We start from the raw sequence: 54207 nt of genomic DNA, 5'->3' as shown, positions 1-54207 counted from the left end.
TTGCCAATCGAAAACCCCCGGAACCACCCTACACGAGGAAACTCATGGCACCCGCAAACCAGCATTTATCGGAAATGTCATCAGCCTATAAAAAACAGGAATCCCACTTCTGGAATTCCTGCTTTTCGCGTAACCATTTTAAACCGTTACTTTTTTTCTATGCAATAGCTGTTTATTTCAAAAATCCAAACAACCCTTTTTTCTCATATGGCTCTTTTTTGACTGCCCCTGACTCATACCCTGTTCCGTCAATGACAGCCTTCAATTCCTGCTCATCGATATCCTGTTCCGTGATGATCACGGTCTGCTTTTTGCCATGAGAGGAAGATACTTTTTTGACCGGAAATGCCCCGCGAACTGCTTCATTTACATGATTTTCGCACATGCCGCACTGCATTCCGTCTACGTCCACCGTAATCTTTAACATAAATTTCTCCATTTCTTATCAGCCTGCTTCTTCACAGTCGCAGGACTGCACTACAACGCTTTTGATTCCCTGTTTGTCGACATAACCACATGCTTTTAAACCTGCAAGTACGACTGCATTCCAGCTTTTTGCGGATAATTCTTTTACAGTATCATCATCAAGTTCGATCGTACATGCCTTTTCTCTGTCACATACCGCCCCGCATGCGATCCGATACATATTTTTTCTGCTGATAGCCCCGATTTCTTCTAATAAATTGACCATGCGATAAACAGTTGCCGCGCCGATTCCCGGATCAACTTCTGCTGCTCTGTAATAAATTTCCTTGCAGCATGAACAATCTTCATTGAGAATCACGTCAAGCAGCATCAGACGCTGTTTGGTAATACGACAACCCTGTTCTCTCAATCTTTGAATGACAATTTCTTTCTGCATCTGGTTTCTATGGTAATTCGCCGTTTCATGATTTTTCTTTTTCTGACTGTTTACTCCTGCCGTCATGGTCTCCCTCCTGTATTAATGACAGTGCCCTCCGCACTGACTGCAATCTCCTCCGCACTGAAGAGATTTTCCGTTTTTCTTATCGTGAACCATGCTGCGGATGATAAGCCCTACAATTACCACAACGACTGCTCCCGTTACAATTGTTCCCATAAGATAATCCTCCTTGTTTTCCGAAGGAAAATGCGACTGCCACTGCAGGAGCAGAGGATTTTCCTCCTTGTTTTCCTCCTTGTTATAAATATGGCTGCCGTGTCAACACACGGCAGCCACTTTAGAAGCAGTGCTTATCTTGCGCCTGCCATGCCTTTTACATTTACTTTTAATGTATCGCTCTCTTTATAAGGTCTGAATAACAGATATAACAGACAAGCGATCAGTATGAATGCAACAACTGTTCCAATGCCGAACGTACCTGTTGTGATCAATGTACCGATCTGATAGATACATAAGGATACTACGTATGCGAGACCGCACTGATATCCGATTGCAAACCAGAACCATTTTGCATTATTCATCTCTCTCTTGATTGCTCCCATTGCGGCGAAGCAAGGTGCACATAAGAGGTTGAATACCAGATAGCCATATGCAGCTACCGGAGTCATAACAGCTGCAAGATTACCCCAGAACTCGGCACCATCTTCTGCAACTTCTGCAAAACCAAATAACATACCAAATGTTGCTACGACGTTTTCTTTTGCAATCAGACCGCTGACTGCTGCAACTGACATCTTCCAGCCGTTACCACTCTGTGTCCATCCAAGAGGTGCAAAAATCCATGCGATTGCGGAACCAACTTTTGCAAGAATACATTCTGCCTGTGCAGCCTCAAGTGTTGCACCTTCCAGACCATCAAAACTTAACATTCCAAAGCCAGCGTCCGTCCATCCAAAGTTCATTAAGAACCATAAGATGATTGTTGATAATGTGATAATTGTACCGGCTTTTTTGATGAAAGACCAGCCACGCTCCCACATACTTCTTAATACGTTTCCAACTGTTGGCCAGTGATATGCCGGAAGCTCCATAACAAATGGTGCCGGATCGCCAGCGAACATTTTTGTTTTCTTTAAAATAATACCGGAGCAGACGATTGCTGCCACACCTACGAAATAAGCACTCCATGCAACCCATCCGGCGTTGTTGAAGAAAGCACCTGCGATCAATGCGATGATCGGAAGTTTTGCTCCACAAGGGATGAACGTTGTTGTCATGATCGTCATTTTACGGTCACGGTCATTTTCGATCGTTCTTGAAGCCATGACACCAGGAACACCACATCCACTACCGATCAGCATCGGAATGAATGATTTTCCGGAAAGTCCGAATTTACGGAACACACGGTCCATGATGAATGCGACACGTGCCATGTAACCGCAGGACTCTAGGAATGCAAGGAACAAAAACAGTACAAGCATCTGTGGTACGAAACCAAGTACTGCACCAACACCGGAGATCACACCATCTACGATCAGACCTGTCAGCCAGTCAGCGCATCCGATATTTTCAAATAAGCTCTGTGCTCCCGGGATGATCCATTCACCGAAGAGTGTATCATTTGTCCAGTCTGTTAAAATAGCACCAACCGTCGTTACAGATACATAATATACCAAAAACATGACAACTGCAAAGATTGGGATTGCAAGCCAGCGGTTTGTTACGATACGGTCGATCTTATCGGACGTTGTAAGTTTTTCTTTATTGCTCTTTGTGATACATTCACCGATGATAGATGAAATGTATACATAACGCTCATTTGTGATAATACTTTCTGTATCATCATCAAATTTATCTTCCATTTCTTTGATCTCGTTTGATACATCCGGAACAGATTTCATCTGCTCTTTGATCTTGTCATCTTTCTCTAATAACTTGATTGCGAAGAAACGTTTCTGATCTTCTGCAACGATACCTGTCAGCTTGTTTTCAACTTCTGCAATCACTTCTTCAGCATCTTTGGAAAATTCATGTACCGGAACCATATTTTTCTTCTGCTGTGCAAGTGCTACTGCTTTCTCAGCAGCTTTCTGGATACCGGTTCCTTTTAATGCAGAGATCTCAACAACCTCACATCCAAGTTTTTTGCTTAACTTGTCAATATGTATCTTATCACCATTCTTTTCAACAAGATCCATCATGTTGACTGCCATGATAACCGGAATACCAAGTTCCATAAGCTGTGTGGACAGGTACAGGTTACGCTCGATATTGGTACCATCTACGATATTTAAGATAGCATCCGGTCTGTCGCTGATCAGGTAATTACGTGCAACGACTTCCTCAAGTGTGTACGGAGATAAGGAATAGATACCCGGTAAATCCATGATAACAACATCCTTATGTCCTTTTAATTTACCTTCTTTTTTTTCTACTGTTACTCCAGGCCAGTTACCCACGAATTGGTTGGAACCAGTCAAAGCATTAAATAAAGTTGTTTTTCCGCAGTTCGGGTTACCTGCGAGTGCAATTTTTACTGCCATAACTTTTCTCCTTTTATTTTAGTTTGCTACAACTTGCTTGTGTTTGTTTGTGCTGTCTTATGTTTGATTGTGCTGTCATGTGTTTGTTTTTTCTTCCTTTTGTTAGCACTTGCTAACATCAGGGCAAAAAAATTTACTCTACCTCGATCATCTCAGCATCTGCTTTTCTTAAAGATAACTCATATCCTCTTACAGTTACTTCGATCGGATCGCCAAGCGGTGCTACTTTTCTTACAAAAATATCAACACCCTTCGTGATGCCCATGTCCATGATTCTTCTTTTGACCGGACCCTCGCCAGTCAGTTTCTTGACCTTTACGGTACTGCCGCAGGCTACTTCTTTCAACGTCTTCATCGTTTCGCTCCTTTTCATTTTTGTATCATGAAACTGTGCTGTTGCAACAGTTTTATACCATAATTTTATTCGCCATATCTTTTCCGATCGCAACTCTTGAATCCTTGATGTTGACGATCATATTCCCGTCGATCTCTGATACGACTGTCACTTCTCCGCCTGGAACAAATCCAAGATTCTCTAAAAATCTTCTGGTTTCTTCTTTTCCACCGACTTTTTTAATAATACTCGGTTCTCCTGTGTTTAACATAGTAAGCGGCATCATTTCTTCCTCTTTTCTCCTACTGTATTGATAATGATTTTCATTTCTTACGTTGGTTAGTATATGCTAACGTTCATTAGATGTCAATAACATTATTGATATTTTTTCTCATTTATTTTCGTTTCATGCAAAAAAACGGATTGCAGGAAGTACTTTATACACTATTATCATCAAATTGCACAACATTATGGAATATTTTTCCATTTTATGTGCCATCATTGACAACAACAGATTTTTCTCCCACAATCCGTTTTCTATTCTTATTAGACAAATTATTGCTGTCTCAACTCAAAACTGACCTTTACTGTAAAAAGATCCGCCATCGTTTCCACTTCAAATATTCCTCCGCAGGCCTCCGTAAAACTTTTCGCAATCGAAAGTCCCAGCCCGCTTCCGCCATCGGTACGGCTCTCATCCCCTCTTGTAAAACGTGCGGTAAAATCCACATCCTGTTTTAATTCACTGCGCGATGTATTGCGAATATCTGCAACTGCAGCATTTTTCTCTGTTTTTAATGAAATATAGATCCGTGAACCCTCCAGCGAATATTTGAGTGCATTACCGATCAGATTCTGGAATACCCGGTACATCCGGTCTCCGTCGGCATATACCATGACCGCCTCCTTAGGTATATCAATTTTGAATTTGTACGGGCTCTTTTGAATCTCACCGTCCATATCTGCAAGTGTCTGCCGCAGAAGCTTTCCAAAATCAATTTCTTCCATCTCGACCGCAAGCTGTCCGGATGCCGCTTTGCTGACAGAAAATACATCCTGCACCATATTTTTCAGCCGCTCCGATTTTTCTTCCAGAATCCGGATATAATCCTGAATCTCCGGCGACAGATTTTCCTCCTGTTTTAAAAGTTCAATATAACTGATAATAGATGTAAGCGGTGTTTTAATATCATGGGATACATTTGCCACCAGTTCCACTTTCATGCGCTCGCTCTTGATACGCTCCTCTATCGCAGTTTCCATGCCCTGTCCGATCTGCTCTAACGTTTCTTCCATGGCGCGGATATCACTGTCTTGTGCTTTCACCATATCCGCCGGTTCATAATGTCCACTACTGATCTCTGTAATCCTTTTTGAAAGCTGTTCTAAAGATTTTGCCAAATTCCGGTTTCTTTTCTGATAGAAATATTCCATACCAAGCAGGATACAAAATACCCCTGCAAATCCGGTCAGCAGTAACAGCCAGTAAATAAAATTTGCCAGTCTGTAATTTACGATCAGCAGTAAAACAAGCATCACACAAGTTACCGCCAGCCCAAATACCGTAATTCCAATGATCCCATACAGAGCCCTTACCAGCCGTTTTGCAAATGGCAGGGACATATTTTTTGTCTCTGCCTGTGCGAGCAGTTTTCCGAAAAATCCATTTTGCCAGATTTTTTTATTATATTTTGCATCATTGATCCAGAAATAACAGAGCCAAAAAATCACCGGCAGTTCCACCAGACCCGGAAAATCATACTGTATCCTCAAGACAAGAAGCAGCACCAGAATCGTAGCTAAGATTTTCCATTCAAACCAGATTTTCGCACTCAGGGCGGCGATCACGCTATCTTCCTGTTTCTTTGCATCTTTGAAAAATCTGCTGGCACACAGACAAAGAATGCCTGCAATGATAAAATAAATTGCCTGTATATAGCGTTTATGCTGCTGCGTCCACCGTATGTTAAGATCGTAAAAAGAATTACAGATCCAGGAATTTCCGGCATCATCTTCTCCCATATACTGCACCGGATCTTTTGCTATGATGATCCGGATATCCGCTTTCTCCCAGGATTTTTTTCCCATCAGGTTTTGAAAACCCGGTACATACCAGTCCTCTCCCTCGCGGTAAATGCCATCTCCATAGACATCCTGCTCCACTCCGTCTTTTTCGATCGTCACTTTTTTCCCATCAAAATGAAATGCATAATTATACCCCTCCGGAAGATTTTTTAACAAAGCAGCCGTGTTGTTTTTCCCATCAGAGGATGCGCCATCTGATGATGTAGCATCTGTTACATCATCAGGCATATTTGAATACATTATTTTTCCGTCATAGCAGATCTCATAGAAAAAATTATGATCCTTATTAACGTCCGCAAAATATTCTTCTTCGCCTTTTTCCTGATAACCGGTACTGTCGTCAGACGCCATATAAATATGTTCCGTGTCTGACACCTCCTCATACGTCGTGGAAGAGTTCTCATCTGTGCCCGCAGTCTCTGCTGCATCCGGGTTTTCATAAATGTCCGACGTCGCAGCCGTGTCCACTACATACTCCGAAATTCTGTTATTTGTTCCAAACAGCCTATCAAAAAAATTTCCTCCCGATGACAGATAATCGTCAATATTTTCCTCAGTCACAGCACTGCCGCTATATCCGCTGTCCCCATGATAGTTTCCTGTCGCCACATCAAGAAACGTATAAAATCTGTTCAGCACGGTGTTTCTAAATTCTTTAGACTCCTGATAGTCCTTTTCTTTCAGTTCCGCACAGACCTCATCCACACCGATATAATAGCTCTCATATGCAAATCTGCCGATTCCTGCCATCAGCATACTGATTCCGATAAAGAACACTAAAAATACAATCCTATTTTTCCATTTTTTCGATTTTATAGCCAATTCCCCACACCACCTTTAAGTATTCCGGCTCTTTTGGATTGAGTTCAATTTTTTCACGGATGCGCCTGATATGGACCATGACCGTATTTTCGCATGCATACCCCTGCTCATTCCAGACACGCTCGTAAATTTCCTCCGCCGGGAAAACGCGTCCCGGATGTTTCATCAAAAGCTCCATGATCTTTGTCTCCGTCGCAGTCAGTCTGACTGGCTCTTTGTCCACATAAAGCACTCGCTCATTCGTATGAAACTCCAGTCTGCCATTCGTGATACATCCATCATCATCTGCTTTATGAATATCCCCAAGACTTGTATACCTGCGGAGATGACTTTTCACACGCGCTGCTAACTCCTGTGGATTGTAAGGTTTTGCCACATAATCATCCGCTCCCATGGACAGTCCTAAGACTTTGTCTGTGTCCTCACTCTTTGCACTGAGCACAATGATCGGAATGTTTTTTCGCTCGCGTATTTTCAATACCGCAGATAATCCGTCGAGTTTTGGCATCATGACATCCATGATCACCAGATGTACCTTCTGCTCCGCTATGAGCTCTAATGCCTGCATGCCATCATACGCTTTTAATACCTGATATCCCTCCTTTTCCAAAAGTATTGCGATTGCCCTTACGATCTCACGATCGTCATCCACGACTAATATACATTCACTCATGCTGTATTTACTCCTCCTTAAAGCCTATGTCTATCTTATCCGGGGCTTCTTACAAAAAAAGTGGGATATTTCTTACAGATTTCTTACAATTTTCCACCGTTCTTATTATTTTTCTCCCTTTTTGCTATTCATTTTGATTTCCGCTTTTTTTATTTCCATAGTAATATACTCCATTCCAACAACGATTTTAATTTCTTTGCCTCATCCCGCCAAATTTAAAGTTATCAATTATACCATCACTCAAGTCGATTTTTCTATAATGAGCTTCCGCAGGCCGTGAAAATTCCTCATCTGTTGGAACAACATTTTCTTCACAATACTATTCTCGTAACCATCTACAGATATCAACCACTCGCACTCCTTTGTAATCATAAGTTTCGTGATGTGTTCTTGCAATTATCATCTTAGGATATGCATCTCTTATTGCAAGCAAAGGCGAATATTCTCTTTCAAATGTTTTTTCATCTGAAATATTATCGCTTACCTGAATATATATTTGAGCCTCACGTTTCTTAGCCACAAAATCCACTTCTTTTTTATAGAGTTTTCCAACATATACCTCATATCCTCTTCTGCGTAACTCCAGATAAACAATATTCTCATAAACTCTTCCAAAATCCATGTTTCGTGTACCATTGACTGCATAACGGAATGATGAATCGCAAAGATAATACTTACTATTGTTCGCTAAGTATTTTTTTCCCTTTAAATCATACCGTTTTGCTTCATAGAACAGAAAAGCATTTTCCAAGTAACCAATATACTTCGATACCGTCTTTCTGCTTATCTCACTTTGATCAATCTTTAAGGTTTTGCTGATATTATTTGGAGAAAGTAAGTTACCGATATTATCCATCATAAATTCTGATATATTGGTAAACTCTGATTTATTTCTTATCTTATACTTTTCCACCAAGTCTCTGATAAGAATAGTTGAATACACATCTCTAACATAGTCATACTGTCTATCCTCAGTCTTATATACATAAGCCCCCGGCATGCCACCAGTTCGGACATACTGATCAAATGCATCATCATATCCATCTGTAATTTTATAATAAGTTAGATATTCCACGAAAGAAAATGGATATACCTTTATTTCCATCGTTCTTCCAGTAAAAAGTGTTGCTAAATCTGAACTCAGCAAAAATGCATTTGAACCGGTAATGTAAATATCATAGATTCCTTTTGCGTAAATACTATTGATTGCAAGCTCAAACTGAGGACACAACTGAACCTCATCAATCAATAAAACATTAGCCATGCCCTCTTTGTGCTGATCCAAGATGTACTTATGCAATGCGTGATATTCTAACAAATAATCAAACTCTAATTCCTGAAGATTTATCATTACAATATTTATGGGTTTCTCTAATGACTGCAAGTATGTAACGAACTCTTGCAACAATACTGATTTGCCGCTTCGTCTGATACCCGTGATAACTTTTATATCTGGTGTTCCATACAATTCAATCAGTTCATCTAAATACTTTTTTCTCACTATAAGCTGCATGGTGCCATCTCCTATTCCCGCTTTTAGAATTTTTTTCATTTTTCGGTAATATGATTTTCAGACACATATTAACACAATCTGTGTCTTCTGTCATTATTCTATTCCCACTTTTAAAAAAATATTCATTTTTCGGTAATAAGCACCCACAAAAACCAATCTACAGTACTATCTAAAAAAAGAAGCCAGCATATTGCACAATGTCATTAGGTTAACATTGGCATATTACATGGCTTCCTACTTATCTTTTATAACCAATTTGTAAGATGAATTTTTATTTATCAAGTAACTTTACAATCTCCACAGGAAGTTATCTTTTTCTTCCTAAATATCGGCATACTTTTGATTTGTATTGCAGGTACTCATTTCCGAATGCTTCTATCAAAAAATCTTCCTCTACATTGACTACCTGTAAATGAAAAAATACCACTGCAAAACCTGTGGCAAAGCAAAGAAACCAATTAAAGAACGAAAACAATATTCCTATATACATTAAATCAAAACCCAAAAATGCAGGATTTCTGCTAATAGAATAGATGCCTGTTGTTACCAAATTGGTCTTTTCTTCTTTTTGCACACCTGCTCTCCAATTTTCCTTCATCTGTGTAACAGAAACAATAAAAGCAAGTACACCGAACATTGTTATTACAACTCCTGTAAATTGCAACACAATATATGCTGTTCCCGAATAAAACACAATACTGATAATCTGTATTACAGGAAGCAAATATGTGATTATTTTAAGAGCTACTTCTATAAATTTGACAAAACCCTCTTTTCCTTTCCCTAATTGGTCTGTCTTTATGCCTTGCTTTTTCTGACTAATCAGCTTTGCAAAATAGCAGATGTAGAACACTGCCATCAGTGAAATTGTAACAATTTTTATTATCATCGTGTACCTTCAACCTCCGATTGAGATTTCACCTGTTTTAAGAGATTTAACTGTTATATTTTGTTATTAAATTCTCCGCAAACCCTTGAAAACACTGGATTTGTTGCAGGTGAGCTTTCCCTTATTTTTTCCCTTGTGTTATATCGTTCCATCAGTGTTTATGAACTCTGATAAGGGCAAATACAATGGCAAAAAAATTATATAAAACAGTATAACATAAAATAAAAGTGACATGGTGGACTGATTGAAATGCTTCTTAATTTTTGCTACTAATGATTGATTAAATGATAAGGAGATGGGATACGATGAGAACAATATTTGCAGAATACAATCCACAACGAAACAGCATTGACATTTATACAAATGTTGGCTATATGCTTCGCATTGACTGCTGGGAAGCCGAAAAGGATTTAAAAACCACACCCGGATCAGACTGTGCATTGACTTCACTTGCAGTCGATGAACCACTTGAATATGCGAGATTATATCTTGAGGGCAATTTACAGATGTGGGTAGATACAGAAGATTCATTAGAGTTATAAAATGCAAGCAGCCTGTATGCTTCATTACACACAGGCTGCTTAATCAAATTTATTATAATTGATGAAAAATCGGTTGCATTTTGTCAAAAGTACAAAACTTTTTGAAACCAAGTGCTTTTAATTCCTGTTATGATACTGAGGATATCCCAGCAATACTTGCTATCCCTGATACCTTATTCTTTCTACCAGCGTTTCCTTTTTCAGATTACTGCTTAAAACGCAGGAAAGCACAATCTGCAAAAGGCTGACCAGCAAAATCATAGCAAGAATTGGTGTAATTGGAACATGATAGACATTCATTCCAAATATCCCATTATGCTTTGCATAGGCAAAGAGCACGTAGCCAAGTGGCAGACCAACGACAAGTGCTACACATATGGTGCCAACCGTAAAAATCAGTCCCTGTAACTGCAGACATAAATTTAATTGTTTATTTGTCATACCCACAGCCTGTAATACACCATATTCCTGCTTTTTTGTCGTAATATTCATGATCATGGTGTTTGCCATATTCATAAAACCGATGAGTCCTACAACCGCTATAAACAGATAACAGCCGAGCTTCATCATGCGGGCTGCTAATTCTGCATATTGTAACTGTGCATGATAGGTATCCATTTTTATATGCGAAGTATTAGAAATCAAAGTATTCAGACTCTGTTCCACAGATGCCATATCTTTTTTATCACAGTCCACCCACAGATATCCACAGGCTGTTCCCCTCGGATTCATGGAACGGTATACACCTTCCGGAATGACAAGATAAGTGTCCGCACTTACAAAGGAGCCTGCAATCTTTCCCTGATAGGTATAGGTTCCACTTCCATTCTCAAAGTCAAATGCAATGGATTCTCCCGGAGCATATCCATCTTGTTCCATCCACATCGACCAACCAAAGAAAATTTCACCATTCTTTACCGCCTGATCATAGTCCATAGAGCCAATATCCCCGTCCTGGCGCATAAAATCAAAATCCTTTTTACTCACAATAGCACCCGGAAATCTCGTTCCGTTCAGATTTACAGAGACAATCTCTCTCGTCATGACATCTGTCACTCCCGGAATGCTTTTGATTTCTTCAATCAGCGAATCATTCAATGGATTGTCCGTCAGAATCGTATCCAGATTATTCTCCGGATATCTTTCATCATACTCAGCAGAATAGTCAAGCTGCAGTTCGAATTGTCCATGATTAACGGAAAGACGTGCTTCATGCTCCGTGTCAATATTTCCCACATAATTAGAGATAATCACAAACAATGTGCAGGAAAGCCCCATTGTGAGGATGGTACCAATGGTTCTTTTTGGGTTACCCATTACATTTGCCATTGCCATAGAAAACACGGTGACATTTTTTCTGCCATTTCGTTTTCCTTTTTTGTGTGTTTCTGCATTTTCTAAATACCGTGTTGCTTCGATAGGTGAAATCCGTGAAACAATTTTCATTGGTTTACGCAGTGCCAAAGCAACGGTAAGAAATGATACGAAAATACATAGAAGCATAACAGGCAGGGAAAACAGTGACACCTGCTGATTTTGGACTCCCATAGAGTCAGTTCCGGTTGATACAAGATTCCCCTGTTCTACCAGCCAGTTAAAACCGCATTTTGCAATCAGAAAGCCCAGAAGCAATCCAACCGGTATTGAAAAAATTGTCAAAAAAATGCCCTCTCTGAAGATCAGTTGTTTCATCTGCTTTTTTGTTGCTCCCAGAGCCTTGATTTTTCCATACTCCTGTATCTTGTTGGCAATACCGACCTGAAAAATATTATAAATGACCACAACAGAGAAAAGTACAATTGCAAGAATCAAAACCCCGCATACTGCAATCGTTTCATAATTCGGCTGCAAGACCCATTGCAAATAGAGATCATTGACTATAACGTTTTTTTCTTCGATCCCACAAGATGCTGCAATCTGCTTTATAACCGGTTCAATATTATTCATAGATACATTTGCAGAATCATTTAAAGTAAAATAAATATTATACTGTCTGTCATTCTCTGCGACGTGCTCATCATAAAACTCCTGTGACCCGAAAGCAACATAAGATGCCTCGATGGTATACTCATCCCGGTCATATAGGATTCCACTGACAACAAATTCTTCCGGCTTATATTCTGACCGCATCCCTGCGCGGTAATCCAGTGTAACCGTATCTCCGACCTTTACATCATCATATCCCATTGCACGAAAAAATACTCTTCCTGCGGCAATTTCCTGCGTTCCCCCCGGATACTTTCCTTCCTTTAACTCATATTCCTTATTATAGGAAAGCATTTTTCTTGCAGTCTCATCCATGCAGACAAACCCGCCTTTTTCATTGCCTTTAATTATGCCTTCTGTACACATAATTCCTATTGCATCTATTTCTGCACGGCGGCTTACTTCCTTTAACTGCGAGGCATCTGCTGCGACAAACAGACCATAATTGCTTCCATATGAGCTTGCCGCCTGACTTTTCTGCAAACGGATCATTCCATTTCCCACAGTACTGATAATCACAAGCAGCATCGTAGTCAGACATATGGACATCATAATCAGTATACTTCTTGTCTTGTTCTTTTTGTCATTGCTATATGCAATCCTGCTTATTGTCTTCATCTGAAATCCACCACCTGTCCGTCCTCAATCACCAGAATACGGTCAGCGACTTGTGCAATTTCGTCATCATGGGTAATCATTACAATTGTCTGTCCATATTTTTTTGCTGTCATCTTAAGCAGAGCGATTACCTCGTCACTGGTCTTAGAATCAAGATTTCCTGTCGGCTCATCCGCAAATATAATTTCCGGACGATTCACCAGTGCTCTTGCAATTGCTACTCTCTGCTGCTGTCCTCCGGATAACTGATTTGGCAGATTGTAAATCCTCTTTTCAATCCCCAGAGTTGCAATAATATCATTTACATACGCTTCATCCACTTTTCTTCCATCCAGCCCCAGTGGCAGTACAATATTTTCCCAGACATTAACAGATGAAACCAGATTAAATGCCTGAAAAACAAATCCGATTTTTCTTCTGCGGAAAACAGCAAGGGCATCTTCCTTCATCCTGTATAAATCTTTCCCCGCTAAAGTAACTCTGCCTTTTGTCGGGGTATCAAGCCCTCCAAGCATATGAAGTAATGTACTTTTACCGGAACCTGACTTTCCAACAATTGTGACAAATTCTCCCTGCTCAATCTGAATGTCCACCTGATTTACCGCTTTGACCTGATTCTCACCTGCACCATAAAACTTACAAAGCTGCCTGGTTTCTAATATCACACTCATGTGTTGCCTCCTTTTCATCCTACATCCAAATTGTATCAGGGCAATCTTTCATTTCACTTTCAAAAAACGAGCAGAAGTCTTACAGAATTGTAAGATTTCTGCCCAATTAAAATTTAACCAACATATGGTAATTGAATCACAAACGTGCTTCCTTTTTTCTTTTTGCCGGAGATTACCGTGATCATACCTCCGTGTTTTTCGATAATTTCTCTCGATAGAAAAAGTCCGATTCCCGTGCCACTCTCTTCCCTGACCTCCCTGGAACCTCCTCTGTAAAATCGTTGAAAAATTTTGTGATACTCATTCTGCGGAATACCGATTCCCTGATCCTCAATTTCCATTCTTACAAGATCGTTTCTTTTTTGTAACCGGATAAATATTTTTGAACCACCCGGACTGTACTTGACCGCATTATCCAGAACGTTGATAAAAGCTTCACCAAGCCACCTTTTATCCTGCACAACCATGCATGTTTCCAGCTCTTTTGCATAGTCAAAAACGAATTCAATTTCTTTCCCATCCGCTTTTGGATAAGTACGGTTCACAGCAGATATGACAGTATCCATAAGCGGAAGTTTTTTCTTATTAATCTGAATCAGTCCGGTTTCCATCTTGGATATTTCAAGAAGCGACTGCAATAATGTCTCCAGTCCATCCAGAGCACTCCGACAACGAATACGAAACTCCTCCTGTTCTGTGGCACTTAAGTCATTCTGCATCAACACACTAAAACATGTATCCAAAGCTGCAACCGGTGTCTTTAACTGGTGAGAGATATCAGAAACCATTTCTTTCGTGCTCTCTTTTTCTTCCCGTGCTTCTTCCTTTAGCAACTGAATATGATGTCCGATTGCTTCAAGCTGGTCATTCAATTTTTCCAGTTCAACGTGATTTTCCGTTTTCAGTAAATCATCAAATTTATTTTCACGGAATCTGATCAGAATTTCTTCTAACTGGTCTAAAATTTTCTGATGACACGCATCTTCTGTCTTCTTCCAATAAAATAAAATAATCAAAAGAAGCACGCATATCACAGTGCTTACAGCACCGGTCACCATAACCTGATGCCGGAATTGCGAATAAAACACATTCCCTTTATTTCCCCAGTATCCATATTGCTCCAATAATCGCCTTCCCTGTTCGTTGGTTTCAATATCCTTATCCTTAAGCAATTCCGAAACAGCATCCAGCCCGGAAAATTTTTCCTTTGCTGCAATTTCTGTCATAAGATTCATTTTATATTTATAATCTTCATAAAACACATACGTGGTAAAGCAATTTAATATTGCAAACAATAATATGCCAGGTAATACCAAGGAGAGCACTACTGTAATCTTCTTGCGATATCTCTTTGTCACTGCCTTACCTCCTGATTCCATATATACCCAAGACCTCTGATATTCTTTATATAGACCGGTGCAGCCGGATTGTCTTCGATTTTCTCACGGAGTCTTCTGATATTGACAGCGATTGTATTTTCATCCACAAAATCCCCTTCCAGATCAAACACATTTTCCAATATTTGTGTTTTTGAAAGAATCTGTTTCGGATTCTGAAGAAAAAAAGTCAGCATTTTCAACTCCGTTTTTGTCAGACTGATTTCACGACTCTTTATCAGGACTTTCATTTCTCCTGCGATAAATACGATATCTCCCGAAATCATCTTTCCGGCTTCCGTTTTCTCCTGTCTGCGGCGGAAATGTGCTTCTATTTTCAAAAGAAGTACCGAAAGACTAAACGGCTTTGTAATATAATCATCTGCCCCTGCTTCATATCCCATGACCTGATCCATCTCCTGATCTAGTGCTGTAAGACAAATAATGTATGTATTATAATTGCATCTCATCCACCTTACAAATTCCAGTCCATTCCCATCCGGAAGATTCACATCACAAATGGTAACATCCACATTATTATCACTTGCAATTCTTTTCGCTTTTTTCACTGATTCTGCTGAAAAAACCTCATATCCGGATTTTTTCAGTGAGAATGTAATTCCACGATTTAAATTTTCATCATCTTCAACCACGAGTATACCTGGCATAGCATATGCACCTCTCTTTATTAACTATATATATCAGCTGGGAGATGACTCCCACCTCTGGCTGTTATTATGTCAAATTCAAAGACATCTGAACATATTTATCCGGTAACTCATGAAGATACCAAAAGCACTCATTTGGATCATAGATAATTCCATTTTCGGCACATCTTTTTCTGAACATATCCATAAGTTTCTCGTTATCAGGGCTTGCCAGGTCATATGCATTTCCATATGTATAAATGTATTTTTTCTTAAGTCCTGGAAAATATCTGTCCAATGCCTGATAAAAATATTCCCTGTCTCCATCCCTTAATGTAACTCCCATGTTGAAGCATATGATTCCTTTTACGCCAGCTTCCATACAGTAATCAAGAATACCATTGATGTTTTCCTTTGTATCATTTATAAAAGGTAATATAGGTGTCAGCCACACGACAGTTGGAATCCCTGCCTTTTTAAATTGCATAAGTGCTTCAAATCTCTCATGGGTTGTAGAAACATTCGGCTCTAAAATCTTGCAGAGTGTTTCGTCATAAGTAGTCATTGTCATCTGTACAACAGCTTTTGCTTTCGCGTTGATTGATTTTAAAATATCCATATCCCGCAATATTCTGGTAGATTTTGTCTGAATTGCAACACCATATTCATATTTGTCAATCAGCTCCAAACATCTTCTGGTCAGTTTTAATTTTTCTTCTGCTTGAAGATAAGGATCGCACATAGCACCGGTTCCTATCATACATTTTTTGCGTTTGGATTTTAATGCCTTTTCAAGAAGCTGTGGAGCATTTGCTTTTACCTCTATATCCTCAAATTCATGTGTAAATCCATAGCAGTTACTCCTGCTGTCGCAATAAATGCAGCCATGCGTACAGCCTCTGTATATATTCATTCCATTATTACTTGAAAGAATTCCCTTTGCTTCTACAAAATGCATATGTACTCTCCCCTAATTCTACAATTGGAAGTTATATATATCTTTGCAAATATACCATATCTATTAACTGTACACCGCTCTCATAAATTGGGTGGTCATAATTGTCAGTAAAGAAATTGGGAATCTTGTGAGAACGGGCAAATCCACATTTTTCATAAAATGGTATCGTCAATGGACTGTCACCTGTTCCAACTTGCAAAACAGAATATTCATCTGCATATTTACTGGCAAGAAAATCAATTAGTGCTTTGCCATAGCCCTTTCCCTGATTTTCCGGATCGACTGCGATATTCTTGATTTCAAGTATTCCGTTACCTTCATCGGTGACAACACATTCAGCTTTTACATCATTGTCTTCAAATACATACATAGTTCCTTTTTCAAGATAGCGATCAACCATGCTCTCCTGTTCATCAGCTAATAACAATAATGATATAAACTGCTTTTTATTTTTGTTAACTTCTCGAATTTTCATACAACTTGTTACTCCATCAATTGCCATCTATTTTAATTCATCAAATGGAAGTTCCCTTGTTTGAAGCATTTCTACAAATACTTTCCTGATTTTTTCCTGTGACTGTTTTCTTCTTTTATTATTCGGTGTATTCATATTTTTATTATCCCAACACTCGTTGTTATTTTGATGATTGTTTTCAGTTTCATGCCATAGTATACTTTAAAAGTATTAAGCATACAACTGTTGTGTTAATTTATTACATGGAGGTACACACAATGAGTGAAGAAATATGATATCTGGCATAAGAGGATGCACCTGCAACGATTTTTCCGTCTTTTTGTATTACCATTCCTCTTCCCAGCTTCAAAAAGTTATCCTTGTTCTCAAAAGCTGAAACAATATCTTGTAACACGTCTTGCATCAGGGAAACATTCTTCGATCAGCATTGACCATATCTCGCTCTGCGGTACCATGATAGCAAATCCTTCTGGTTTACCTTCCAAAAGTTTCCTGCCATCCCTCAAAAAGATTGCTCACTTTTGCCAGGTTATATAACTCATATACCATATGTATCACCTTCTTCGTTCAAAGAACTCTGTCAATTGGAATCTATCGCTTTGTTCCATCCTCGTTGAAATTGTTTTTTAATGCCTTTTCCGTTGGGAAAATAGACCCAATCAAAAACACCAGTTGTATTACAATGATAATAATACTCAAAATTCCCATTGTATCGTCACTTGCTCCATAAAAAGGAATATGTATAAGCAATGTAGGACCAAGCAGCCCGACTCCAACTTTCCACCAAAGTTTTCCTGCATGGTCATGCGCAAATTTCCAGGTATCCATATTTATCATTGACATCTTAGTTCTGTATCCCACTACTCCATTGATTTGTTTTGGGCAATGTTTCCACATCATTCTGCCTGCAATTATCATAATCACTGGAATAATACAATCGCATATCAAAATAAACCACCAGAACCACATATTGCCACCTCCCACAACTTGAAATTATAAATCAAATGAAAATACGTTTGGAACAACATCATTTCCAAATGTCTTTACTGCCATCCGATACATAGCTTTTGCATGAATCCTGTCATTCCAAATAAATCTCCTTAGATTTACCTCTTGTAAATGCACCAATGAAATTGGACGCATACAGAATACTGTCATCGCCATTATGTTCCCAAACGCACTTCACTTTCATAAAAGAATTTTCCTCCAAAACACCGATTTACTTAAATGCAGTATACCACATGGTCAGCGTCAATGATACTATTATTCTCTTTTATAAAATAAAGAGGAAAACGTCCCAAAACCACTTGACATAGTTTTCAAAACCGCTTACACTGTACACTATAACTATTTAATAGGATTGGAGATCATCATGTTTCAGATTATCGTTGACTCTGCGGCAAATATTCCCGCAGAACTTGTAAAAAAATATAAGATCAAAGTTCTTTCTTTTATCAACTTTGTAAATGGAAAAGAAGTCACCTGTTTTGATCCGGAATTATCCCCGGAAGAGGAACGTCAGAAAGGTCATGAATATTACGATGCCGTACGCCAAGGTGCAGATGTAAAGACCGGTCTGATCAGCACTGCCATATTTGAAGATGCATTCCGCAGTGCCATGGAAAATAACGAAGATGTGCTGTATTTCTCGCTTAGCAAAAATATCAGCGGAAATTTCAACTCCGCAAGACTTGCCGCGGAGGATCTGATGCGTGATCCGGTAAACGGCAGAAAAATCCGTCTGATCGATTCACTCAATGCTTCTTTAGCACAGGGAATTTTAGCGATCTACGCAAGTGAAATGCGTGATAAAGGTATGGAGATTGATGAAGTAGCAGATATCTTAGAAACGTACCCTGCAAAGATGAACGGTGTATTTACCGTCGGAGACTTAAAATATCTTTCAAAAACCGGACGTTTAAGCGGAGCAACCGCCCTTGTCGGTAATCTTTTAAATATCAAACCGATCCTACGTGGAAACAAGGACGGTTTTATTGTCCAGTATAAAAAATGCCGTGGAAGAAAGGCTGCATTAAACGAGCTCGTCTCTCTCGTCTGTGACAATATCACAGAACCGGAAAAACAGATCATCGGTATCGCACATGCCGACGCTTACGAAGACTCCCTCTATGTCATGAATAAAATTCAGGAAAAAGTTGCCGTCCGCGATTTTATCAATACTTCTTATGATTTCTGTACCGGAAGCCATGTAGGACCTGATACCATTGCATTGTTCTTTATGGCAAAAGACAGAGAATTAGGTGCAGACTAAAATTTTTATATGGGCAGGCAATTTCGCCTGCCCTTTTTTCTACAATGCCCTCTCCATGCAGATAAACTGCATATCATAGAGACTGCACTCTCCCACTTTCTCATATCCAAGATGCGCATAAGAACGCATTGCCACCTCATGCCCTTTTCGTACCAGTATGTGAACAGATTTCTTTCCCTGTTTCCGCAGGACATTCATGGCATATGCCATCATCATTCTCGCCATTTTTTTATTCTGGTATTCTTTTCTGATACAGAGTCTCGCCAGTTCCGCTCCCGGAAGCAGCGCCTCATCCCAGCATTTTAAACTGTCTACGGCTTCGTCTGCATCTATGGAAATGGAAGCTATCAGTTTCCCCTTTTCATTTTCCATCACAAAAAGTGCATTCCTCGAAAGATCTGATTCTATCGTATCAATTCCCGGATAATATTCATTCCAGCCTGCCGCTCCGCCGATCATCGAATGATATAATTCTAACAGCTTTTCCGTATCTTCTATTACAGCCGGGCGGATATATCGCAAAAATGTATAATCCGGAATTTTCAAGGCATCTGCCGCCTTCGCAAAATATTTTTCTTCGATATGCGGCCAGACCTTTTCTTCTGCCTCATTTTCTTTCTGCAATTTTGTAGCCAGATTTACCAGTTCCGGTGTCAGATCCGTTCCTGTCAGGAAAATATGGAGATTATTATTCAAAAACCACGGTGCCATATCATAAAGTCCTGATTCAAAAATATCCTGTATCACCTGGTTGATATCATATGGAATACGCAAAAATTCCGGTTTCCATTCATTTTCCCATGACTCTAAGATCACAGCATGTGCATATCCCGGATCACCGATCGCAATTCCACAGGAACCGGTATTCATATAGGTTTTCCCATGATATCTCATCATTCCCGGATAATGCGTATGTGCTGCAAGCAGATAATCTGTATTGATTTCATCTAAAACTTCTTTTGTCCGCTCACTGTCAAGCTGAAGTAATTCCCTTGTATTGACAGGGGAACCATGACAGCAGATGATCGCAGGATACCCTTCCTTTTCATAACGGAACGTAATAGGAAGATTTTCAAAAAAGTCCAGATCTTTTGGGGTAAGCTGTTCATAAGTATATAAAAGATTACCACTGGCAGAATTTGCGATCCAGTATTTTTCTTTTTCTTCCTGTTCCCTGACTTTACGCTGTTCTGTCATATATTCTTCCCGGTTTCCCCGCAGAACATGACAGGGAAACTGCTCCATCAGTTCATAGAGAATCTCCATCGTCTTTTTTGCACCGGCAGTATCCGAAACAAAATCTCCCAGAAGCAGAAATTCCTCACACCCCGCCTTTATCATGTAGTCCACACATGCCCGAAATGCAATCTGGTTACTGTGGACATCTGCAATCACTCCAATTTTCATCCCAAAATATCGTTCCTTTCATGCTTTGGTCTGTCTAAACATTTTCTTCCTTACAGACATCAACCCAGCCTTTTGCACCGGCAGCCTGCTCAAGCTCCGGGATTGTTAATTTTACGGCACTATGGTCATTTCCCGCTGCCGGATATACTGTCGTAAATTTTTTCAGGCTTTCATCGAGATAAACCTCCACACCATCATTGATTCCAAACGGGCACACTCCACCGCAGTGCGATCCTGCCCGGAGGGCTTTAAAACTATCTGTTTTTGTGTAACTCCCTCTTAAATCTCATAATCCATGCAGGATCTCACTGCTGTATATGGTCTTACTTTACTATCTGCCACTGCCACATGTTTCGGATGCACGCTGTATGCTTTCAGTGCTTCTGCGCTCTCAAATGTGGTATCTAACATCACATCCACAGTGGAACTCGGCAGACAGTCAATGCGCACTTTGATCTCTGTCATCCCCGGAATCTGACCGGCAAGTCCTTCTAACCCCTCCTTGATTCCTGCTTTGATCTGTTTTTTCTCCTCGTCCGAAAATTCCTCTTTCAGTTTCCATAAAATAACATGTTTTACCATTTCTCTGACATCCTCTCTTTATTTTAGTATTATTATTTTTTTTACTGTTTTCTTTGCCGTCTGATTGCTTACTTTACTATTTGATTGTCAGCTTTGCCACCTTAAGCAGGCTTTTCTTTCTTATTCTTAAATTTCCTCTTTGCCACCGGTTTTTGCTCTTATCACACAAAGAACCGCACAAAGAATCACAATGCAGACCGGAAGTGTCAGCCAGACAACCGCATCCAGTCCAGCTGCTTTTAAAATACCGATCAGAAGATATCCGACCATACATACACTGCCAACAACCAACACATATGGAAGCTGTGTTACCACATGATTGACATGCTCACAGTGTCCTCCGGCAGATGCCATGATCGTGGTATCGGAAATCGGAGAACAGTGATCTCCACAGACCGCACCTGCCAGACAGGATGCGATGGAAATGACCATCATCTGTCCTTCCGGGAATACCCCGATCACGATTGGGATCAGGATACTGAATGTTCCCCAGGATGTTCCGGTTGCAAACGCTAAAAATGCGGCAACCAGGAAAATGATCATTGGAAGGAATCCCTGCATTGCGGATGCGGAATTTGCCACAAGATCTGCAACAAAATATTTCGCACCAAGCAGGTTTGTCATACCCGACAATGTCCACGCCATCGTAAGGATCAGGATCGGTGCGATCATTGACTGGAATCCCTCCGGGATACATTTTGCAAATTCCTCAAAGGATAATACATCGCGCATCATATAATAGATAAATGTAAATACAAGCGTAACAGCACCGCCAAGTACCAGTCCCACAGAAGCATCCGAAGCCGCGAATGCATCAACAAAAGAAGCTCCGTCAAAAAATCCTCCGGTATAAACCATCGCAACAATACAGCTTGCGATCAGTACTGCGACCGGGAGTATCAGATCCAGCACATGTGCCTTATCATTGACCGCCTCTTCCTCATTCCCCTCATATGGTCTTCCCGGTGTTGTAAACAGATCACCTGCGATCGCATTCATCTCGTGTTTTTTCATCGGTCCAAAATCAACCCGGAGTACTGTCACGAGCAATACCATAACCAACGTCAGGATTGCATACAGGTTATATGGGATTGTCTGCAAAAATACGGCAAATCCATTGATTCCCGCATCCTCAGGCACAGAAGATGTCACCGCTGCCGCCCAGGAACTGATCGGTGCAATGATACACACCGGTGCTGCCGTTGCATCAATGATATAGGATAATTTGGCACGCGATACTTTATGCCGGTCTGTGACCGGACGCATCACGCTTCCCACGGTAAGACAGTTAAAATAATCATCCACAAAAATCAGTATACCAAGGACCATGACAGAAATCTGTGCGCCGATCCTGGTTTTGATATGCTTTGACGCCCATTTTCCAAATGCCGCGGAACCGCCCGCTTTATTCAGCATCGAAACAAGTATTCCAAGCATGACTAAAAACACAAGAATACCGACATTCCATGCATCCGCGAGTTTATACACCATGCCTCCGTCTTCCTGAAAAAAGATCGTACCTATCATCAGTTCCAGATTAAAATTGGAATATAACAGCCCTCCTGTGATGATTCCTGCTAAAAGTGATGTATATACCTCCTTTGTAATGAGTGCCAGACCGATTGCAATGACCGGTGGCAGTAATGCAAATACTGTCGCATATACGCTGCACTGATAATTTTCCGGATCAGTGACCACTCCGGGTGTATTTGCCGTTACAAACAGTAATACCACAATCACTGCAAGAAAAATAAGCATCCCTATCTGTTTTCTTTTCATATGTGTCCTCCAAACAAACGTTACTGATCTTTTGTCTGTCAACATTCAATCAGAACTTTCCATATTTCTGTATTTCCATACTTTTTATAGTGTAGCGTTTCTTCTGCAATTTTTCAAACATTTTATGCATAATCATGCAATATTACATAAAATAATAAAATACATGATCCGTGAACATTTTATTATCATGAATAAAAGAAGTATCATTCCACAGTAATTCATGAAATGATACTTTCTCCTACATTGCGACTATATCATCTGCGATCGCCATTGTTGATTTTCGATGAGATACTAAAAGAATTGTCTTATTTGCTTTTTCCTGATCAAGACTTCTTAAAATGATTCCTTCATTCAGACTGTCAATGTTACTGGTCGGCTCATCTAAAAATATCATATCTGCATCATGCAGAAATGCACGTGCAATCCCGATACGCTGACGTTCCCCACCAGAGACAGACTCTCCTGACTCCGCTAATTTCGTGTCATATCCATCCGGCAGTGACATAATAAACTCATGAAGTGCCGCCTTTTTCGCAGCCGCAATCACTTCTTCCCTGGTCGCATCCTCTTTCGCAACTTTGATATTATTTTCAATCGTATCCGCAAACAGAAATGTCTCCTGTGTGACATAGGAAATATTGTCACGCAATGCCGTGGTTGAAATTTCATCCACATTTGTTTTTCCGTACCGGATATCTCCTTCAGATGTCTCATAAAAACGCATCAGAAGTTTTAAAAGCGTTGATTTACCACATCCGCTCTTTCCTAAAATTCCATGGATCTTATGTTCTGTAAATACATGATCAAAGTTTTCTAAGACTTTGCCAGGTGTACGTTCTTCTGCTGCTGACTCATAGGCAAAAGATACATGCTCGCAGGAAATATCGCCGCCACACTCGTTATTTCCATCTATTACATCTTCCACAAGCGGCTGCTCCTCTAAAATATCAAGTACACGGTTTCCGCTTGCCAGTGTGTGCTGTAAATTATTAGAAAGTGCAGATAAAGCGGCTGTCGGGCCAAAGGAACTGATCATCGCGATCACAGCGACCATTGCTTCATCTATGCTCACAGCTCCCTGTACAGTAAGATGTCCGCATAAAGCTGCCATAAGGACTCCTGCGATCAGGATCACACCATCTGTTGCAATGCGCTGTGTATTCTCTGCCATTTTCAGCTTTTTATTTTTCTGCTCTAACTTTTCTGTCTGTTCATTCATTTCATGCAGACGTTTTTCCTGCTGTCCGTACTGTAAAATTTCATCCATTCCATACAGATTATCCAAAACAACGGTGTTTAATTTTCCAAAACTTTCGCGGTAAATGCGTCCGTTTTCTGCACCATGTTTTCCATTGATAACAGGGATTACCGCCCCGACGATCAGGTAAAATACTGCTGCTAAAGCCCCCGCTGCCGGATGTAACCTCCCAATAAACCATACCATAAAGCCCGATGTAAGTATGGCGATCGCAATTGGAGAGATCGTATGTGCATAAAACACTTCGAGAAGTTCAATATCACTTGTGATAATGGAAATCAGATTTCCTTTTTCACTGCCATCTAATTTTGCCGGGCAGAGTTTTCGCAATGCGGCAAATACCTTATGACGGATCTGTGCTAAAAGTTTGAATGCAATATAATGGTTGCTTGCCTGCTCTGCATAGCGCAGGATGCCCCTTAATACTGCAAACACCACGATCAGAATAAAAATATGTGAAAGTGTCATTCCCTGATACAATCCTAAAACCTGACGGACACCAAAACCACCTAAGATCGTGATGAATGTCGCCATCAGATTTCCGGCACATCCCATTAAAATCGCAACAAACATAAACGGTAGCATCGGTCTTATCATACCGATCAGTCCTGCCATGACTTTTACACCACTGCGTGCCCCTTTATTCTCTTTTCCCTGCATCAGACTGCCTCCTTTGCATATTTTTCCAATTCCTGCTGTGCCTTATAAAGGCTGCTGTAATAGTCATTCTTCTCCATCAGTTTTGCATGGACTCCCGATTCCTCGATCACACCATCTTTCATGACAAGAATCTGGTCTGCATCGGTCACATTCGCAAGACGGTGTGAGATCAGTATTACTGTTTTCTTCTGTGCAAGCTCACGGATAACCTCCATGATCTTATTTTCACTCTCCACATCCACATTTGAAGTTGCCTCGTCAAATATGTAGATATCACTGTCATGCAGCAATGCCTTAGCAAGCGCAAGACGCTGTTTTTGTCCACCGGACAGATTCGATGCCTTCTCTGTGATCTCCATGGATAAACCACCTTTTTCCGAAACCGTATCATAGAGGTCAACCGCTTTTAACGCTGCTTCCATCTCCTCTGTGGCTGCATCTGCACGCCCCATACAGAGATTTTCACGCACGGTTCCTGCAAACAGATAACTGTCATGACGCACTCGTGTAATTTTTCTGTACAATGCATCCGGTGCGATTTCATGGATATTGACACCGCCGACCGTGATCGTGCCGGAAAATGCATCCTGCTCCTTCCCTTCTCCCATCATTAAAGACGCCGCTGTACTTTTTCCGCATCCAGACACTCCGACTAAAGCTGTAAATGCCCCCTCTTCTGCCGTAAAAGATATCCCTTTTAAAACAGGTTTTTCCGGTTCATAAGCAAACGATACATCAGAAAATACGATGTCATCGCCCCCGATCTTTGTATTCTTTCCACACTGCGGCAACGGCTCATCCAGTAATTTAAAGATCTTGTCTGCGGCAGCATTTCCATTCATCGCGATATGGAAAAAAGAGCCTAACAGGCGAAGCGGCAGGAAAAATTCCGCTGAGATCAGTATGATAAAAATACATTCCGCCAGCGTGATATGGGAAGCCCGAAGTTCTAATACACTTAAAATAATACCGATCCCCGCTCCTCCATATGCAACCAGATCCATGATACTGATCGAGTTAAGCTGCATGATCAGCACCCGCATCGTCACTCTGCGGAACTGTTCTGCCTCCTCATCCATCTTTTTTGCATAGCGCTCATCTGCCTGATAAATTTTTAAGGTAGTCAGTCCCTGTAAATTTTCCAGAAAAGAATCTCCAAGCTCTGTGTAACTGCCCCAGTACTTTGCCAGAAGTTTTTTTGCGAATTTCTGCACGGCAACGATGGATACCGGAATCAGCGGGACGCATAAAAGCAGCACAACCGCTATTTTAAGGCTCATGCTTCCAACGATCAAAAACAATGTCAGCGGTGCGAGCAGGCTGTAAAAGAACTGCGGGACATACTTTCCAAAATAAATCTCCAACTGCTCCACGCCCTCAGTACTGATCTGGACAATCTCGGATGTGGCAAAATGAGCATGATAGGAACTGCCAAGTTTCATTAATTTTTCATAGACAAGCTCGCGCAGTTTTCTTTTCACCTGCGTTGAGGCGGCAAAGGATAAATGGCTTCCAATGCTTGTAAATACTGCACGCCCGATATAAACCGCCGCAAAAACAATAAATAACTTTGCGATATCTCCCTCTCCAACAGTTCTGTTATATAGAAGCAGTTTTTCCAGAAAAACACCAATGGCATACATCAGCGCCACATTACAGAGCAGCGAGCCCCACTGCGTGGCGACCATCCCTGCCACATACTTCTGATTCTCTTTAAATTCCTTCATTAGTCTCTTATGAAACATATTAATCTCCATTCTTGCGCTGTCTTTCAATGAAAACAACGTTTTCATTTGCATCTCAAGTTTGTGCGTAAGCACTAATCTGCCTGTTTCCTCTTATTCTGCATGGTCACCTTCACGTGACTGATTGCAAGTACAGGATGCACAAATAACATTCTAGGTCCCGAGTAACGCATCACTTTTCGTATTTCCTCCTGCATTTCCTTCGAATAACAATGCACCTTACATGCACTGCAGAATGTCTTTGTTTCCATGAACGGACAATGCATGGTGCGTGCCGTCGTATATTCTTTTAATTTTTCACACTGCTCACACAGCGTTCCCCTTTTCGTCCCATGACTGCCATGACAATAGATTTCTATCATGGAAGACACTGTTTCTATCTCCCTTTTTCGTTTTTCCTGTATTTCTTTTGTTTCCGTTTTCATATCCGCTTATCTATTTTTTTCCTCTCTGTTCCATCCTTATTTCTGTGTTTTGCTATTAGATTAGACTAACTTTGCTTCGTTAGTCTAACCTAATACATATTACTTTGTCAAGAAAAAGTGGCTGGCACAAAAAGGAAAAGCGCAGATCTCCGCCGGATCTACGCTTTTTCTTCTAAAAAAATAATATACTTTGATTTTGTCCTACACAGTTTTCACACACTGTGAAAACTTCTGTTTTGCATTTTCAACTTTGTTTGCATCTGCATCCGGAGTCGGATAAAGACCTCTCTGATGCATCATATTAAATACATCTTCCTGAATGCAGTGTTCCTGCTCTAAGCAGTGAAGAATTGCATCTCTCACACTGTCATGCACACATTCATTTGCAAATGCATTATAGTTATTCGTTGCTGCCTTCTCAGCCGTAAGTGCATCGGCTAAGATTTCTTTGTCCGTATAAATCTGCTCTGTCATGATCTTCCTCCCTCTCTCATTCCTTAGCTCAACTGTGCATACAGGGAATTAAAATGTCCCTGATGTTTCTGGGAAATCTCCGTAAATTTGGCACTGATTTCCTGATCCTTTGTGTGTTCTGCAAGCATCTGGAATTTTTTGATCAAAAGATCCTCCTCGGTCAGCAGATCATTCAAAACGGATAATTCTTTTTCTGATAACTGGCTCATGTTCCACCTCCATATTTTCATTCATGGCAATAGATCCGGTCTTTAAACATGCGGTCTATCGCTGGCATATCGTCTTTCACATTGACTCGCCTAAATCATAGTGTGGTCAGAACCTGTCAGATTATACATCTCATTTAAAGTAATCCGTCACCGTTTACCAGTTCGTCTAAAACAGCATACATCTGCTTAATATCCACCGGTTTGCTTAAGTGCGCATTCATTCCTGCATCAAAAGATTTCTTTACATCCTCCTCAAAAACATTCGCTGTCATCGCAACGATCGGTACTGTTCTGCTGTCCGGATGATCTGATTCACGGATACAGCGTGTGGCAGCAAGTCCATCCATGACCGGCATCCGGATATCCATCAGTATCACGTCATAATATCCCGGTTCATTCTTTAAAAACAGTTCCACACCTTCTTTTCCATTCTCAGCGATATCCACCATAAAATTCTTATGTATCAGAATATTTCTCGTGATCTCAATGTTGATCTCATTGTCCTCGACAAGCAACGCTCTTTTTCCGGAAAAATCATACTCCTGATATATTGTCCGCTCTGTTCTGCGCCTGTCCTCCTTTGCAGTCTTTAAAGGAACTGTTACAACAAACGCAGTGCCATTTCCTTTCTCACTGTACACATCGATCTTACCACCCATAAAATCAATAATATTCTTGGAAATAGTAAGTCCTAATCCGGTTCCACCGCCTAATGTTGTATTTCTGTTATCTTCCTGCGCAAATGCATCAAAAATGTGTGGCAGAAAACTCTGCTCCATTCCAATTCCATTGTCCCTGATCTCAAAACGGAAGATCGTTTCCTGTTCTTCCCGGTTAAAAAGCTCTATGATAAAAATAACTCTTCCTTCCGGTGGTGTATATTTTACGGCATTCTCTAAAATCGATGACAATGCCTCATTTAACTTTTCACGGTCAAACAGATATTTATCCGCAAATGAACCCCGTCTCTGCATGGAAAAAGAAATTCTCTTCTCCTTTGCCTTACTGGAAAATTTTTCCTCTATATGCGTAAGAAATTCTTCAAGATCTGTACTTTCTTCATTGAATGCAACACGACCGCTCTCTAAAAGCGAAAGGTTTAAAATATCATCCATGCAGGAGCGTAAAAACTGCGCCGACATCTCAATCTTGTCAAAGTTTTCAAGAACTTTCTTCTCATCACTAAGATTTGCCCTGCTCAGATAGGAAAGACCAATGATCGAATTAAGCGGTGTACGGATCTCGTGACTCATGCGCTCTAAGAACTCACTCTTAGAACGGTCTGCACGCTTTGCCTCCATCATCGCATCATAAATTTCTCTCTGGTGCTTCTGTTCTTCCTCGTAACTGTCTGTAATATCCCTGCGCACAAAAACCAATGTTGTTCTGGTCTTATCATAATAGTAAATACTCATTGATTTCCGACGGTATTCCTCACCGCACAGCAAACGGTAGTTAATGACTAAACGCTCTTTTTTCTGTAAATTTTCCTTCAGTCGTTCCAGTCTGAACTCCCTCTCACACATTTCTCTGTCATCCGGATGTACATACTCCGGAATTGCCACATCATTGACTTTCTGGTAATTTCCATCTAAAGGCGGCATAACATCCGCTTCCTCATTGGTAACAATCGTATGTACCATTCCATCTGCCAGATCCACATATGAAATAAAATCAATTTCTTCTTTTATAACGCTTTCCAAAATTGCCCGCTGTTTTTCCATAGTAATCCTTTTCCGCTCCATTTTGCATCTCGTACTGCTCTGATTTTATGAAACCTGTCTATTTATTATAACAGTTTTCTTCCCTGTTTTAAATAGAAAACGAAAATAAACTGTGTCTAAAGTCCTATTTGTAATCTTTTAAAAAACTATGAAGCTCCGTATCTGTACGATATGCGATCACAGTATTCAAATTTACATTTTCCACACTTTTAAAAATATTTGCAGCAATTCCGGGATTGATACTTCCAAATTCTTCCAGCAGATGTTTTATTTCTTTCTGCTGATCCAAAAAGATCTCTGTCATTTCCGGCATCATTCCAAATTCTTCGTTCCATTCTGATAGATCCTGCTTATGCACCAGATAAAACGGGCGGATCAACTCTAAACGATCTCCACACCCTTTTTCTTTTGGCATCAGGGTACTGATCTCACCTTTATACAGTACCCCCGCAAGGATCGTCTCTATCACATCCTCATAACAGTCTGCCACCGCCACCTTGTTACAGCCAGCTTCTTTTATCTCTCCATAAGATCTGATCTTTCGCACCGGAATACCGGTCTCCTCTGCAATTGATACGATTTTTCCGTCATCCTCCCTGCAAAGTCCAAAAAAATCCACTTCAAAATCAATCTTTCTGTGACGTTTTATCTCCTGAAAACATTTTGCAAGGATCAGTTCATTTCTACCCTGTTCCATGAAGACTGCGACATGATCGCCATTCTCCACTAACTGATAATGATTGATTGCCCTTGCAAAACGTGAAAATATTGTCTTATGATATTTTTTACGAAGACTAAGCTCAATTTCGTCTTTTCTCGTCTCTTCCATAGAAACTCCATTTCTATTTTCAAATTATATTATCATGATATGGTACCTGCTCCGCAGATATTGAAGCACTATGAATCAGTATAATTTTTTCAGAATAGGAAGTCAATTTCTAATATCAAAAAAAGAACCTCACAGCCCAGAAATTTTTAGACTGCTCAGTTCTCTTTTTGATGTTCTAATAGCAAAAATAATGCCCACCAATTTTGACTTCCACATGTTCCGTCAAAGGAAATGTAGAAAAATACATTGTATCATCTCTTAATAATCTTGTTTTTCCATCCAGTACCTGTTTAATGGATTCATATTCCTTCTGTGTCGGATTCGCTCTGTTCCTGTTTTTAAAAGAACAGAACTGTACCGGATTTTTCTGGCTTAAAACTTCATAAAGTGTATCCGGATACACTTCACTTCTCATACGGTTAAACACAACTTCCACAACCGCCTGCTGCCCCTCTACCGGTTCGCCCTGTGATTCTAACCAGACGATCCTCGCAAGCAGTTCCGTTTCTTCCGGCGTTAAAGTAATGTTCCAGCGGTTTTCGTGTGTTTCCTGCTCTATCGCCGTTTCCTGCTCTATCGCCGTTTCCTGCTCTATCGCCGTTTCCTGCACTACCTGACTTACCTGTGCAGTTTCTTCTGTCTGTATCTCTTTTGTGGTTCTTATTTTTTCCTGCATCAGATCATCATCATATGCAGATGTTACTATCATAGTTTCTTTTTTTTCGATTCCTGTTTTTTCATCTGATTCTGGCGTAAATGAATGTGCAAAACGTATCGATCCTGCTGCAAGCCCCTCCATTACCGGAACTTCTCTGACCGCTGCGTCTTTTTTCATGTTGGATGCTGCAGTCAGACTGACGATAAAACAAAACAGCACTGCCGCGCCCAATATTCTTTTTCTCATTTTGCTCCTTTCCTCAAGAATGATACATATATGTCAACATGACGAAAGCCGTCATTTGATACAGGCACATATCATACTTAGGTTATATCCAAAAGTCAAATTTTTTATACATACTTTTCCGAAAAAAAATTTGCGAATTTTACTCAAAATTTTGATATGTGCCACATTTTTTATCAGCCATTCATCCATTCGAAACTATGTTCGAATAAAGTAGAACTGACCAGGTAAACAAAAAAACACCCGTTTTTTCGGATGTTTTTTGAGATAATTGCCAAATTTTCAACTACATTTTTCATCTGTTTTTTATAAAAAACAATCTTTTTACTTTCGATAGATACATTCTTTGTTGCTGCAGGAGGCACAGATTCCTGTATGTTTTTCGCTGCATTTTTCTTTTCCACCAGAAAGTTCCACTAAAAATACTGCACTTTTTTTCGGCTCCATGCAGTATGCCTGATTGCAGATAACCCTTTTTTGTTTCATTCCAGACAGGAGCTTTGCCATTTTTTCAAAAGAAAGTTCTTCTTCCGTACCAAAAAAGTGATAAGAACTAAGCCTCTGTTTCAAATGTGCCTCTGCCCATCTCTGAAACAGATCATAACCTTTTCGCAAAAGCTCCCAGCAGATCGTCTCCACTGCATATGCTTCTCTTAGGCAATCTGTGCTGCTATAGCGGTTTTGAAGCTCATCGACCCTGCCCCCAAGCGTAAATATTCCGATAGCATAGTTTTCTTCCCTGTGTAGACTGAGTATCTGCTCACACCTGTTCCTGCCCATGCAGTAAAATCCTTCCTCTCCGGCAAGACATTCGCGCAGTCTGTCAGCAACCGTCTCTAGCATTTCCATATCCTTTTTTTCATAATGATACTGCTTTATGATATCCATAAGGAAATTATATGTCAGTTCATTTTTCAGGTTTGTATGAATAAATTTTTCTTCTGTCACTTATCTTTCCGTCTCTGCTTTCTTTTTTAAGAACTGCATGATGATCTCATAATTTTCCGCTTTGTGTGGAAATGTACAGTTCATACAGGATTTGATGATTCTGCCTTTACTGTTAATATATTCCGGTTTCCCCGGACAGTGCTCTCTCTCATACAGAGGACAAAAACAGAACAGACAGTTCATCTCATCATTTTCTACTTCATGGCATGGATAATATCTGCACGCTCTGTTTTCAAAATAACGATAGGAATTTTCCAATTTTAATGCTCCTTTACGATCACAATGGTAAGATAACCTGATGTATCGTCTAACTGTCCGATCTCTCTGGTTACTTTTTCATTCATCATACCACAGTTTTCCACCGAATACACTTCCATCTGACCGCCTTTTTTCTGTTTTTGCAGCATCTGCTTTAATTCCCCTAATTTTTTTCCGGACTTCATATATATTCTGGTTCCTGAAAGTTCTGTCGTTTTTTCTATATCGTAGGAAGCCGGTATCACATGGATTTCTTCTTTGTTATCCGCTAACGATATTCCAAGCGCCCCTGCCGCTGCACAAAAAGATGGAACTCCGTTTATGATATGCGCCTCATAACCAACCTTTGCCACACGTTTATGGATATATTGGTAGGTAGAATAAACAGTCGGATCTCCGATTGTCAAAAAGGCTGCTTTTCTGCCCTCATCTAACAGTTTTTTTATTGTAAGATAAATCTGTTCATGTGCCGTGGCAAGCCTGTTCTCATCCTTTGTCATTGGAAACGGCATACATATAAGTTCTTTTTCTGCGATCTCCCTGCATGCCTCTTTCATGATCCCATAGGCAATACAATCCTCTTTGCTTTTTGCAGGAAGTATCACTGTATCGCACTCCCTGACAATCCGCACAGCTTTTAATGTGACAAGCTCCGGATCACCCGGACCGACACCAACGCCATAGAGAATACCTGTTTTTTCTGTATCTTTCACGGTTAAATCCCTCTCTTTTTCTTTCATTTTCCTATGACTGCTTTCACATGTATAACAATAATCGCATTATGAACCGGTTACGCTGCCGGATGAGGACTTCTGTAATTTATAGTTTTTCGCTTTTTTCACAAAATTTTCTGCAAACTGCGGCGCAGACGGATAATAAAGATGTGGAAATCCCACAAAAATCGTTTTTTTATCAAAAATGCAATCATATTTTTTCCCGCTTACCGGTTTTAATGCCACACAGCCATCACCGTTTGCAGTGCTGTCGAAATAATGAAATTCATGCCCTTTTATACTGACATTTTCCGGCAGAAAATCTGCCTCTTTTTCTGTCAGTTCGATATATCCAAAGCGGACAAGTTTTCCTGTGTAAAAGCAGTCTCCCGGCACAACCCCCGCCATCTCATAAACATGGTGGGCTGTATCTTCCATTGTCCGGTGCAGATACATAAATCCGCCACATTCCGCAACGATCGGCATTTTACGTTCTGCCCTGTCTTTTATGTCTGCAAGCATCGTCTTGTTTTGCGATAATTCCTTTGCATAGAGCTCCGGATAACCACCTACAAGCAATAAAGCATCCGCTTCTTTCGGGACATAATCATCGTGCAATGGAGAAAAAAACACAATGTCAGCTCCAGCTCTTTCTAGTGTTTTTAAATTATCTTCATAATAAAAACAGAATGCCTCATCACGTGCCACCGCGATCACAGGTCTTTTCTCATTTTCCTGTGAACACGCTTTCTGATTACTGGAACTATTTTTTCCCAACATATCAGTTTCTGCTGATTCGGATGTTTTCTCTGTCAACGCCCTGAATTCAGCATCCGGCAATTCTTCTGCACTCTCTGCGATTGCTATAAGTCTTTCTATATCAACCGTCTTTTCTAATATATCCGCTGTTTTTGACAGTTTTTCAGCCATCCTGTCTATTTCTTCCGGACGTTTCAGCCCCAAATGTCTGCTTTCTAACAAAATATCTTTCTGATTGGGAAAATATCCGAGAACGGCTGCCGGAAAACTTTTTTCGATCTCCGGCCGGATCGTCTCAAAAAAAGCTCCGGATGTCCGGTTTAAAATAATCCCCTTTATCAGGTGATTTGTATCATAAGCTAAAAAACCTGCGATCAGCGGAAGGATACTTCTCCCCATCCCGTGCGCATCAATGACCAGAATGACAGGCGTATCTGTCACCGTTGCCAGATCATAAGCAGATCCTTCTTTCCGGATTCCCCCTAACCCATCATACAGTCCCATCACGCCTTCCATCACCGATATATCTGCATTTTTTACAGACGCCATAAACAACTCTGCTGTCGTTTTATCCCCGGTAAAAAAAGTATCCAGATTTTTCGATGGTATTCCAAGTACCGTGCGGTGGAACATGGGATCGATATAATCCGGTCCACACTTAAATGCCTGCACTTTTTTTCCCTGTCTTTTTAAGATTTCAAGCAGTGCACAGGTGATCGTAGTCTTTCCGCTTCCGCTCCCTGTTGCACCGATCAGTATTCTTGGTGCCTTCATTGCTCCGCTCCTCCTGCAAAATAAAATGACAGGATAAATACCGGATTTTCTGCCTGCATCAGATGATAACGCCCTGCCTTTTTCGCCCTGCCAACAGACATCTGAATGATTTCTTCCTGTTCTACCGGAAATTCATTTAATATAGAAGAAACAGCTCCAACCGTCTCTAATGTTATCGCTGTCACCACCACACGCATGCGTGGATTTTTCTGGTATAAATCCGTTAATATAGCCATTAAACTGCCATTGCTTCCGCCAATAAAAGCATGTGTCGGAACCGGAAGATCTGCAAGTACCAAAGGTGCCTCCCCTTGAATCACTTTTACATTGGAAAGTTCAAATTTTTCACAGTTCTTTTCGATCAATGAAGCTGCCTCCGGCTTTCGCTCGATCGCATAGACCGTAAGATTTTTCGATAACCTTGCCATTTCAACTGCGATCGAACCTGTCCCGCTTCCGATATCATAGACGACTGAATTTTCTTTCAGCCGCATTTTACAGATAGCGGTCTCTCTGACTTCCTCTTTTGTCATCGGAACCTTATCACGGCAGAATGCATCATCCGGCAGACCGTGAGTCAGGAATTTCCGGTCAGCGTCTTTTCCTGTTTCATGAATTTCTTTATTTTGGATCAGACAGGTAAAGAGTCCTTCGTCCGCAAGCTGTATACATTCTTCCGGCGATAAGGTTTTAATCTGTTCATCCGGATAAGAAAGTGCATACCCGACCGTCACAGCCGTTTCTTTTAATCCACAGTCCAAAAGTCTCTTTCCAATTTCACGGACGTCCAAAACACCTGATGTGATAACGAACACTTTCCGATTCATCCTGACAGCCTCCATCAGAAGTTCCATATGATCTGTTCCGTGCAGACTGATGATTTTTGCATCCTGCCAGCTGTTACCGCTTCTAGCAGCCAGATAGGAAACGGAAGAAATCCCCGGACAGACAGATACTTCCATATCGCATCTTTCCTGCAATGCCTGTACCATTTTTTCTGCCCCGCTGTAAAACCCGGTATCACCGGAAAACAAAATAACAGCCTGTGGAACAGATGTTTCCAGATATGGAAGAATATCTTTTGCCAGGTAATATGGCAGCCGTCTGGCAGATAAATTCCACTGCGCAGGCACAGCGTCCAACAGCCTTTTTGCCCCGAATAACAGATCTGCGCTTCTAATGCGCTCTGCCACTTCCTCCGTGATCAGTTTTGTATTCCCCATACCGATTCCGACGAGAGATACCTGCATCTTTTTTCTTCTGATCTCTTTCCCTGTCAGACGCTCAATCTCTTTTAAAATCTCCTCTAAATTTTCCTTCTGTTCTCCGTTTTCCGCCTCCGGGTTTTTGATCACATAAACGGAAACTCCTGCCTTTTTTGCAGCACTGATCTTCTCTGAAAATCCGCCTGTCGCTCCACTCTCTTTTGTAACCATATGTGCGATCTGATACTGATGAAAAAGTGCCAGATTCATTTCTTCCGAAAATGGTCCCTGCATGGCAATAATCTGTTTTCCGGTAATACCATTCCGATGACAGATCTCTATACTCTCCATTCCCGGAAGGACACGGACAAACAGACGTTTTTTTAATGTCTCATTTTCGCAATAACAATGCAGTTCCTTGCTGCCTGTGGTAAGTAAGATATTTCCGGTTGTCTGCTCAAGGGCACGGACACATTCCTGCTGCGACTTTGCATAGATCACATTGTTTTCTTCTCCGGCAGACTGTAATGTCCGTCTTAAACGGTAATACGGAAGTCTGACCTGTTCTGCCGCCTGCCTGATATTCGAAGAAACCAGAACCGCATAAGGATGTGTTGCATCAACTACTGCTGTATAGTCTCCATTTTGCATAAATTCTTTCATTTCATCTTCCGCAAGCCGTCCGGTATGAATATTCCGGTACTTTCCTTCGGTCATGACTTCATGCCCATATTCTGTGGCTACACAGACATCTGCACAGATTCCGGAAGCATCTAAAATGTCTGCTAACTGCCTTCCCTCTGTCGTACCGGAAAAAATCAAAATGCGTTTCATATGTGATATCCCCTTTTGGTGACGAGATGTCCGTCTATGATCTTTGTCTCCGAGTTGCCGATAAATACCGTTGTAAACATATTTACCTGACGTTCTCTCAATTCTTTTAACGTGCACAGTTCCATTTTTGACTCGTCTCTTCCGATATTTTCCACATACCCGCACGGACGTGTCTCCTCGACTGTCTCTAACAGAATGTCGCAGGCGCGCATCAGATAATCTGCCCTTTTTCTGCTCGACGGATTATAGACCGCAATCGCAAAATCCCCGTCTGCCGCCGCTCTTAATCGTTTTTCTATCTTTTCCCACGGTGTTAAAAGATCACTTAAACTGATCACACAAAAATCATGGTTTAACGGTGCACCAAGACATGCTGCGCCGCTTAACGCAGCGGTAACGCCCGGCACAACACAAAGTTCACAGTCCGGGTAGTTTTCCCCGATCTCATACATCAAAGATGCCATTCCGTAAACTCCGGCATCCCCACTGCAGATCAAGGCAACTTTTTTTCCTTCTTCTGCCTTTTCAAAACAAAGAATGCAGCGCTCACGTTCCTGTTTCATCGGTGTGGACAACTGCTCTTTTCCGGCAAATGCCTCTCCTAATAATTTTAAATAAACCTGATATCCGATGATCGTATCACAGGACATCAATGTCTCGTATGCCTGCATCGTCATCATAGACTCCTCACCTGGTCCCATTCCAACAATATATATTTTATGTTTCATCAAATCTTACACTCCATTCCCGCTCCGCTATTGCGAGCGTCATTCCGTCTTTTGCTTTCTTTCTGAGCAGTAATCTGCCCCGTAATAGCACTTTTTTCTGATTTTCACTACTGTCACAGCATACCTTTGGTTCTTCTTTCTGGCATGCCGCAAGCGCTGCACGCTCACAGACATTGTCCACACCGACTGTCTGTGAAACAAATTCCGAACTGCTAAAAAAACCCGGTATTTCTTTTAAAACCTCTTTCGGATATGCCAGAAAATCCAACCCGTATTTTTCTGCAAATTGCAAAAAACCCGGTTCTTCTTTTTTCAGATCAATTGTGGCAAGCGCATTGACTGCCTGTATAGCTATCTGCTCCTGTTCTAATGTCTCTAATACAAACTGCTCAATCTCCTCACAGGATTTTCCCCTCTTGCAGCCCATACCAAGGATGATGGAACGTGGAACCAGCCAGAGTGGCTCTGTATGTGCTTTAACTTCCAACTGTTCATCCATAACCTGATTTAGGAGAAGTTTTTTTACCGGATATCTTGCAGATATTATAACATCCGGCACTATCAGATTTTCTTCCTCACATATTTTCATAGCCGATAAAATGACCGAATCCGGTACATTTCCCTCGATTTTTCCATCTGTCAGCATCACGATCTTTTTTCCATCAAGCACCTTCGATGAGACTGCTGCGATCTGTGCTTTATTCTGTATCAAAAGCCCATTTTCTTTTGCAAAAACATCCACCGCAAATGCATGATTGACATCGGTTGCTGTCGTGATGACAGGCACTGCACCGATCCTATCTGCAATCAGTCTTGCAAGATTATTTGCCCCACCGTAATGTCCGGATAAAACCGGGATAACAAACTGCCCTGCCTCATCTACGACCAGAACCGGAATATCCGTAAGTTTATCACGTAAAGACGGTGCCATGGCACGTACCGCAATTCCACATGCACCGATCCAGATGACCGCTGTTTTGTTTCCTTTTCTATTCTGTTCGAAGCGTGCACGCATCCAGTCGTAGATTGTTTCTTTGACGTAAACCTGATTTTTCCATCCGGCAGCATTTTGTTCCTGTTTTTGCCAGATCTTTCTCTCTGCATCTGCCAGATTCTGATATTTTCCATATTTTGTACACAAGTGGACTTCGTAATCTTCCTGCTCAACAAGAATTTCATCCCGTATCTTTTCCGAGAGTCTTATCCCGCGCCCGGTAAAACTCATGATATCGATCTGCATGTATTACTCCTTCTTTTTCCGGAATTCTGTTTCAAAATCCGGTGCATACAGTTTCGAACGTGTACACCGTTCTTTTGCAAGAATATCTCCAACCAAAACCAGTGCCGTTTTTGTGATATGATGCTCTTTCGCAACCTGCGGTAATGTCTCGACCGTACATAAATATGCTTCCTCTTCCGGCCAGCTTGCCTTATACACTAACGCTGCCGGAGTATCTTCCGTATAACCCCCCGCCACAAGACGTCTGGAAAGCTCCTCTAACATTCCGGTACTTAAGTAAATCGCCATGGATGCCTGATGTGCTGCAAAACTCTCAATGCTTTCTTTTTCCGGTACCGCTGTTTTTCCTGCCATACGGGTAATGATAAGACTCTGTGAAACCTCCGGCAGTGTATATTCAATCTGTAAGGATGCTGCAGCGCCAAAGCAGGCAGAAACTCCCGGACAGCTCTCATAAGGAATCCCCAGTTCATCCAGCCAGTCCATCTGCTCTCTGACTGCCCCATAAAGACTCGGCTCTCCGGTATGAAGACGCACCAGCATTTTTTCTTCTGCCTGTGCCTTTTTCATCACATCTATGACTTCCTCCAGTGTCATTTTTGCACTGTTATAAACCTCACACCCCTCCCCGGTATAGGAAAGTAACTCCGGGTTTACCAGTGATCCCGCATAGATCACTACATCTGCTTTTTCTAACAGCCGCATTCCACGCACTGTAATAAGGTCTGCTGCTCCACAGCCGGCACCTACAAAATATATCATTGCTTCTCCTCCTTCAGTCTCCCGATCAATTCTGCTGCTCCGTCACTTTCTCCAAGTCCTCCATGCTCGTTCGAATATAAAACACACTCAACCACGATCTTCCCTGCTGCTCTTTTATTCAGGTAAAACATGATCTTTTGCATGATAAGTTTCATCGTCTGTTCGCAAATCCCAGCCTTTTTTAATACATTGACTGCCTCTTCCGTTGTCACGCAGGAAAGGATCTGACATGCTGTATCCGCATCCGCTCCTGCTAACAGGGCAGATGATGCGATCAGCTCCATCCGGCAGTCTCCTTCCCTTGAATGTGTATTCATGATTCCTCCGGCGACCTTTACCAGCTTGCCGATATGCCCGGTCAGAAGCATGGCTTTAAATCCATTTTCCACCGCCATATCAATCGTATCTCCGATAAAATTGCTGCATTTCACGCTTTTATCCAGATCATAGCCGTAAGTCCGTTTCATATAATCAAGTCCATAATTTCCCGGTGAGACTGCTACGATGGAATTTCCTAAAGCACGTTTCTGTTTTAATTCCACACGGATCGTCTCAAGCAGCGCCCTGCTGCTCATCGGCTCCACAATGCCGCTCGTTCCAAGAATCGAGATCCCTCCTGTGATGCCAAGTCTCGGATTAAATGTCTGCGACGCAAGTTCTTCCCCTTCCGGCACAGAAATTTCAACCAGAATATCTGCCCATTCATCCGTGAGCGCACAGACTTCCCGCACCTCTTTTTCGATCATCTCCCGCGGCACATGATTGATGGCTGCATTTCCGACCGGCTGGTCTAATCCCGGTTTTGTGACACGCCCGACACCGTATCCCCCATCGATCACGATCTTCTGTGAATGCGCAGACTTCCCTTTTTGCTGCATGTCACTGTCAATCCTTGAAACAGTTGCCATGATATGTGCCCCTGTCGTAATATCAGGATCGTCTCCACCATCCTTTATTACTGCACAGCTTACTTCTGTTTCACCTCGTCTTATGTCTGTGATCGCAGCATGATAACGGATTCCTTTTGGTGTCTCGATCTCTATCTCATTTTTTATTTTTCCGGTAAACAACATATATGCTGCCGCCTTTGCTGCTGCTGCCGCACAGCTTCCGGTTGTAAATCCATAGCGCATGGGGTTCTCCTTTTTCTCTTACAAGAATCTTCGTGATATCAGGCGAAAATCTATCAATCCACCTTTTTCACTGCATCCTCCCGCCGCACTTCATATAACAATGCATTACAGATCGCAGCAGCCACATTGCTGCCTCCTTTTCTTCCCCGGTTCACGATACACGGCACATCGGTGTGCAGGATCATTTCTTTTGCCACCTCCACATTGACGAATCCAACCGGAACTCCGATGATAAATGCAGGACGGTAAATTCCATCACTGATCAGTTCATATAAACGTATCAGCGCTGTCGGAGCGTTTCCCACAGCAAAAATGACCGGCTTGTCCAGTTTTGCCGCATGTTCCATGGAAATAACTGCCCGCGTCACCCTGCGCTCTTTTGCCTCTTTTGCAACCTCTTCATCTGCCATAAAACAATGTGCCATACCACCATATGTTTCAAGTACTTTTTTATTGATGCCGGATAATGCCATGTTTGTATCCGTCACGATATCCGCACCGTTTCGGATCAGGCTCTTTGCAACTGCAACCGCATTTTCTGAAAAGGTAAGTGTATCTGCATATCCGAAGTCCGCGCTCGTATGGATCACACGTTTGGTCACCGGCTCCTGTTCTTCCGGGATCACAATTCCCCGCTCCGCCAGTTCTTTTGTGATGATCGCAAAACTGCGACCCTCGATATCTCCGGGCAGCACAAATTCTACCGCGCCTGTTTTGTGCACCAGTTGGGCTGTTGCTCCGGTTTTGCCGATGCACTCCTGCCCTTTTACTCTGCCATTTCGTTCTTCTGACTTCTCTTTCATCAGGTCAATACGCTCTGCTGCCTGTGCATTTTCATGAATTTCCCTTAACACCTCTGCAAACATCCGGTTCTGTTCTTCTGATTTTACCGCGATCCGGTAATAACCTCTCTGTAACCCCCGGAAATTACTGCAGTCACGGATCAGAATACCGCGCTGTAAAAATAACTCATACAGCGGCATTTCACTGTAAAATAACAGATAGTCTGCATCGGAATCAAACACACTGCATCCCGCCGCCTGTAATTCTTCAAGCAAAAACTGCCGCTGCGTCTGAATACATACTACCGCACGCGCAATATATTCCTGCTCTTTTATTGCAGCGACTCCCGCTCTCTGGGCGAATACCGACAGATTCCACTCCGGTAACTGCAGCCGGATCTTTTCTGCTAAATTCTGCTCACAGACCAGATATCCCAGCCGCACCCCCGGTATCGCATATAATTTGGTGAATGCACGTATCACGACCACATTTGGAAATTCATCCAGCCGTTTAAAAAAAGAATATGTCTGTTCTTTCCCGGTCAGTTCCATAAAACATTCATCTAACACCAGCGTAGTGTCACACTGTCTGCATTTTTCTGCAATTTGAAAAATCAGTTCCGGTTCAACGAGATTTCCGACCGGATTATTGGGATTTGCCAGAAATACCAGAGAAATATTCTCATCTAACACATCCAATATGCGGTCGGTCAGACAGAAATTTTCTCCTTTTTTCATCTCATAAAAGATAACTTCGCAGTCTATTGCTTTTGCTGCCTCTTCATATCCCAAAAAAGAAGGTACCGGGATCAGTATTTTTGATGGTTTTATGGCATGTAAAACGGCATGGAATAGTTCTGATGCACCATTTCCAAACACAAGCTGTTCTTTTTGCACCTGTAACTGTTCTGCGACTGCAGCGCTAAGTGCCTGTGCTCTGATATCCGGGTAGTTTTCTGCTTCCTCCACTGCCTGATGAAGTGCTTCTTTCACCGGATCTGGCATTCCAAGCGGGTTGGTGTTCACCGAAAAATCCAGTCTTATCTGATTGCGGTATATGTCTCCTCCGTGGTACTGCATTCCTTTATTTCTCACTTTCTGTAGTCTGTTCTTTTATTTTCGGACATTAGATGATCTGTCATTTCAAAAATTCAGATATTTCATTCGTATTCAGAGTATAACACAAAGTGCCGTCTGTACACAATTTTTTGTGTTACAGACGGCACCTGCTAATGATTTTTTATACATTCCATACACCTTAAATCATTTCTTTATTATAACTTCGTTTTCCGTTGATATATTCTGCATATGCTTTTTATTTCCATGACTACTATTTCACTTACTCATAGCAACCGTACTTAATCATTTTGTGTGCGGATTGTCAATCTTTATCCTGCACAAACTCTTCCCGCATCGGTGTAAAGATGTCTAAAAGGATTCCCTCTTTTAAACATACACAGCCATGCTCAATCGAATCTCTCTTTAGCAGTGCATCTCCCGGATTTACGATCTTCTTTTCACCATTGATCGTAAATTCAAACTGACCTGACACCACATATGTGATCTGGGTATGCGGATGATGATGCAGCGCACCAATGGCTCCTTTTTCAAAATGATTTTCCACACACATCAGCTCATCGGCATATGCTAATATTTTACGCTTTACGCCTTCTCCACAAACTTCTGATTCAATTTCGCTGTTAAAGTTCCAGATCTGATTTTTTTTGGTTTTCATAGAAAAGTCCCCCTTTTTGATTTAAGAATTTGCTGATTTTTGTTTTTTTAAGTACCGCACCAGTGCTAAGATGCAGACCATATCAATAAATACAACCACCACGATCGAACCCATTCCATAAAAAATACCTGCTGTCTCTGCGATCTTACCAATGATAGACGGCATCACGATGGAACCGATACTTGCGGTTGTCAGAATAAAGCTCCATGCGATTGGATATTTTTCAATGAGATTTCCGGCAAAGGAAACGGTCGTCGGATAAATTCCTGCCATGCTGTAACCAAATCCCATAATACCGATCACGATCCATACCGTACTGCGGCTGAATAAAAGTAAAAAGAAAAAGCATACGAGTCCGATTCCCATAATTGGCAGCAGTTTTTCTTTTTGCATTCTGGTGGAAAGCCACGCTGTGGTCAGACGCCCTGCTAAAATCATCACCCATAACACGCTCGCTGTCATCTGGGATAAAGATGCCGGCAGGAATCCGGTATCTTTAAAATATGTGATCATCCATCCGATAACTCCCTGCTCTGCACAGAGATAGAAAAATAATGTTGCAACGCATAAATAAAACAGTGGTTCCGAAAAGAACCCAAAGTTTCCACCTTTTTTCTCTTTCTCCACCCGGTCATTTTCCATCGGGATCATCGCATACAAAATCCAGCTTAAAACGCCCATTGCAAGCATAAAATAACATGCCACGATCCAGCCGGATTCTCCGCTTCCTGTAAACAGTGTCAGAAGGATCGGGAACAAAAAAGCTCCGACAGAAAACATTGCATGCAGTCCATTGATCGTCCATGCTTTTCCCGGTGCCAGACTGTTGATCGCCGTATTGCAGAAATTACTTGTCGCACCTCTGGCAACTCCGGTCAGGAAAAATGCCAGTGCAATGCACCAGTTATGATTTCCAAAAATGATCAAAAGATAGGAAAGTGCAAAAAATGCATTAAAAAATAAAATACTCTTTTTTCTTCCGATGGCAACCGGCAGTAATCCGGCTGCAAAACTCGAAACAAGATTTCCGACAGAATGCAGACTGACGATCAGACCACAAAATGCATAATCAAGTCCTCTTGCATCCCTGATAAAAGGAAGCAGTGAGCCGATGGAAAGTGCTAACATTCCATTCAGCAAAAATACACTATAATTGCATAAAAACTGTTTCTTTTTTATTTTATCCTGTAAAAAATCCATCCGTTCATCCTCACTTATTATTTTGTGCAATGATCTGTTCGATCACATCCATATAGTCTGCACAGTATTTTTCATACACTCCCATGACAGCTTCCTGAAAACGCTTTTTTTCTGCCGCAGATAGTTCTACTACTTCCACACCCTGTTTCAATGCCAGCTCCTTTGAATCCGCTTCGCGTTCCGTCCAGAGTTTTCTCTCATACAATGCTGATTCTTTTGCACAATCTAAGATCATCTTCTGATCATCTTCCGAAAGTTTATTCCATGTATTTTTCGAACATATCTGCATTTCCGGCACCCGGTTGTGCTCATCAACCGTATAATATTTTGCCACCTCATAGTGATTCATCGCCTCATAGGAAGGCCAGTTATTCTCTGCCCCATCCACCGTTCCACGCTCTAATGCAGAATATACATCAGCATATGGGATCGGCAGTGCCGTTGCGCCAAGTGCCTCTACCATATCTACCATCACTTCCGATTCCTGTACACGGATACGCATGCCTGCCATATCCTCAAGACAGGTGATCGGTTTTTTTGAATTATAAAAATTTCTTGCACCCGCATCATACCAGGAAAGTCCGACCAGTTCACTTTCATCCGTCGCAGCAAGAAAAGCATCTCCGATCTCACCATCAAGAACTTTCCACATATGATCAGAATTTGTATACAGATATGGCATCTGCAAAACATTTAATTCTGGAATATATTCTGCCAGCTGCGAAAGGGATACTCGCGCAAAATCGATCCCACCATACTGTATCTGTGCAATCACATCGCTCTCTGTGCCAAGCGCCCCTTCCGCCTGAACTAAGATCTGTATTCTTCCATTACTTCTCTTTTCTACCAGCTTTGCAAACTCTTTCGCCCCCAGTGTTGTCGGATAATCCTCCGTCTGGTTCTCTGCATAAGAAAAAACAAATTCCGGTTCTCTCTCTTGTACCAGCATATGATGGCACAACAATCCTGCTGCAAGAACCACCGCCGCAGACAAAATAAAGATTCCTCTTTTTTTCATTTATCCTAATCCTCCGACAGCATTTCCCGTCTCCATCTGCTTTAAGACCTCCATCCGGTACTCTGTAGGCGTGCTTCCCACGGCACGTTTAAACACTTTAGCAAAATAATTCGAATCCCGGTATCCGACATTCGTGCTGATATCTTTTACATTGATACGGACATCGGCAAGCAGCTGCTTTGCCTGCTCCATCCGGAACTCGGTCAGATATACAATAAAACTCTTATCGAAACACTGCTTGAATATCTTACAGAAATACGCATCAGAATAATTCATTTCTTCTGCAACACTCTGCAGGGAAATATCTTCTTTATAATGCATACTGATATACTGTCTGATATTTTCTGCCACAGCACTCATTCTGATATTGCCGCTTTCCGGCTGGATATCTTTCTTTTTTTCCTGTTTTTTCGGTAAAATCTCTTTTCTATCTTCCCGCAATCCGTCTGTTCTCTCATTTAACAGCCGTATCGCTTCCTCTAGCACTGTAACCAGTTCCTCTTCAGTTCCCGGTTTCAGCAGATAATCCAGGGCATGTACCGAAATTGCGCGTTTTGCATAATTAAATTCATCAAATGCTGTCAGGAAAATAATGCTGCAGTCCCTGTTTTTTTCCCGGATCTGCCCTGCTGCCTCTAAACCATTCACACCAGGCATCTCAATGTCAAGCAATGCGATCTGACAGTCTTTTTCTGTAAAAAACTTTGCTGCCTCCCTGCCATTTACTGCTTCCACAACTTCTAACTGTCCGGAAAAATATTTTTTTATCGTTCTTGCGACGATCATTCTCTCTATCGGTTCATCGTCCGCCACCAACACACGGTACATCTTCTTCTCCCACTTCCTTATGTCTGATCTGTATTTTTATGACAGTCCCGGCATCTTTCCTGCTGTAAACTTCCACATTTCCATCCTGATACATTGCATGTATCCTCCGGTAAATATTTCCAAGTCCGATTCCAGTCTTTCCATCTTCTTTTGCCAGTTCTCTGCGCAGATGCATAAGCAGCTCATCATCCATACCCAGTCCATCGTCTCCAATCGTAATGAATATAAATTCTCCCTGCTGCCAGATATGTATCCGCACGGTTCCGCCTTCTTCCTTTTTGGAAAGTCCATGAATAATGGCATTTTCCACAAGCGGCTGAAACGTAAATGCCGGAACAATGACTTTATCCGCATCCACACGGCAGATCTTCTGATACGAGATACGCTCTCCAAACCGCATCTGCTGCAGATACATATAATCTTCTACAATTTTTAATTCCTGCGACAGACACACTTCCGTTTCCTGATTTTTCAGGTTATACCGGAAAAGCGCAGATAATGCACGGATCATTTTTTCGGTCGTTGCAGCCTCTTCTAAACATGCCATTCCACCGATCACATTTAATGTATTAAACAGAAAATGCGGGTTGATCTGGCTTTTTAACAGTTCGAGTTTGGTCATCTCCAATCGCTTTTCTGTCTCTAGTTTTTCCAATTCTTCCTCATGTAAGAGATCTAACGTCTTTCGTTTTTCTTCCAGTGCCTGAATATATTCTCCTGTCGCATATTTCATTTTATTGAATGCATGAACCAACTCCCCAAGCTCATCTTTATTGTCTACTTTTACGTCCTCTATAAAGAAATCATTTGCTGCGATTTTCTGTGATGCACGCACCAGCTTAAAAATGGGCGACATGATCGTTTCTTTCATCAACGAAGCCATTTCCGCAATTCCAAATAACAGCAAAAGTCCGGCAAATATAACTACCATCGGCACGCTGACTAATGTCGGTACTTTTTTCTGATAGGAAATATCCCCCTCCTCGATCGTACAGTTCATCAGTATCCCGGCATACTGTCCTAAGTATTTCTGCATATCATAAACTTCGTAGAGCCTGCTGACATAATCTGTCACATTGTCTTCCATGGAAAGAATCGCATCTCTTTTTGTACAGTAAACTTCATAACTGCTGCGGATCGACCATGTTTTTGCATAACGGAGCTCTCCGACCTTACGGTACTGAAATGGCAGATCATAAACAGCATTTTTTGTCCGTTTCATGGCACGGTCTAACTCTTCTTTTTTCTCTGCATCCGGATTTCTCATATAACTTTCAAACAGCGTACTCTCCTGCTCTAATGCCTGAATCAGTTCGCTGCACTTTGCATTATCCTGTAAAATACCGTTAAAATCGACCAGTGAAAAACGGACAACCCAGACATTAAAAACAACGGAAAGCAGGATGGTCAGACAGACCATCCCGGTAAACACTGCTATTTTCTTTTGAATGGTAAGCTCCTGCCACCATAATTTTATCCTTTTCTTCAAGCTGTTGTCCCATCCTGCTTTTTTATCCGCTTCGCTGCTATAGCAAGCCTGTATTTTTTAATTAGCTGCTGCGATCTTTTCTTTTGCAAATGTATAAAATTCTTCTTTCTGTGCTCCTAAAATACGGTTTGTAAGCATATATCCATGTCTTGCATCAGAAAAAACGATCATCATGCCAGGTTCTTTTGACACCCGCAGCTTTCTCCAGCCAATGCTCTCTTTCTCTTTTCCCACTGTCACATGGAGTCCTGCATCATCAAATGAAAGATTCACATCTTTTGGCATTGTTTTTGCCTGACCTTTCGCTTTCAGGTAGATTGCAATCGGCTGAACCACAGGAAACAGCAGACATCCAAAGAGCATCAGCATCTGCATCAGATCTCCGGAGCTTTTGAAAAATTTTGCTGTAAATAAAATCATCGCCACCGTAAAGACCATGTTACAGACTCCTGCCACCGAACGGTAAGTCCGGCTCATTGTTAATTTAAAGAAGTCTCCTGCAGTTACTTCGCTCTTAAACTGGTATGTCATGCCAATCCCCCTATCATTTCAAACTCATCCGCCGTAGCCGCCTAATACTCTCGGTAACAGAAGGCTGACTTCCGGAACGAATGTGAGTAACAGTAATACAATAATCATACATACATAGAATGGAAGTGTTGCCTTTACGACACGTTCCATTTTTACACCACTGACTGCGGAACCGATGAATAATACGGAACCAACCGGCGGTGTCAAAAGACCAATACCACAGTTTAATACCATGATAATACCGAACTGTACCGGATCAATACCGATGGAAGTTGCGATCGGCAGTAAGATCGGTGTTGCGATCAGGATGATCGGCGCCATATCCATGATACAGCCAAGGAATAAAAGAATCAAGTCAATCAACAGTGCAATTACGATCGGGTTTGTAGAAAATCCTACGATTGCATTTGCTACCATATCAGGTACATGTAATGTGGTCAGGCAGTAACCGAAGATACTGGAAGTTGAAATCAGGATCAATACGATCGATAACGTATCAATGCACTGCTCTAAACATTTCCATACACCCTTCCAGTTGAGGCCTTTATAAATATACACACTGACGATCAAACTATAGAATACAGCGATTGCTGCTGATTCTGTTGCAGTAAACCATCCGGCTACTACACCAACAACTACGATAACAACGGCTGCGAGAGCCCAGATAGAAACTCCGATCTGTTTTAATAATGCTTTAAAGCTGAATTTTTCTCCCTTCGGATAATGTCTCTTCTTAGAAATAATATAAGAACCTACCATCAGGGAAACTGCAAGCAATGCACCTGGCAGATAACCAGCAAGGAAAAGGCTTCCTACGGAAATACCACCTGCTGACATTGCATAGATAACCATGTTGTGACTTGGAGGAACTAAAAGTCCTTCACAGGAAGAAGTAATTGTTACTGCGGTAGAAAAATCATCATCATATCCCTGGTCTACCATCATAGGGATCATGATACTTCCGATGGAAGCGGTATCAGCCGATGCAGATCCGGAAATTCCACCAAAAAAATAAGATGCTACGATATTTACCATTGCCATACCGCCTGTCATCCATCCAACACAGGCATTGGCAAGTGCGATCAGTTTTTCTGAAATACCACCGGTACCCATCAGTACACCCATCGTGATAAAGAATGGTACTGCCATCAAACTGAAAGAACTGATTCCTTTTACCATCTGCTGACAGATCGTAGTAAGCGGTAATCCCTGTGTTAGTAAGCAAAGCAGTGATGACAATGCAACTGCATATGCAATTGGAAATCTAAGGAGTATCATTACTAAAAAGCTGATCAGCAATACTGCGATTGCAATTCCTTGTGCGCTCATTATTTATCCTCCTTTACAAAAATTCCTTTGATATGGTTATAAACTGCTTCAATCTCAAATACCACCATTGCAATTCCTGCAAGTGGAATCGGGAAATACATCCAGAATTTTGAAACACTTGGCATACTTACATAATTTCCTTTTGCACCGATCTGGACTGCATAGGAAAATCCTACTGTAATCATTACCACACCAAGGATTAATACTGCCACATCTGCTAAAATATCCAGTGCACGGATCACGGATTTTGGCAGATACTGGTCAAATGCCGTCATACGGATATGTGCATTTCTTCTGATTGCAAGTGCTGCGGACAATACTGCCATGTAGGACATCAGTGTCAGAACGACTTCCTCGCTCCATGCCGGATCCGGCACAAACGGAACGTATCTTCCGACAACGCAGACGCTTGTGATCACAAGATCTGCCGTCAGCAATAATTTACATATGAATAAAACGACCTTATATGTAATGTCATATGCCGGTTTTATTTTATCAATGGTCTGAAAAAATTTTGGCATAAACTATCTTCCTCCTTTAAAATAATTCCTTTTTCTTTAGAAAAGGAGCACAGAGAGCAGGTATTCTCTCTGTGCTCCTTTGGTACATCACATCAGACTCTGTGTGTCCGATCACATTTTTTTAATTAGTTTGCCATATCAAGGATCTGCTGATATAACTCTTTGTTATCTTTTGTTGCTTCTTCAATAACATCTTTACAAGCATCCTGCCATGGTTTGATGTCATCTACTTCAATAACGTTGCATCCATCTGCTTTTAACTCGTCTAAGATCTTATTCTCTGTCTCTTCAGAAATCTTACGGTTGTACTGGGACGCATACTCACCAGCCTCTGTTAATACATCCTGCTGTTCCGGTGTTAATTTATCCCATGCTTCATCTGTGATGACTACCTGGATTGCTCCTAATGTATGTCCGTCTAAGATAATGTTGTTTGCAACTTCCGGGAATGCATTTGCCTGATAGTTTGCGATCGGCTGTTCTGCTGCATCAACAACGCCTGTCTGTAATGCGGAATATAACTCACCCATTGCAACAACGGTCGGGTTTGCTCCAAGTGCTTCAACCATACCTGTCATGATCGGGTCATTTGATACACGGATCTTCATTCCTGCAAGATCTTCCATTCCGGAGATCGGTTTCACGGTAAAGAAATGACGGAAACCTTCTTCTCCGTAGAACAGTCCGCGGATACCGCTTCCGTTCTCATGCGGCTCAAGCAAAAATTCCTGTGCCAGATCAGATGTTGCGAAATTCCAGAAATGATCTCTGTTTACAAATGTGAATGGTACGGATAAAAGGCTGGATTTTTCTCCGCCGTAGCTTGTCAGTGCGAATGCAGAGATACGAGCCATATCAATCGTGCCGCCACCGCCAAGCATGGTATCTAAGACATCTGACTCAGCTCCTAATACACCGTTTGCCTGGATATCGATTGTGATGCTTCCGCCGGAAAGCTCTTCTACTTTGTCTTTGAATGCGGTAGCTGTCTGTCCAACAATGGTTCCCTCTAACGGGTTAACCTCAGCATATACAAGTGTCACTGCCGGTCCAACCGGTTCTGTTGCGCTATCGCCTGTGGATGCTGCTTCTGTCGTTGTGTCTGCTGCTTCTGCATCTGATGTACCTGCATCCGATGTTGCTGCATTTGTTGTTCCGCTGTTGCCTGTCGCTGTGTTCGGTGACTGTAAGCCACACGCTGTCATGGAAAATACCATTGCTGCACATACGATTGCAGATAAAACTTTTTTCTTCATAAGAAACCCTCCTGTAATTGGTTGATATATTTGCTGCGCTGCCCCTCTTTGCCGCTGCAACTTTATGTATTTATTATAAGAGGAATTTTTAACAAAGAAAACCGTATTATTTTTACATTGTTAGCACATTCTTAACATTCTTTAGAATTTATTAATATTTTTTTGATACTTTTGTACAGTATATATACATTTTTTCTATTTTTATATGTAGAACTAAACAAAAAACCACAGTCCGCAGGTCGTCTTGCAGACACCTCATAATTTTGTTATGCTCCTTACAAACCATGCAGCATGGAGGTACAAAATTGAAAGAAGAATATTACCAGATCGGTGAGGTCAGCAAAATCACCGGTATTTCCAAAGATACGTTACATTTTTATACGAAGGCAGGTCTCGTGACACCCGACTATATCAACCCTGACAATCATTACCATTATTATTCCCGCTGGAACATGTATCAGCTTGATATCATTACCACCTGCAGGAATCTTGGCATACCGCTCGATAAAGTACGACAGATCATTTCCTCGAAAGATAACGATAAAGTTGTTCATCTTCTGATGGAATACCGCAAAGAAGCCTTACGTTTAAGCGAATATTATGCGCAGGTTGCAGACGATATCCTCTGGTATGATTCCGAAAATGAACATATCAAAGCCCAGACCCCGTCACATAAAATCCAGGTCAGATATCTAGAACAGGAAACGGTCATCGCCGGAAGCCTGACACGCGAGGATTCTTCCTACCATGCCAATCTGCAGGAGGTCTTAAAGCAGGAATTTCAACAAACACATTTTGTCCGTAGAAAATACGGATACTTTCTGGATCCGGACCGTCTTTTACAAAATGATCTCCTCAAATGCCGGGAATACATGAAACTGCCGAACGGGGATTACTCTTCTATCAACCCCGAACACCTCTATACACTTCCCGCCGGGGATTATGCAGTATTTACCGTTCAGATTCAGGATGAGACTGCTGACTTTTCGCCACTGCTTGATTTTCTTTCATCAGAGGGCTTTACGACCGACATCGTGTTTGCCGAGGAAATCGGTTTTCAGCTTTTTAAATATATCCATAATTATTATTGTGAGATCAAAGCTCATCTGATAAAAAAATAATTTTTCTCTTGACCGTGTAGTTACTCCATGCTTTAGAATGTTCCTCGAAATATATGACATGCGAGGAACATTCCTATGGATATGGAACATACATCAATTCCAAAACTCTTATTAAAATTATCGCCACCGGTAATGCTGGCACTGCTGATACAGTCGATCTACAATATTGTGGACAGTTTTTTTGTGGCAAAATATTCTGCAGTCGGATTGACTGCTTTATCCATCATATATCCGATCCAGCTTTTAATGGTAGCACTCGCCACCGGAACAGGTGCCGGTGTCAATATTTTAATTTCAAGGTTAGACGGACTGGGAAGATCAAAAGAACAGCATCAGGTCATCAGAAGCGGACTTTTGCTTACGCTCTTTCATTTTCTTATTTTCGCTGTGGCCGGGACTATGCTAGCTGAATTTTATTTTCAGATTTCTACAGATAACCTTGCGGTTGCGAAGGATGGAATTATTTATACAAAAATTATTTTTATCGGTTCTCTCGGGCTTTTTGTTGAATCCATCTGTACCAAGATTTTACAGGCAAGAGGAAACATGGTCATCCCAATGATCGCCCAGATAACCGGTTCCCTGTTAAATATCATACTTGATCTTTTTCTTATTTTCGGACTTACCGGTTTTCCAGAACTTGGCATTGCAGGCGCTGCCATCGCAACCGTGATCGGACAGTGGGCAGCCATGTTTATTACACTGATCGCTGTTATACGGAAATATTCTCTTCGCGGCAGGTTTCAGATATCTGTCTGTAAACAGATCTACCAGAATGGCATTGGCTCCATTGTGACGCAGTCGCTTTTTACACTTTATATTGTAGGTCTTAATATGATTTTAAAGGGATTTACCGAAGATGCCGTGACGGTGCTTGGCATTTATTATAAGATACAGTCTTTCTTTTTTATTCCGCTGCTTGGATTTCAGCAGGTGCTGCTTCCGCTTATCAGCTACAATTACGGTGCCGGTAAAATATCACGCACAAAAGATATTTTGAAATTCGCATCCATCGTTTCCTGCTGCATTATGACGGTTGCAACTATGATCTTTTTTGCCTTTCCGCACCTGTTGATAGCAATTTTCTCCACCAGTCCTGCACTGTTAAACATCGGCAGTTATGCGCTGCGTGTTATCTCGATCAGCTTTATTTTTGCAGGACTTACTATTGTTATTACTTCATATCTGCAGGGAATTGCCCGTATGCAGGCAAGCATCTTTATCATTGTGCTGCGGCAGGTGTTTTTGCTGGTGCCATTGGCATGGGTGCTTCATTTTTGGGGACTTAACGCAGTCTGGTGGACATTTCCGCTGACGGAAGTGATCGCATGCGTGGCAGGGATCATCTGTGTGAAAATGTTTCGTTAACTGCCTGACAAATGCTGGTTTGCGGGTGACATGAGTTTCCTCGTGTAGGGTGGTTCCGGGGGTTTTCGATTGGCAAATTGCATCAAGCCGGGACTGTTTTGTTCCGTTGTACGAAAATAAGGCAAGTCTAAGTCAGCCTGATTTAATGTTTCTCGGAGTGACGTGTGCGTCTTAAACGCCCCGTCCGGGGGCATTAAGACTTGTGCTGCCGTCCGTGGCGGCACAACACTGTGTTACGAACAGGCAGACTAAGATTGCCTAATTTTCTCCCAAAGTCACAAAACGAATCCAGGCTTGATGCGATTTGCCAGCCGTAAGGTTGTGAACCACCCTTCGTCGGGGAACTCATTTTACAACCTGGAGGGACGTAAATTTTTAGTGTTTTGTGTCTGAATCTGATTAAAAAAAGATTT

Annotated in this window: 53 protein-coding genes and 1 pseudogene; 4 read left to right on the top strand and 50 right to left on the bottom strand. The window is 41.5% G+C overall.

Annotated features, from left to right (window positions below; all coding sequences use genetic code 11):
- Nucleotides 1-172: 172 nt before the first annotated feature.
- The 10 genes from DXA60_RS14835 to DXA60_RS14790 all read right to left on the bottom strand — a co-directional run bounded on the left by DXA60_RS14835 (nucleotide 173) and on the right by DXA60_RS14790 (nucleotide 9724).
- On the bottom strand, nucleotides 173-427 hold the full coding sequence (locus tag DXA60_RS14835; protein WP_117922134.1) for a heavy-metal-associated domain-containing protein: 255 nt from the start codon (nucleotides 425-427) through the stop codon (nucleotides 173-175).
- A gap of 18 nt (nucleotides 428-445) precedes the next feature.
- A complete protein-coding gene (locus tag DXA60_RS14830; protein WP_117922133.1) occupies nucleotides 446-928 on the bottom strand; it encodes a Fur family transcriptional regulator in 483 nt (160 codons plus the stop codon).
- A 15-nt stretch (nucleotides 929-943) separates the two neighbouring features.
- Nucleotides 944-1081: a FeoB-associated Cys-rich membrane protein gene (locus DXA60_RS14825; protein WP_117922132.1), complete on the bottom strand. Its 138-nt coding sequence runs from the start codon at nucleotides 1079-1081 to the stop codon at nucleotides 944-946.
- A 134-nt stretch (nucleotides 1082-1215) separates the two neighbouring features.
- A complete protein-coding gene (gene feoB / locus DXA60_RS14820; RefSeq protein ID WP_117922131.1) occupies nucleotides 1216-3408 on the bottom strand; it encodes a ferrous iron transport protein B in 2193 nt (730 codons plus the stop codon).
- Nucleotides 3409-3541: 133 nt separating this feature from the next.
- Entirely contained in the window at nucleotides 3542-3763 is a 222-nt protein-coding gene (locus tag DXA60_RS14815; protein ID WP_117922130.1) for a FeoA family protein, read from the bottom strand.
- Between the two features lie 52 nt (nucleotides 3764-3815).
- Nucleotides 3816-4028: a FeoA family protein gene (locus DXA60_RS14810; protein ID WP_117922129.1), complete on the bottom strand. Its 213-nt coding sequence runs from the start codon at nucleotides 4026-4028 to the stop codon at nucleotides 3816-3818.
- Nucleotides 4029-4297: 269 nt separating this feature from the next.
- Nucleotides 4298-6649 (bottom strand): sensor histidine kinase, encoded by a 2352-nt coding sequence (locus DXA60_RS14805; RefSeq protein WP_117922128.1) that lies wholly within the window; start codon nucleotides 6647-6649, stop codon nucleotides 4298-4300.
- Complete coding sequence (locus DXA60_RS14800) at nucleotides 6618-7322, bottom strand: response regulator transcription factor (protein WP_117922127.1); 705 nt, start codon at nucleotides 7320-7322, stop codon at nucleotides 6618-6620. Before DXA60_RS14800 ends, DXA60_RS14805 begins: the two co-directional genes overlap by 32 nt.
- 319 nt (nucleotides 7323-7641) lie before the next feature.
- Complete coding sequence (locus tag DXA60_RS14795; RefSeq protein ID WP_117922126.1) at nucleotides 7642-8835, bottom strand: ATP-binding protein; 1194 nt, start codon at nucleotides 8833-8835, stop codon at nucleotides 7642-7644.
- A gap of 307 nt (nucleotides 8836-9142) precedes the next feature.
- A complete protein-coding gene (locus tag DXA60_RS14790) occupies nucleotides 9143-9724 on the bottom strand; it encodes a methyltransferase family protein (RefSeq protein ID WP_117922125.1) in 582 nt (193 codons plus the stop codon).
- A 305-nt stretch (nucleotides 9725-10029) separates the two neighbouring features.
- Here DXA60_RS14790 and DXA60_RS14785 point away from each other — a divergent pair, with 305 nt between their 5' ends.
- A complete protein-coding gene (locus DXA60_RS14785; RefSeq protein ID WP_117824044.1) occupies nucleotides 10030-10266 on the top strand; it encodes a DUF6061 family protein in 237 nt (78 codons plus the stop codon).
- Between the two features lie 159 nt (nucleotides 10267-10425).
- Here DXA60_RS14785 and DXA60_RS14780 read toward each other — a convergent pair whose 3' ends face one another.
- The 9 genes from DXA60_RS14780 to DXA60_RS14740 all read right to left on the bottom strand — a co-directional run bounded on the left by DXA60_RS14780 (nucleotide 10426) and on the right by DXA60_RS14740 (nucleotide 17966).
- On the bottom strand, nucleotides 10426-12870 hold the full coding sequence (locus tag DXA60_RS14780) for an ABC transporter permease (RefSeq protein ID WP_117922124.1): 2445 nt from the start codon (nucleotides 12868-12870) through the stop codon (nucleotides 10426-10428).
- A complete protein-coding gene (locus tag DXA60_RS14775; RefSeq protein WP_117922123.1) occupies nucleotides 12867-13541 on the bottom strand; it encodes an ABC transporter ATP-binding protein in 675 nt (224 codons plus the stop codon). The genes DXA60_RS14780 and DXA60_RS14775 overlap by 4 nt, the downstream gene beginning before the upstream one ends.
- Before the next feature lie 113 nt (nucleotides 13542-13654).
- A complete protein-coding gene (locus tag DXA60_RS14770) occupies nucleotides 13655-14920 on the bottom strand; it encodes a sensor histidine kinase (protein ID WP_117922122.1) in 1266 nt (421 codons plus the stop codon).
- The gene (locus tag DXA60_RS14765; protein WP_008120506.1) at nucleotides 14896-15585 is read right to left on the bottom strand and encodes a response regulator transcription factor; all 690 of its coding nucleotides are present in this window, start codon (nucleotides 15583-15585) and stop codon (nucleotides 14896-14898) included. The genes DXA60_RS14770 and DXA60_RS14765 overlap by 25 nt, the downstream gene beginning before the upstream one ends.
- 67 nt (nucleotides 15586-15652) lie before the next feature.
- Nucleotides 15653-16522, bottom strand: coding sequence for an SPL family radical SAM protein (locus DXA60_RS14760; RefSeq protein ID WP_117922121.1), 870 nt, complete (start codon nucleotides 16520-16522; stop codon nucleotides 15653-15655).
- A 31-nt stretch (nucleotides 16523-16553) separates the two neighbouring features.
- Complete coding sequence (locus DXA60_RS14755; RefSeq protein ID WP_117922120.1) at nucleotides 16554-16997, bottom strand: GNAT family N-acetyltransferase; 444 nt, start codon at nucleotides 16995-16997, stop codon at nucleotides 16554-16556.
- A 238-nt stretch (nucleotides 16998-17235) separates the two neighbouring features.
- Nucleotides 17236-17346 carry a GNAT family N-acetyltransferase gene (locus DXA60_RS14745; protein WP_243006910.1) on the bottom strand — a complete coding sequence of 37 codons (111 nt, stop codon included), beginning with the start codon at nucleotides 17344-17346 and terminating at the stop codon, nucleotides 17236-17238.
- Between the two features lie 16 nt (nucleotides 17347-17362).
- Nucleotides 17363-17482 carry a GNAT family N-acetyltransferase gene (locus tag DXA60_RS19310; RefSeq protein ID WP_243006909.1) on the bottom strand — a complete coding sequence of 40 codons (120 nt, stop codon included), beginning with the start codon at nucleotides 17480-17482 and terminating at the stop codon, nucleotides 17363-17365.
- Nucleotides 17483-17588: 106 nt separating this feature from the next.
- Complete coding sequence (locus tag DXA60_RS14740) at nucleotides 17589-17966, bottom strand: SdpI family protein (RefSeq protein ID WP_117922118.1); 378 nt, start codon at nucleotides 17964-17966, stop codon at nucleotides 17589-17591.
- Nucleotides 17967-18369: 403 nt separating this feature from the next.
- Here DXA60_RS14740 and DXA60_RS14735 point away from each other — a divergent pair, with 403 nt between their 5' ends.
- On the top strand, nucleotides 18370-19269 hold the full coding sequence (locus tag DXA60_RS14735) for a DegV family protein (RefSeq protein ID WP_117922117.1): 900 nt from the start codon (nucleotides 18370-18372) through the stop codon (nucleotides 19267-19269).
- 39 nt (nucleotides 19270-19308) lie between these two features.
- On the opposite strand, the gene DXA60_RS14730 is transcribed toward DXA60_RS14735, so the two are convergent.
- The 31 genes and pseudogenes from DXA60_RS14730 to DXA60_RS14580 form a co-directional block, all read right to left on the bottom strand.
- Nucleotides 19309-20676, bottom strand: coding sequence for a metallophosphoesterase (locus tag DXA60_RS14730; protein WP_117922116.1), 1368 nt, complete (start codon nucleotides 20674-20676; stop codon nucleotides 19309-19311).
- A 34-nt stretch (nucleotides 20677-20710) separates the two neighbouring features.
- Nucleotides 20711-20899: pseudogene (locus DXA60_RS14725) on the bottom strand (YbaK/EbsC family protein); the annotation flags it as partial.
- Between the two features lie 56 nt (nucleotides 20900-20955).
- On the bottom strand, nucleotides 20956-21258 hold the full coding sequence (locus tag DXA60_RS14720; protein WP_117922115.1) for a Dabb family protein: 303 nt from the start codon (nucleotides 21256-21258) through the stop codon (nucleotides 20956-20958).
- Between the two features lie 126 nt (nucleotides 21259-21384).
- A complete protein-coding gene (locus tag DXA60_RS14715; RefSeq protein ID WP_117922114.1) occupies nucleotides 21385-23037 on the bottom strand; it encodes a Na+/H+ antiporter NhaC family protein in 1653 nt (550 codons plus the stop codon).
- Nucleotides 23038-23275: 238 nt separating this feature from the next.
- A complete protein-coding gene (locus DXA60_RS14710) occupies nucleotides 23276-24955 on the bottom strand; it encodes an amino acid ABC transporter ATP-binding/permease protein (RefSeq protein ID WP_117922113.1) in 1680 nt (559 codons plus the stop codon).
- The gene (locus DXA60_RS14705) at nucleotides 24955-26700 is read right to left on the bottom strand and encodes an ABC transporter ATP-binding protein/permease (RefSeq protein WP_117922137.1); all 1746 of its coding nucleotides are present in this window, start codon (nucleotides 26698-26700) and stop codon (nucleotides 24955-24957) included. The genes DXA60_RS14710 and DXA60_RS14705 overlap by 1 nt, the downstream gene beginning before the upstream one ends.
- Before the next feature lie 74 nt (nucleotides 26701-26774).
- Entirely contained in the window at nucleotides 26775-27125 is a 351-nt protein-coding gene (locus tag DXA60_RS14700) for a nitrous oxide-stimulated promoter family protein (RefSeq protein ID WP_117922112.1), read from the bottom strand.
- A gap of 201 nt (nucleotides 27126-27326) precedes the next feature.
- Entirely contained in the window at nucleotides 27327-27599 is a 273-nt protein-coding gene (locus tag DXA60_RS14695) for a spore coat protein (protein ID WP_006856858.1), read from the bottom strand.
- Between the two features lie 23 nt (nucleotides 27600-27622).
- A complete protein-coding gene (locus DXA60_RS14690) occupies nucleotides 27623-27808 on the bottom strand; it encodes a hypothetical protein (protein ID WP_117922111.1) in 186 nt (61 codons plus the stop codon).
- Between the two features lie 134 nt (nucleotides 27809-27942).
- Nucleotides 27943-29532, bottom strand: a complete 1590-nt coding sequence (locus DXA60_RS14685) for an ATP-binding protein (RefSeq protein WP_117922110.1) — start codon at nucleotides 29530-29532, stop codon at nucleotides 27943-27945.
- A 124-nt stretch (nucleotides 29533-29656) separates the two neighbouring features.
- On the bottom strand, nucleotides 29657-30361 hold the full coding sequence (locus tag DXA60_RS14680) for an ATPase (RefSeq protein WP_117922109.1): 705 nt from the start codon (nucleotides 30359-30361) through the stop codon (nucleotides 29657-29659).
- 175 nt (nucleotides 30362-30536) lie between these two features.
- A complete protein-coding gene (locus DXA60_RS14675; protein ID WP_117922108.1) occupies nucleotides 30537-31265 on the bottom strand; it encodes a cell wall hydrolase in 729 nt (242 codons plus the stop codon).
- Nucleotides 31266-31586: 321 nt separating this feature from the next.
- A complete protein-coding gene (locus DXA60_RS14670) occupies nucleotides 31587-32210 on the bottom strand; it encodes a hypothetical protein (RefSeq protein WP_117922107.1) in 624 nt (207 codons plus the stop codon).
- Entirely contained in the window at nucleotides 32211-32468 is a 258-nt protein-coding gene (locus DXA60_RS14665) for a cysteine-rich small domain-containing protein (RefSeq protein WP_117922106.1), read from the bottom strand.
- A 2-nt stretch (nucleotides 32469-32470) separates the two neighbouring features.
- Nucleotides 32471-33208, bottom strand: coding sequence for a precorrin-2 C(20)-methyltransferase (gene cobI, locus DXA60_RS14660; protein WP_243006908.1), 738 nt, complete (start codon nucleotides 33206-33208; stop codon nucleotides 32471-32473).
- A 39-nt stretch (nucleotides 33209-33247) separates the two neighbouring features.
- Nucleotides 33248-34714, bottom strand: coding sequence for a cobyrinate a,c-diamide synthase (locus tag DXA60_RS14655; protein ID WP_117922105.1), 1467 nt, complete (start codon nucleotides 34712-34714; stop codon nucleotides 33248-33250).
- A complete protein-coding gene (gene cobK, locus DXA60_RS14650; RefSeq protein WP_117922104.1) occupies nucleotides 34711-36753 on the bottom strand; it encodes a precorrin-6A reductase in 2043 nt (680 codons plus the stop codon). Before cobK ends, DXA60_RS14655 begins: the two co-directional genes overlap by 4 nt.
- Complete coding sequence (cobJ, locus tag DXA60_RS14645; RefSeq protein WP_117922103.1) at nucleotides 36750-37481, bottom strand: precorrin-3B C(17)-methyltransferase; 732 nt, start codon at nucleotides 37479-37481, stop codon at nucleotides 36750-36752. Before cobJ ends, cobK begins: the two co-directional genes overlap by 4 nt.
- A complete protein-coding gene (locus DXA60_RS14640; RefSeq protein ID WP_117922102.1) occupies nucleotides 37471-38721 on the bottom strand; it encodes a cobalt-precorrin 5A hydrolase in 1251 nt (416 codons plus the stop codon). Before DXA60_RS14640 ends, cobJ begins: the two co-directional genes overlap by 11 nt.
- Nucleotides 38722-38724: 3 nt before the next feature.
- The gene (gene cobM / locus DXA60_RS14635; protein WP_117922101.1) at nucleotides 38725-39483 is read right to left on the bottom strand and encodes a precorrin-4 C(11)-methyltransferase; all 759 of its coding nucleotides are present in this window, start codon (nucleotides 39481-39483) and stop codon (nucleotides 38725-38727) included.
- Complete coding sequence (cbiD, locus tag DXA60_RS14630; RefSeq protein WP_117922100.1) at nucleotides 39480-40616, bottom strand: cobalt-precorrin-5B (C(1))-methyltransferase CbiD; 1137 nt, start codon at nucleotides 40614-40616, stop codon at nucleotides 39480-39482. Before cbiD ends, cobM begins: the two co-directional genes overlap by 4 nt.
- A gap of 53 nt (nucleotides 40617-40669) precedes the next feature.
- On the bottom strand, nucleotides 40670-42478 hold the full coding sequence (locus DXA60_RS19600; protein ID WP_117922099.1) for a precorrin-8X methylmutase: 1809 nt from the start codon (nucleotides 42476-42478) through the stop codon (nucleotides 40670-40672).
- Nucleotides 42479-42779: 301 nt separating this feature from the next.
- On the bottom strand, nucleotides 42780-43133 hold the full coding sequence (locus DXA60_RS14620; RefSeq protein ID WP_117922098.1) for a cupin domain-containing protein: 354 nt from the start codon (nucleotides 43131-43133) through the stop codon (nucleotides 42780-42782).
- Between the two features lie 21 nt (nucleotides 43134-43154).
- Nucleotides 43155-44333: an MFS transporter gene (locus DXA60_RS14615; RefSeq protein WP_207724057.1), complete on the bottom strand. Its 1179-nt coding sequence runs from the start codon at nucleotides 44331-44333 to the stop codon at nucleotides 43155-43157.
- A 10-nt stretch (nucleotides 44334-44343) separates the two neighbouring features.
- Entirely contained in the window at nucleotides 44344-45351 is a 1008-nt protein-coding gene (locus DXA60_RS14610; RefSeq protein WP_117922097.1) for a TRAP transporter substrate-binding protein, read from the bottom strand.
- Nucleotides 45352-46179: a response regulator transcription factor gene (locus tag DXA60_RS14605; RefSeq protein ID WP_117922096.1), complete on the bottom strand. Its 828-nt coding sequence runs from the start codon at nucleotides 46177-46179 to the stop codon at nucleotides 45352-45354.
- Nucleotides 46151-47668, bottom strand: coding sequence for a sensor histidine kinase (locus DXA60_RS14600; protein ID WP_243006907.1), 1518 nt, complete (start codon nucleotides 47666-47668; stop codon nucleotides 46151-46153). Before DXA60_RS14600 ends, DXA60_RS14605 begins: the two co-directional genes overlap by 29 nt.
- A gap of 57 nt (nucleotides 47669-47725) precedes the next feature.
- The gene (locus DXA60_RS14595; protein ID WP_117922094.1) at nucleotides 47726-48199 is read right to left on the bottom strand and encodes a YcxB family protein; all 474 of its coding nucleotides are present in this window, start codon (nucleotides 48197-48199) and stop codon (nucleotides 47726-47728) included.
- A gap of 24 nt (nucleotides 48200-48223) precedes the next feature.
- Nucleotides 48224-49528 carry a TRAP transporter large permease gene (locus DXA60_RS14590; RefSeq protein WP_117922093.1) on the bottom strand — a complete coding sequence of 435 codons (1305 nt, stop codon included), beginning with the start codon at nucleotides 49526-49528 and terminating at the stop codon, nucleotides 48224-48226.
- The gene (locus DXA60_RS14585) at nucleotides 49528-50049 is read right to left on the bottom strand and encodes a TRAP transporter small permease (RefSeq protein ID WP_117922092.1); all 522 of its coding nucleotides are present in this window, start codon (nucleotides 50047-50049) and stop codon (nucleotides 49528-49530) included. The genes DXA60_RS14590 and DXA60_RS14585 overlap by 1 nt, the downstream gene beginning before the upstream one ends.
- A gap of 125 nt (nucleotides 50050-50174) precedes the next feature.
- Nucleotides 50175-51305 (bottom strand): TRAP transporter substrate-binding protein, encoded by a 1131-nt coding sequence (locus DXA60_RS14580; protein WP_117922091.1) that lies wholly within the window; start codon nucleotides 51303-51305, stop codon nucleotides 50175-50177.
- Nucleotides 51306-51610: 305 nt separating this feature from the next.
- Here DXA60_RS14580 and DXA60_RS14575 point away from each other — a divergent pair, with 305 nt between their 5' ends.
- Together DXA60_RS14575 and DXA60_RS14570 are read left to right on the top strand one after the other, a co-directional pair.
- Nucleotides 51611-52426: a MerR family transcriptional regulator gene (locus DXA60_RS14575; RefSeq protein ID WP_117922090.1), complete on the top strand. Its 816-nt coding sequence runs from the start codon at nucleotides 51611-51613 to the stop codon at nucleotides 52424-52426.
- A gap of 75 nt (nucleotides 52427-52501) precedes the next feature.
- Nucleotides 52502-53794: an MATE family efflux transporter gene (locus DXA60_RS14570; RefSeq protein ID WP_117922089.1), complete on the top strand. Its 1293-nt coding sequence runs from the start codon at nucleotides 52502-52504 to the stop codon at nucleotides 53792-53794.
- Nucleotides 53795-54207: the final 413 nt, after the last annotated feature.

The sequence above is a fragment of the Roseburia sp. OF03-24 genome, assembly GCF_003463035.1.
Lineage (GTDB): Bacteria > Bacillota > Clostridia > Lachnospirales > Lachnospiraceae > Roseburia > Roseburia rectibacter.
The sequence above is the reverse complement of the archived record's forward strand: the minus strand, read 5'-3'. Positions and strand labels throughout refer to the sequence as shown.

Bases quoted from the DNA above. Each gene is read 5' to 3' on its own strand.
- DXA60_RS14835 (WP_117922134.1), bottom strand. From the start codon at position 427: ATGTTAAAGATTACGGTGGACGTAGACGGAATGCAGTGCGGCATGTGC.
- DXA60_RS14830 (WP_117922133.1), bottom strand. From the start codon at position 928: ATGACGGCAGGAGTAAACAGTCAGAAAAAGAAAAATCATGAAACGGCG.
- DXA60_RS14825 (WP_117922132.1), bottom strand. From the start codon at position 1,081: ATGGGAACAATTGTAACGGGAGCAGTCGTTGTGGTAATTGTAGGGCTT.
- feoB (WP_117922131.1), bottom strand. From the start codon at position 3,408: ATGGCAGTAAAAATTGCACTCGCAGGTAACCCGAACTGCGGAAAAACA.
- DXA60_RS14815 (WP_117922130.1), bottom strand. From the start codon at position 3,763: ATGAAGACGTTGAAAGAAGTAGCCTGCGGCAGTACCGTAAAGGTCAAG.
- DXA60_RS14810 (WP_117922129.1), bottom strand. From the start codon at position 4,028: ATGATGCCGCTTACTATGTTAAACACAGGAGAACCGAGTATTATTAAA.
- DXA60_RS14800 (WP_117922127.1), bottom strand. From the start codon at position 7,322: ATGAGTGAATGTATATTAGTCGTGGATGACGATCGTGAGATCGTAAGG.
- DXA60_RS14795 (WP_117922126.1), bottom strand. From the start codon at position 8,835: ATGCAGCTTATAGTGAGAAAAAAGTATTTAGATGAACTGATTGAATTG.
- DXA60_RS14790 (WP_117922125.1), bottom strand. From the start codon at position 9,724: ATGATAATAAAAATTGTTACAATTTCACTGATGGCAGTGTTCTACATC.
- DXA60_RS14785 (WP_117824044.1), top strand. From the start codon at position 10,030: ATGAGAACAATATTTGCAGAATACAATCCACAACGAAACAGCATTGAC.
- DXA60_RS14780 (WP_117922124.1), bottom strand. From the start codon at position 12,870: ATGAAGACAATAAGCAGGATTGCATATAGCAATGACAAAAAGAACAAG.
- DXA60_RS14775 (WP_117922123.1), bottom strand. From the start codon at position 13,541: ATGAGTGTGATATTAGAAACCAGGCAGCTTTGTAAGTTTTATGGTGCA.
- DXA60_RS14770 (WP_117922122.1), bottom strand. From the start codon at position 14,920: ATGGAATCAGGAGGTAAGGCAGTGACAAAGAGATATCGCAAGAAGATT.
- DXA60_RS14765 (WP_008120506.1), bottom strand. From the start codon at position 15,585: ATGCCAGGTATACTCGTGGTTGAAGATGATGAAAATTTAAATCGTGGA.
- DXA60_RS14760 (WP_117922121.1), bottom strand. From the start codon at position 16,522: ATGCATTTTGTAGAAGCAAAGGGAATTCTTTCAAGTAATAATGGAATG.
- DXA60_RS14755 (WP_117922120.1), bottom strand. From the start codon at position 16,997: ATGAAAATTCGAGAAGTTAACAAAAATAAAAAGCAGTTTATATCATTA.
- DXA60_RS14740 (WP_117922118.1), bottom strand. From the start codon at position 17,966: ATGTGGTTCTGGTGGTTTATTTTGATATGCGATTGTATTATTCCAGTG.
- DXA60_RS14735 (WP_117922117.1), top strand. From the start codon at position 18,370: ATGTTTCAGATTATCGTTGACTCTGCGGCAAATATTCCCGCAGAACTT.
- DXA60_RS14730 (WP_117922116.1), bottom strand. From the start codon at position 20,676: ATGAAAATTGGAGTGATTGCAGATGTCCACAGTAACCAGATTGCATTT.
- DXA60_RS14720 (WP_117922115.1), bottom strand. From the start codon at position 21,258: ATGGTAAAACATGTTATTTTATGGAAACTGAAAGAGGAATTTTCGGAC.
- DXA60_RS14715 (WP_117922114.1), bottom strand. From the start codon at position 23,037: ATGAAAAGAAAACAGATAGGGATGCTTATTTTTCTTGCAGTGATTGTG.
- DXA60_RS14710 (WP_117922113.1), bottom strand. From the start codon at position 24,955: ATGCAGGGAAAAGAGAATAAAGGGGCACGCAGTGGTGTAAAAGTCATG.
- DXA60_RS14705 (WP_117922137.1), bottom strand. From the start codon at position 26,700: ATGTTTCATAAGAGACTAATGAAGGAATTTAAAGAGAATCAGAAGTAT.
- DXA60_RS14700 (WP_117922112.1), bottom strand. From the start codon at position 27,125: ATGAAAACGGAAACAAAAGAAATACAGGAAAAACGAAAAAGGGAGATA.
- DXA60_RS14695 (WP_006856858.1), bottom strand. From the start codon at position 27,599: ATGACAGAGCAGATTTATACGGACAAAGAAATCTTAGCCGATGCACTT.
- DXA60_RS14690 (WP_117922111.1), bottom strand. From the start codon at position 27,808: ATGAGCCAGTTATCAGAAAAAGAATTATCCGTTTTGAATGATCTGCTG.
- DXA60_RS14685 (WP_117922110.1), bottom strand. From the start codon at position 29,532: ATGGAAAAACAGCGGGCAATTTTGGAAAGCGTTATAAAAGAAGAAATT.
- DXA60_RS14680 (WP_117922109.1), bottom strand. From the start codon at position 30,361: ATGGAAGAGACGAGAAAAGACGAAATTGAGCTTAGTCTTCGTAAAAAA.
- DXA60_RS14675 (WP_117922108.1), bottom strand. From the start codon at position 31,265: ATGAGAAAAAGAATATTGGGCGCGGCAGTGCTGTTTTGTTTTATCGTC.
- cobI (WP_243006908.1), bottom strand. From the start codon at position 33,208: ATGAAAGAAAAAGAGAGGGATTTAACCGTGAAAGATACAGAAAAAACA.
- DXA60_RS14655 (WP_117922105.1), bottom strand. From the start codon at position 34,714: ATGAAGGCACCAAGAATACTGATCGGTGCAACAGGGAGCGGAAGCGGA.
- cobK (WP_117922104.1), bottom strand. From the start codon at position 36,753: ATGAAACGCATTTTGATTTTTTCCGGTACGACAGAGGGAAGGCAGTTA.
- cobJ (WP_117922103.1), bottom strand. From the start codon at position 37,481: ATGAAACATAAAATATATATTGTTGGAATGGGACCAGGTGAGGAGTCT.
- DXA60_RS14640 (WP_117922102.1), bottom strand. From the start codon at position 38,721: ATGCAGATCGATATCATGAGTTTTACCGGGCGCGGGATAAGACTCTCG.
- cobM (WP_117922101.1), bottom strand. From the start codon at position 39,483: ATGATATATTTTGTAGGTGCCGGCTGTGGAGCAGCAGACCTTATTACA.
- cbiD (WP_117922100.1), bottom strand. From the start codon at position 40,616: ATGCGCTATGGATTTACAACCGGAAGCTGTGCGGCAGCAGCAGCAAAG.
- DXA60_RS19600 (WP_117922099.1), bottom strand. From the start codon at position 42,478: ATGCAGTACCACGGAGGAGACATATACCGCAATCAGATAAGACTGGAT.
- DXA60_RS14620 (WP_117922098.1), bottom strand. From the start codon at position 43,133: ATGAAAACCAAAAAAAATCAGATCTGGAACTTTAACAGCGAAATTGAA.
- DXA60_RS14615 (WP_207724057.1), bottom strand. From the start codon at position 44,333: ATGGATTTTTTACAGGATAAAATAAAAAAGAAACAGTTTTTATGCAAT.
- DXA60_RS14610 (WP_117922097.1), bottom strand. From the start codon at position 45,351: ATGAAAAAAAGAGGAATCTTTATTTTGTCTGCGGCGGTGGTTCTTGCA.
- DXA60_RS14605 (WP_117922096.1), bottom strand. From the start codon at position 46,179: ATGTACCGTGTGTTGGTGGCGGACGATGAACCGATAGAGAGAATGATC.
- DXA60_RS14595 (WP_117922094.1), bottom strand. From the start codon at position 48,199: ATGACATACCAGTTTAAGAGCGAAGTAACTGCAGGAGACTTCTTTAAA.
- DXA60_RS14590 (WP_117922093.1), bottom strand. From the start codon at position 49,528: ATGAGCGCACAAGGAATTGCAATCGCAGTATTGCTGATCAGCTTTTTA.
- DXA60_RS14585 (WP_117922092.1), bottom strand. From the start codon at position 50,049: ATGCCAAAATTTTTTCAGACCATTGATAAAATAAAACCGGCATATGAC.
- DXA60_RS14580 (WP_117922091.1), bottom strand. From the start codon at position 51,305: ATGAAGAAAAAAGTTTTATCTGCAATCGTATGTGCAGCAATGGTATTT.
- DXA60_RS14570 (WP_117922089.1), top strand. From the start codon at position 52,502: ATGGATATGGAACATACATCAATTCCAAAACTCTTATTAAAATTATCG.